The organism is Mojavia sp., from assembly GCF_059505145.1.
Window position 1 is genome coordinate 1 of record NZ_JCACKA010000079.1, and the last position, 56,305, is coordinate 56,305.

The following is a 56,305-nucleotide window of genomic DNA, read 5'->3' on the forward strand; positions in this document are numbered from 1 at the left end:
GCATGAATTGGTTGAACGCTACCGTCTCAAGTCTCAAAGCTTTGGTGAAGAACCTATGAGGCGCTTAAGAATTTACCCCAATTAATCACATCAACGAAGAAGCGAAGATTTTGTCTTCGTGCGCTACCACACACATTAACAGGAATACATTTTTTATGCTTAAAGATAAGCAGCAAGAGCAGAACAGGCGGGCTGCCGCATTGGGCAAGCTGCTTGCACGACCAATGCAGCCACAGCAAAAGTCAACAACAGTCGGTCTGCAATCACTGGGATTGGATAGCGAGCGCGACGCTTTACTTTACGTCCCTAAAAGCTACCAAGCAGATAAACCTGCACCATTAATAGTGATGTTACACGGTGCTGGTGGCGATGCACGTGGCGGTCTGACTCCATTTTTACACCAGGCTGATGATGCTGGACTAATTTTACTTGCGCCTGCTTCGCGTCTCAAAACGTGGGATATGCTCTACGGTGAGTACGGTGCTGATATTGCTTTCATCAATCAAGCATTGATGCAAACATTCAACCGCTACGCTGTAGACCCGGCACACATCGCGGTTGAAGGTTTTTCTGATGGTGCTTCTTATGCTCTGAGTGTTGGCATTACTAATGGTGATTTGTTTTCACACATTATTGCCTTCTCTCCTGGGTTTATGGCACCACAAATGCAGCAAGGAAAACCGCAAATCTTTATTTCACATGGTACTTGGGACAATGTTTTGCCGATTAAGCGATGTAGCTGTAAAATTGTGCCGCAACTGCAACGTGCTGACTACGATGTAGTTTATCAAGAGTTTCATGGTTTTCATACTGTTCCCACAGAGATTGCCAATTCTGCACTCAAGTGGTTTGGTAAGTAAAGTATCAAATAGCACTCCCATACAATCACATTGAAATTAGGTGGTATACATTTTGTTTACAAAATGTATACAGAAGAGTAGCCTCTTCTGAGCAAGAAAGGTGCGAGATAATGGTGACTGTAATCCTTTATAGGTAAAGCTTTGAACTCAGTAAGAACTACCATTGCTTAATTTTTGCTTACTGTGGCTAAATTCCATAAGGAAAACCCTCATAAAAACTATGAGGGCATTCGTTTCTATCTATGTCAGTTTTCAAGTGCGGAAACGTCTTTTACCCTGCTTTTGCAAGGCAAGTTTTTTGCGCTTGGATTTTTCTGTCTTGTGTTTCAAAGTGACGATGTTTCCTCATGTCTTGAAAAATTCCGGCTTTGGAAACTTCTCGCTTAAATCGGCGCGTCTGCTGACTCAAGGTGTTCATTTTCACCCACTATTATTTGGGTCATTCTCTCTCCTACTAAATTGAATTCCTCAATGGCCTAAAAATTGGCTCTCTCTTTCTTTCCGGTTTCAAATCTTAGTAGCGTCCGCGTCCACCGCCGCCACTATATCCACCCCGTCCACCACCGCCACCATATCCGCCACGGGAGCCACCAGAAGAACCTCTGTCTTCTCTGGGTTTGGCTTTGTTAACTTTCAGGTCACGACCCATCCATTCAGCACCATCAAGAGCTTCAATCGCAGCAGTTTCTTCTGCATCTGTTCCCATTTCCACGAAAGCGAAACCTCTCGGACGGCCTGTTTCGCGGTCTTGCGGTACTTGAACCCGGTTTACCGTACCATATTCAGCAAAAATACCCTTAATATCCTCTTCCGTAACTTGGTAAGAGAGGTTGCCTACATAAATTGACATTGATTTTCTCCAAAATCATAAATGTGTAGAGATTTAAATTTCGGAGAAAAGTCTGTCAATACCAAAAGGGAAAAGCCTGTCAATACTAAAAACAAAAATACTCACCGAATTAACTCTCGTTTTCTAGGATGACATAGAAACCAATTAGGCGCATCCAGTAAAAGGTTAATAGATGGTTAACCCTGATGTGATAAGGCAGTGATCGCTCAAGACTCAAAAACCCAGTCAGGATGACTGGGCTTTGTTGGGGTTATATTCCCCAAGAGCTTGTTATATCCGTTATTTATAAGGTACTTTTCTTTCCATGACTACAAAAGCTAGATTGCGAATTCCTGAAAACAGTGGACACGAATTTCAATTACCCTGTCAATTCACTCACGCTTTGGTTTCTCCGAACTTGTATATCTGCCGCATTGAGTCCATTTACTAAATAAGGTAGCCTGAGTAAAAGGAGATTCTGAACTGATGTCATAGATGCAGCTACCGCCAGAAGAAGCCGACTATTTTTTTAGCCTTTTTAAACCTCTATTGGTTTACACCAATCAAAAATTCCAGATAAACCCTGACATCAGAAAGCCGGAGGACATAGAAAAATGTCCTTTTGAGACAACAGTAAAAATTCGATATACGCTTTACGAGAATCCCGAATTATTCGATAATTTTATTCACGAAAATTCTGACAATTTATCAAGGGAAGATATTTCTATTATTCAAAGTTGGAAAGACTTTTTACTGGAGGAATTTTTTGTTTTTCGCTACTTGAAGAAGTATACAATTTTTCTGACAAGTGATGAGCCGACTAAAGCTTATGGAGTTCTGTCCCTGTATAGTCCATTTGAAGAAATAGTTGGTTCAGACCTTCCTAAATTAGTTGAAACAGTGCTACTACCTTTCAAAGATAAAATTGTCTCGGATGGGATATTTAAGTCTTCTAATATCTTTTTTGGCAGTGGTATACGGGGTAGACTGAAAGAAAGTTATGAGTTAGCCAAGACAAGATTTGGTATCATAACTTCCTTAACCAACTCGGTGTCAGAGATTGAAACAGCAGATATTGCCAAGTTAAAAACTTATTTAAAAAGTCAAAATAATCTAGTAAAACACTGGAACGAGATTCAGATTCTTAAGGATAAAAGTCTTGAATTAAAGCAGCTTTACTATCAAGAGATAGGGAAGATATATGCAAATAAATATAGCAAACAATGGCGAGAAATAGGTTTAAATAACGTCTGGTTTGCTCTATTTGAAGATATGCCGATTGCTAGCGGTAAAACCCAAGCTGATGTAGAACGAACAGTAAAACAGATTCTGACTAATCCACAAAAAAAATTTGTGTACTATTTTCATCTCAAAGGGAAATGATTTTGATAGAAGAGATGCTCTAGCACTCAAAAGCCCAGTCATAAAGGCTGGGTTTTTGTTGGACAAATTAAGTTCATGAGAAGACAGGTAATTGATGAAAAATAAAGGTATTTTGAAAAGTTAGTGATAGCTCAAGACATCAAGATTTTCTCATGGTAATATGGGCAGCCTCTACGGAAAGTCTTATACTGAACCACAATTAATCTCTTGTGTCCTTTGGGAACATGAAGGACATTATTGACCCCAACTAGTACATTTAGTTGGGGTGATTTTTTTGTGGTAGTGATAGGTGTGATTGCTGCTAGACATTTAACGGCTACAGGACTTAATTAAGAGTGAGTGTTTGTTTGAGCCATGCTGTTGCCTTAACAGCCGCTTCCTCCACAACTTCTTGTTGGTCGTAAAAGGCAATGTGATTTTCTGTACTCATCCAGTGTAAATTTTTCTGATTGGTTGGTATGCTCTGGAAGAAGCGACGCGCACCATCAGGAACTAAAGCGGTATCTGAATGAATGACCAAAGTAGGAGCCTTGATATCACGACCAGCATCAATAGCATTGAATTGTAAGAAAGGTTCAAAGAACATTACTGCTGAACGATTGACCCAGCCAGAACGCAAACCACGTTGGGTTCCATAATAATCATAGGCTTCTTGACCAGGCATAGCTACGTTAAGGTTTTTTGGGTCTACGTTGGTCATGTAATCAACTTGACCAGTTTTTTCATATTTAATACGTGCCTCTCTACCCATGTTGAGACGAGCTTCGTAGTTCTCACCCAACCATTGACGCATTACCTGGGGGTCATGATAGAAGCCAGCTACGGTAACAAGGGCGTTAATTGAAGAGTCCATTGCCGCCGCTTTTGCAGAGTATCCACCACCTGAACAAATGCCCATTAAAGCAACTGCATCAGGCTTAACTTCCGGTAATGCCCGTAAAAAAGTTACTGCACTGTGAATATCCTCAACTTTCATTTGTGGGTTTTCAAACTGGCGGGGTGCGCCACCACTTTCACCAAAGGTGCGATGATCAAAAGTCAAAGCCACAAATCCTTGTGCTGCTAATTGACGGGCGTAAACTTGACTTACTTGCTCTTTAACGCTCGACTGCGGCCCTACCACAACCACAGAAGCCTGTGGTGCTTTGATGTTCGCTGGTAGATAGAGATTACCTGCTACCTTCGTACCCTGGCTGAGAAATTGAACTTTACGAACTGAGATCTTATTCGCTGCAACAGTTTTGCTTTGGGTAGGCATAGATTTGGCTTCAACAGTTTGTAAGTCAGCAGTAGCGGTTAATGGTAGAGCTAGTAAACCAAAAGAAGCGAGGAAGAGTGTTTTTACAGCAATTTTTTTCACAGACAGCATGATGTAGGCTCCTTGAGTTTGGGTATAACTGGATTTGCGGCTGTTGTGGTTGTGTTCCCTTGCCGATAGTTAAATACTCGCAGAACTCACTACTGGAAAAATTGGAAATTCTTGCTCAATTTTTAAACTGTTTTAGCGAAAGCGCGTGGAGTGACACCAAAAGCACGTTTAAATACATTATTAAAATGAGACTGGTCAAAAAAACCCACAGCTAATGCTACTTCCGAAAGGGACAGTTGGCTTGTGAGCAGTAATTTTTTCGCTCGCTCTAGTCGTAGGCGCAGGACAAACTGATGCGGTGCTAAACCTATGGTGTTCTTAAACTGGCGGGAAAAATAATAGTCGGAAACTTGGGCGGCACAAGCAAGTTGGCTGAGGCTCAATTCTGTACCAAGTTGTGTTTGTGCGGTTTCAATTACGTCTTTTAGTTGCTTCGATGATAGTTTCCCTTTTGGATTTAAAGGTTTTTTGGCATTGCGCTGATGTTTGCTCAACAGGTGCAATGTGAAAGACAGAGATAGAGTTTGTGCATACAAGGGTTCCCCCGGTTGGGCCAACTCTTTTGATAAAGCTCTAGCATAGTTGTATGCCAACTCATCTGTGATGCAACGACGTTCAGCAAAGGTATCAATGGCAGTTGGGGCGCGGTCTTCGAGAATGGCATTGATCAAATCCGGTGAGAGTGCAATGGCTGCTACTGTCAGTTCATCCTGCCAGAAAGGAGCGTTGGTTTCGCCATCTGATTGAAGGCAAAACCCCCCAGGCGGCAAAATGGCTTCATGGGTTCTTCCGCCGCTACGCCAACCAAAACGTACACAGCCGCCTAAATTGATGATCAGTCGATGCCCTTCAATATAATGTTCTGGAAGTTCCATCGGCTTGAGCCTTTGTACTTCTAGGGTGAAGTTGTGATGCCATCCTGCTTGAAAACTAGACAGAACAACCGAACTATCTGGGGCAGATGGAAAACGCTGCCCTGTGTGCGGATTAATTAAATTAATACTGCTGTGCAACGTCACGGCTAGGTCTTCAATTTCAAGAACTTATCCTAATTGATTCTGGTTGTTGTCATTATCTCTAATTTTCTTGAGCCAAGGTGACTCTCAGCAGTATTTTTACTCAGTCATGTGATGAGGTGGCGATCGCCTTGCATCAATCAAAAATTAAGAAAAGCAATAGTTAAAAGATAAGTTCGGCTGGGAGCAACACGATTGTCCGAAGTTGGACAAAAAACAAGCGATTGCAATTATGCAACCGCTTGTTTTCGGTTTACTGAATTTATTAGAAGGAGATCAAATTAAAATTTTATAAATTTTTAAACAATTTTATTTTTACATACACTGTTATTACTTCATTAAAATTACTGGTTTCCAATAATATATTTTTCTCAGTGTAATCAACCAGTTTTATTTGAGTTTTTAGTTAGATGAGAGAATAACTAGTGCATCAATCTCAAAAGTTAAATTTATGCCTCTATTAATCTGCTAAATACTTTTTTTAACTTAAACGTTGTTATCTGCATTGCTAAATATTTTACCACTAGATTTATTTTATTAGCAGCATCTAGATGTCTATTAGGATGTTATTAGCTATTTAAAATCAGAATTGAAGATAAATTTCTGATGAAGAAAGCATTTATTGTGCTAGAAAATTTGAGTTTTATGCGTGAATAAATATCTAGAGTTGCAATTATTGGAAACTAAGTAATTTTTAGTTAACCATACTTTAATAAACCCTTAACCAAAAGTTTCAAAACACAGCAACAATACCAAGTTCATCAGCTTTTAATCTTTTTTCTCAAATTAATCATTTGAGGTATTTATTACGCAAATTTTGTCACTGTACTCTTTGATTATTGAGATTATACCCAATGATAGATGATAAAGCTAATTTTTTCGTGAAAATCCCATCTGGAAATTTACAAATTTCTGAGTTAGCGCTTACTGATGACAGTAATATTAGTCAATTGCGATTCTCTACAGAGCTATTGGTGCAATTCACTCAAAGTATGAATTTTCCGATTGGTCGATTTATGCGCTTTGGTTTAGTGGGACTGAGCGAGGTATTTGTAGATATGGCGGTTCTTTACTTATTGAGTGACCCGACAACACTAGGTTTGCCTCTAACTCGCAGTAAAATCATTGCGGCAGAAATTGCTATTATCAATAATTTCCTGTGGAATGACGCTTAGACTTTTGCAGATGTTGTTATGCAGCAGCAACAATGGCGTCAGCGTTTAAAACGGTTTTTAAAATTCAATATTATATGTCTAGCCGGACTTGTATTGAATGTGCTGGTCTTAAATGTTGTATTTAATTTCATGGTTCTTAACCGCTATATTGCGAATTTGATTGCGATCGCCATTGCAACTATCTGGAACTTTTGGGTGAACTTGAAACTTAGCTGGCACGTAACAGAAGTGAAATAAATAAATTTAATATTCCATACTTACCCAAATCAAAAAATTACCAACAGCAAATATGTTGATTTTTTATCTCTAATTTATTTAATTTTTAGATTTTTAATTTTCTCTAAAAGAAATAACGTCTTGCGATCTTCAATCTTATCAGGAGCTACTGTATGGGGACTTTTATCAACAACTATTACAGAGATTTTTAGTTTAGGTAAATTACTAACATTGTTATGAAAATTATTGCACAACAGTCAAATAACGTTGCAGTCAGCCCCAAGACGCGCTGGGTGCTGCTGATTGGCATGGTCAGCGGTGTACTATATTTGCTCGTCTATTTTACCCAGCGTGCCATTTACCTTAACGGACTGTCTCTGGATATTGCAAACATTGCTGTACGGGGTACATTAGCCGATCATACATACTTGCTATGGTCAGTTGCAAGCTATTATGCTGGCACAGTTGCTCTGTTTGCACTTTACCTATGGCTGATCGTACTCTGCTATCGTGGACAGTTGCGTGACAGACGTGCTAGCACGCTCGCGCTGCTTTTTCCCGTTCTTTTCAATATTGGGCTACTGTTCGGTCGACCATACCTTTCGATTGATATCTTTTCATACATTGCTCATGGCTACCTTGGCACTACGCCCGGCAGTAACCCTTATATTGATGCAGCAAGTGAGGTGGTGAATACCCCCTTCGGTCGGCAATTGGTGCCTTGGGGCTGGCAACCAGTTCACGGAATATCGCCATATGGGCCGTTGTGGACTCAGTTTGAGATCGCCGTCGTACACTTAACTAAGGACGTTCCGTCCGCAATCCTGCTAATTAAGAGCCTGATAGTCAGTTCTAGTCTGCTATGTGCTGCACTCATTTGGCGCATTTTGGGCCATGTCCGTCCAAAAGACCAATTGCTCGGAACGCTCGTCTATCTGTGGAATCCAGTGGTCATTGTTGAGTTTGCAGCTGAAGGACACAACGATGCGCTGATGATTTTCTTCATACTGCTATCCTTGCTATTAGCCCTTCAAACGTACCCAGCCAAGTCTTTAGTGATGCTATTACTGGGTGTACTCACGAAGTACCTACCGCTAATTTTGCTGCCAGCACAAGTAATCTACTTCTGGCGCACACAAAGTACACGATGGAACCAAGGCAAACTCTTGCTGCGGCTCCTGCTTGGTCTGGCGACGGGGCTTGGTCTGGCAATGCTGTTGTATCTACCACTTTGGGTTGGGGCAGAAACATTTCAAGGAGTGCGCGAATCTAGTCAGCAGCAAAACCTTCCTTCTTTGCAGCTACCCTTACGCTACATTTTCCAACATTGGCTATCTAAGGCGGAAGCAGCTAAGTGGGCATCCATCATCGTCAAAGGTATATTTGGCATATACGTACTCATTGCTAGCTTAAAAGTACGCAACAAGCAAAGCCTACTGAAAGCTTGTGGTAACATCGCATTAGTTTACGTGCTTGTAGCTTCGCCTGCCTACTGGCCTTGGTATGTTAGTACACCCCTTGCACTCATGACCTTATCACCGCACAGCAACTTCTGGACGCTCTTCGTGTTTACCTTCTGTTCGCGCTTGGTTGCCCCGATAGATCTGATGCGAGTTAACGGATTTACCACCTGGAAGTATCAAGCATTAATTACTACCTTGATCGCGCTTATGTTGCCATTTTTGAATTTCCTAATGCTGTCAGCAGGGTCAAGGGTAGGTTGGTGGCGTAGGAGTTCGAGTGTGAAATAAAGATGGGAGCGTAACCAATACGGTTCGGTTAACTCCTACTACTACTTCGCCACGCAAATTATGACAGGTGAAACTGGTGAAACTAAGGTAAGAGCATAAAAAGTAGAGGAACTGAAGAATAATCACACCTGTCATAATCGTTCTCAGCAACAAAAAATCAACCTTTTTCAAAACATCTTACAGGCTCTCGGTGCAATACCCTATTGGGAATTAATAGACCTACGTAAACCAACTAAAAAGCCCCGACTGTGCAAAAAAGGTGCGAAATAATAGCTCTCAAAAGCATTGCCTTTATTGATTTTCAGCTAGTTCAGAAAATTCCATTCTTACTTTTTGATTACTTGTGTTGATTTCCATAAGTAAAGCCCTCATAAAATATCTGAAGGCATTGATTAATATCTATGTCATTTATCAAGTATGGCTAAAGTTCAGGCGGTGCTTGATGAGCTGCATTCGTGGAAAGATAAAAAAATCGTGCGTTATGTGGGAGTCACAACTCACAACCGACCTATCGCCAAACAGTTAATTGAAGCCCATCAGTGTGAAGTGCTGATGCACCGCTACAATATGGCACATCGAAAAGCTGAAGAGGATGTTCTGCCCTATGCTTGTGTGGCAGGTGTTCCAGTAGTAGCGTTTACCTGTACTCGTTGGGGGTCATTACTTAAGGGGCATCCCAACTGGCAACAACAACCACCACTAGCAACAGACTGTTACCGCTATGCACTAACTCATCCAGCTGTGCGTCTGGCACTTACTGCCCCAAAATCTAGGCAGCAATTACAGGAAAATCTTTCTGTCTTGCACTCAGCTCAACTTTCCACGCAAGAAGTAACCCATTGGCAGGAATATGGCGACTTAATTTACGGTAATGGACAAGACTCATTTGATACTCAATGGATTTAAAAAATCAACAGATTGTCTCTTTAGCCAACGTGATTACCTGTAATCGATGCTTTGCGCTATCGCAAATCGCACAGGCATAAGCCTTGACTAAGGATTATCACCTTCAAGTAAGTTTTCTATTTGAGATAACAATTTATCTAATTGTTTTTGCTTTTTTGGATTTGACCAGACCTTAGTTTTTTGAACTCGACTCAAAATAGATGTAACGCGTTCTTTAAAAGTGTTGCTCGCGTCCTGATTAGACTCAGTATCATTGAGACTGCGAACACGCTCTCTAATTTGAGTTAGAGATAGTTCATTAGCAATTGCTTCTGCCAGTATATCTTTCCTTTGCTGTTCGTTCTTTACCCGTGCAATGGCTTTAGCCTTGGTGTATTCAATCTGACCTTGGCGGAGTGCTGATAAAATATCTTCAGGTAGTTTCAATAGTGGAAGACGATTACTCACAAAAGACTCCCACCCCATCATCCCTAATTCAGTAAACAATGCTTTTATAGACTGAGCTTCAGGTTGACTGATAACGTTATCGGTCAACCGAATCACATCATTTTGCATCCGGTAAAGTAGAGAAATCACCTCATGGAGAGAGCATTGCAGGCGTAATGCTAATAGCTGTAAGATGCCTTCTGTTTCTTCTACTGGATTTAGGTCTTCCCTTTGGAGATTTTCTACTAGAGCAATGGCAAGAGCTTGTTCATCAGTCAATTCACGGATAGCGATAGGAACCTCTGCTAGCTTGGCCGCTTGGGCTGATAGGTAGCGTCTTTCTCCGGCTACTAACTCATAATGTCCTGGTTTATTCGGTATGGGTCTGACTATAAGATTTTCTAAAATGCCATGCTCTTTTACTGATTGAATCAGCTGTTCCATCTTGAGCGGGTCAAAGTAGCGCCGTGGCTGCTGGGATGGAAGAGAAATAGCAGATAATGGCACCATTGTTACTGGTGGCGGCGAATTGCTTGGAGGCTCAGTGTTTTCAAATACAAAATCTTTCAGGTTTCGCCTTTTAGTGGACATTTAGTATCTCCAAAGCTTCTTTAAACAGTAACTCGTAATCTGCTGCGGCTTCGGTTGCTGCTTTTGCGGATATTTGAAATACCGTACACCCTTGACCAGGAGCATCAGCAATACACTGCCTTTGGTAGATAGCAGCTTTCATTAAGCGTGTTCCTGTGGCACTGAGAGCTTCCCTTGCTTCTCGCTCTAGCACTGTTCCCTTAGTGGCTCGGCTCAAAAATAAAGCGGATTTGGGATAACCTGAGCGCAATTCAGTGGCGTGTTTGATAAAACGCAAAATTTTATGACTGCTATGTAAATCCAAACCGGAAGGCTGACAAGGCACTAAAGCTAGGTCACAGCGAGCCAGGATCGCTTTAGTAGTTTCAGAAAGTGAGCCAGGGCCATCAATGACCACAGATGAATATTGAGTTGCTAATTCGGGAATCTTTTCAAATAAATCTTCAGGGTCTTGAATTACTTGATAGGCAAGACCTAAAGATTTAACCCAGACTGAGCTACTTTGTTGGGCATCGGCATCAACTATTAGTGTTTTTTGGCGTTGACTTAGCCAGTACGCCAGATGAACAGCAGCAGTTGACTTCCCCACCCCCCCTTTTTGATTAGTAAAAGCGATAATCATGATAATTGATATATATGTCAGCTTTGTATTGTCGCCATAAATGCGTCAGCATGGCTATTATCTATCAATTGTCCCGCCTTGCACATTATTACTCTTGAAAAACCAAAAGACTTCTCTGAAGTGTAGCTGAGAGCGAGTTTTTCATGGATGCAGCTAGCTAGCTGGCTGCGCTTATACTGTACCTAATTCAGCAGATTCCGGCAATATTTATTGACTGATAACGTTATCAGTCAAAGAGTCCATCTGCTCGCCTACCAAAGGTGTTGAGTAAATTGTGCAGCAGGCTGCTGCACAATTTCTATGTTTTTATAGCTGTGTAATTTTAGATAAAGTTAAAAATAATTTTGAGCGGGAAGTGTTAAAAAGACTTCAGAGAGTGAATCTTATCTTGAGGTGACAGGATATGGATGAAGTCGTCAAAAAAGTAGCTGCATTGGGTTTGCCTGGAGTGATTTTAGTAATCACAATGGCAACCACAGGTTTTACAGGTGCTGCTGCTATCACCGCCGCTTTAGCCTTTCGGGGTGGGCCTGCGGGGATGCTGGGTGGAATTGCTGTTTTGGGACTGACAGGTTTGATTACTGATGCTTTGGCGAAAGTCGGTTTAGAAGATTTTCTGACCTCTATTTACTGCCAGCGCCGACAGACTGAGCCACATGGTAAATTGCTAGAAGAGATTGAGTCTTTATCGCTGTTTGACGGAGACATTAGAGATAGGCTCAAGACGACTGTAACGGACGGATGCGGTTGTGCAACGGTGGTTAATACTAGTACAACAAATGATGCAAATGGAGCGATCGCGATTTTAGAGAATGTCCCTGGCATGACTCGCGCACACCACAGAGATTTTGTAAGTTCTCATCCCATTATGAGGCTTAGGGATGGAACAGTGGTAAGAACATGGAAAAACCTTGTTGGTGTTGACCATGTTTTTTTAAGCGATCGCAATGACAGAATGATTTATGGCGGGTTTGTTGGTTGGATTCACAGTGAAGGTTTACAACAGGCGTTAACTCGTATTAGAAGAGACTTTACTTAAGGGAGTAATAATTAGTGCCGCGTGGTCAGAAAAAAAACCGAACCGAAAAACGGTAACGGAGCTAGCTATCTTCGCCGAATGTTTGCTGCACCATGCACAATTCCTAACACTGCACCGATGTAAAGTCCAATATGGACTCCCCAAAACAATATAAACTTAGGAATTTCTACTGGCTTAACGACTGGCGTAATCTGCTGTTTTATCGGGACTTACAAGGCGTGATGCGTAAAGCCCCCGTGTTTCTAACCGGGGGATATAAGCGAATAGGATGAATTTATTCATCCGTGATGTGGATCGTTGATGTACTCTAAAACTTTCTGAGTGCTAATTTTCCCTGTAGTGTCAAACATATAAGAATGTGTCCACAGGCTAGGAAGTTTCATTAATTCTGGAAATTCTTCTCTCAAGTATCTAGATGAACGTCCTTTAAACGCCTTCACTACTTGAGATATTGAATGGTGAGGGTCGTATTCGACCAATAAATGAATATGGTCTGGTGCGATTTCTAGTGCTTTGATAACCCATTTTTTCTCATTGGCGACAGACTGAAATATCTGAATACATCGAAGCTTTAGCGACTCATTATTAGCAAAGATTTTCCTGCGCCTACAAGGTATCCAAACTAGATGGATTGTAGCCAACCCGATTGCGTGATTGTAGTGATTATATACAGTTCTCATGTAGATGAATTTTTGTTATCTACAAAAATATGATATCATGACCACATGAAAACACTGAAGTTTAAGTTGTACGAACACAAGCGGAATAGATATCTCAAGCGCATGATTAATGCTGCTGGTGTTATTTATAACCATTGTATTGCTCTCCACAAAAGATATTTTCGGATGTGGGGCAAGCATTTGAGTTGTGCAAAGCTTCAGTCCCATATTGCCAAGTTGAGAAAACGTAATTCATTTTGGCAGTTAGTAGGTTCTCAAGCAGTGCAGGATATTTGCCAACGCATTGAGAAAGCCTACCAACTATTTTTTAAGCACAACAAGAAGGGGGTTAGACCACCAGGATTCAAGAAGGTCAAGAAGTACAAATCATTCACACTCAAACAAGCAGGATACAAGTTTTTAGGTGCTAATCGAATCAAGATTGGGCAGAAAGTTTATCAGTTCTGGAAGTCCAGAGAAATTGAGGGAACGGTCAAGACATTAACTATTAAACGCACACCGCTAGGTGAGTTATTTATGGTTGTCGTAGTTGATAGTTGTCCTGACACCCAAAATAAAATCACGACTAGTAACATAGCGGGTTTTGATTTTGGACTCAAGGTGCGAATCGTTGGCTAGAAACCAATCATTAGGATTAGGGGGATTAGCCGCAAGGTACTGAACCTTGATAACTGAATGACCATGTAGGTGAAAGACATTATCCTAGAAATCTTAAATCCTACCCCGCAAGGTGCTGCGGTGAAAGCATCACCCCCAGGTTTGAGACTAGCTATCAAAGCCTGAAGCGGGGTGAAAAGGTGTTATTACTGACAGCCTAAGTTGGTAAGCACCGAGCAAAGTACCCATGAGTAAAGCAAGAGCTTGAAGATGCGTTTGAGTCGTCGTTACGAAGAACCAGCGAAATAAGGCTTAATGCGCTGGAGCCAAAAGGCACAGGATAAGGAGTTGGCAAGATTTTAGTTGACCAACAAGCACTTCCAATAAACCCGGCGAATAGCATCACTCTAAAGGTAAATAGTATGGTCATTCGGAACGAGATAACCTCTCGTCTGCTCTCAGGAGGTCGAATACTTGAGTAGGTGCTAACCGTATGCAGCGAGTAGGAGAGATAAAGTCAGAAGCGAAAGTCTGGGGTAATGCCCAGAATATGCAGACAGACTTACGGTGATTTGGATGATAAAGTCCCAAGTAGTGAGTATATATGTCTAATACACAGTCTAAACAACTGATGGTGGAATGGCACTCTATTAACTGGCGCAAGCTAGAGCGTAGCGTGTATAAGCTCCAAAAGAGAATTTATCAAGCCTCTGCCCGTGGTGATGTGAAAGCATATCGCAGACTCCAGCATACGCTGATGAAGTCATGGTCAGCAAGAGCTTTAGCGGTTCGTAGAGTTACCCAGGATAACCAGGGAAAAAAGACGGCAGGAGTTGACGGTGTTAAATCGCTAACTCCAAAGCAACGTGTAGAACTCACTGATAACTTAAACCTGGGAACAAAGGTCAGCCCAACCAGGCGGGTATGGATTCCTAAGCCGGGAACGGAAGAGAAGCGACCTTTGGGCATACCGACGGTGTATCCATATTGCACCTTGATTCAATGAAGTTTAGGGATATTCTCCTCTTTATGATTATTCTCCACTCAATGCGCTGCAATTGGGTATAGATTTTTTCACAAGTGAATGAGCCTCCCCAAGGCAAGAGTTCGCTAAGGTGAAAAAAGTAGTGGTTAGTGAGCTAATAGTGAGCTACTAATAGGGTAGGCTAGAGTTGTATCAAGTGTGGAAATCTACCAAACAATGGCAACAAAAAATCCCCGTATAGCAGCCTACCCACCACCCAAAGTCTATGAACTGTTGGTTGAATTTAAGCGCTCTCAAGGATTAAAGTCAGATTCTGCGGCTATCGTGGCAATTCTGGAGACTTATCTATGCGGTAGCATACCCAATGTGCTACCAAGTGAGCTATCAAATACGCCAAAGCGAATTGAGGATTTAGAGGTGAAGGTGAGTAGTCTACTTTCTGATGTAGCAGTACTTAAGCAGGCAATGAGTCAGTATACTTGTCAAGCATCTGATGAAGATCTATCGCACAACAAATATCTGCATCAACCTGATAACTACGAGGCATTAAGTGAGCCACCAAACGAATCTGTAGTTACGTCCGGGAGTACATCTAGAAGTGAGCCACCAATAACTGGGGCAGATGTTGACACTGAATTATTGAAGTCATCTGTTATTGAAACCGTATCCGCTGACAGTGAGCTATCAAATGAGTCACTATTGGTAACACCAACTGCTGAATCTATCTTAAATTCCACACTAATTGAGGAGAACACGCCTCCCTATAATGAGCTACTAAGTGAGCCAGCATCAAATGAGTTACTAGAGACCGTCATTGGTGAGCCATTTCATAACTCACTTGACGATCTACCAATGCTCGAAGAAAATAATCATCCCAAAGTATCATCTGCCAATAGTGAGCTAGTTAACGACTTACCTGATAGCTCACTAGAGAAATCCGAAAGTAAAAATTCCCTGGAAGTTCCATCTCACCTGACTGGTGCAGCTTTAGCCAGAAGACTAAATGTTTCTGGCAGCACCCTTCGTCATAAAAAAAATGCTGCCAATTTTGGGCAATGGACTTCTCTTCATGATCCAGATGGAATTGCTTGGCATTTTGATGGTAAAAAATTTATTGAAAAGCCCTCAACCGATAGACAGTAAAACCCCTTGAGTACAAAATTACTCAAAGGGGTTAACGATATTCAAACTATTGTTTGCCGCTCACTATCAAACTAGTATTATTCAGATTTAACTGGTACGCGGCGGATTTTTTCACGTAAAGTCTCTAAAACTTCGGGCGTGACTATATACCACCAAGGACTTCTAGGAGTTTCTTGGAATGCCTGAATAATTCCTTTGTCACGCCAGTAATAGACGGTATGAATTCCAACACCAAGTTTTTCAGCCAGAGCACTTGTGGAATAATAACCTTCTGGACTAACCCCTAAGTGTGCTACTTGTGGGTTACTTAAGGGCTTTTCAATCCCAAACTTCCAACGAATCCAAGCGACACCTTTTTTTGTAAAAGAACGCCCAGTACCACCCACCAAACCTCGGTGATTGAGTTCATGAGCAATTTCGCTATCAGTTCGACCCACAGCTAATTCTTCAATGAGTTGAATGACTTGGTTGGGTGTTCGGAATTTTTCTGCATTTGTTGGGCGTGTCGCAATCAATTCACTTGTAACTCCTGTATGCCAGAGTATCTGGACACGAGTGGAACGTTCTGGAGCATCAATTGGGGTGATAGCAACTTGTTTTACTAACAACCCTAATATCTCTTTACGCTCAAGGTTCGTAGTAGTACTGGCGTGCCAAAGTGTGGGAATATCGTTGGCTAAGTGTAAAATTTGTTGCCGTTGCACTGCTGTTAATTCCAGCCGTTGTACAAGACGTGCTTTTTGGTATGCCTCTTCTAACTCTGCTAACTGTTGTAATTTTTCATTCCATCTCTTTTCTAGTGTACGGGCTACTAAACGATTTTCTGGCTCAGTTGCATCATATTGCCGAAAAGCTCTTTCAGCTTCGTAACGTGCCCTTTCCAGTCGCAGTTGCCATGTTTTATCTGCCTCATCTGCAATATTTTCAAGTTCAGATAGGACAGCAAGGGAAATGTCTAGTTGCTCGTCCGTAAAAGCTGACAGCACATGAGCGGAAACGGCTGTATCAATTGCTGCTCCTGCAACGCTCCAGCAAGCACCAACGCTACCATCTTGTTTACGAGCTTGGGTACATTCGTAAGCTGCTCTACAACCACCAGTACCGTGGTAGCGAGGACTCATACGACGACCGCATTTACCACAAATTACTAAACCTTGGAGGAGAGCAAAGCCTTCTCTAGGTGTGCCTGGACATCCATCTGATAAAGAAATTGGGCAATTGCGTCTGAGTCGCTCACAATTAGACAAATATTCTGCCCAACTAATGTAAGCTTCATGAGCGTTGTGGATGATTACTTTCCATTCTTCTTGGGGTAGTTGCTGGATTTTAACCTTCTTTATTTGCCCAGCCTCAATTACATTAAAACTGCGTCGTCTACCATATACGTATGTTCCTGTGTAAGTTGGGTTGTGCAGTAGGGCAGTTATACGACTAAGGTTGGCTGGGGCCCAATAAAGTGTACCAATATCCCCAGGTCGCCAACGCCTTCTTGGGAAAGGAATTTGGTTTATACAAAAGTAGCGCATCACCTTAAATGCTGTTCTAAGTTCGCGGAACTTTTGAAAGGCTAACTGTATTGCGGCAACTACACCTTCATCTGGGTCTAGCACCAATTTCCCTTCGGGGTCGTAGACGTAGCCAGTAGGGGGAGAACAGCGCAACTCTCCTTTTTTAGCTTTATTGAGTTTGGCTCCTTGTAACCGTAAGCGCATACCATGTAGTTCCGTGTGGCTCCAAGTTCCCTTAAACCCCAGTATCACTCGGTCATTAAAATCATTTGGGTCGTAAATCCCATCGTGATCAATTACCAAGGTGTCTGTAAGGGCACAGATATCTAAAAGTTTATGCCAATCTGCTTGGGAACGAGAAAATCTTGAGGCTTCCAAAGCCAAAACAGCCCCCACTTCCCCTAAACCAACAGCAGCCATTAGTCGATGAAAATCTTCGCGTCCTGTTGTAGTTTGACCACTTTTACCAAGGTCACTATCCAATACGGATATTTGACTCTTGTCCCAACCCAAGGTTAATGCACGGTCAGCTAGGGCATATTGTCTTTCCGTACTTTCACGGTTAAATTCTACCTGAGTGGGTGTTGACTGTCTTAAATACACAACAGCACGGCGTTCCAGATGGGTTGAACTAATTTTATTATTCATCTGGCTCACTCCTAGTTATCGCGTTCTGTGTCTGTTGAGTGGAGAGTATTTTGTCCACTAACCGTGCTGTTAGCTTTATAAGGCGACTTAGCCTTTCTTCGTTTTTGGCTTGAGCGGTTGCTAGTAGATGCTTTTTTCTCATTTTTTTTCTTGTGTTTGACTTCAATATCATCAAGAACACAAGAAGATTCGGACGTTATAATTTGCGATCGCCCTGCTACCCATTCGCTTAATCGCAGTAATTTCTCAGGTAAAAACTTCCCGACTGTTTGGACTGTGAAAGCTTGCTGTGGCCATAGGTCGGTTTCCGTTGCTGGTAAAGACAAAAATCCTCCCAAAGGACTTTCTACAGTTACTTTAGTCTCTTGCCCAACTTTACGAATTTGCTGTATTACAACAAACTGACCACATAACGGGTGGATGGGATTGATGATGGTGACACAACTTCCCACAAGTGACTTGAAGTTATGTGCAGTCTTACTGTACTGTTCCTACAATGAAAGACCGAGCCTTGCAAGCGCTTGTCAAATTGGCTCTTGAGCCAGAATGGGAAGCGCGATTTGAGCCTAACTCATACGGGTTCAGACCAGGACGCTCATGCCAAGATTCGATAGAAGCAATATTTGGGAGTATCTATCTCAAGCCCAAATACGTTTTGGATGCAGATATTTCCAAATGCTTCGACCGTATCAACCAGGAAGCACTGTTAAGAAAATTAAATACATTCCCCACCATCCGCCGACAAGTTCGAGCTTGGTTAAAAGCGGGAGTGATGGATGGTAAGCAGTTGTTTCCAACATCTGAGGGTACGCCACAGGGCGGGGTAATTTCTCCGTTACTAGCAAATATTGCCCTCCACGGAATGGAAGAACGGATAAAGCAATTTGCCGAAACTATCGACCTCAAAGATTACAGGGGTAGACAACAGGGCAAAAGGGACAAAAGAACAAGCCTTAGTCTCATCCGCTACGCCGATGACTTCGTTATTCTCCACGAAGACCTAACCGTTATCCAAAGATGCAGAAACATTATCTCTGAATGGTTACATGGCATGGGTTTGGAACTAAAACCTAGCAAAACGAGGCTTGCTCATACCCACATAAAGTATGAACAAGAACAGCCGGGGTTCGACTTCCTTGGCTTTAATATACGCCAATTCCCGGCTGGAAAATACTCATCTTCCAAATCAACAAAAGGAAAAATACTAGGTTTTAAAACAATCATCACCCCAAGCAAACAGAAGCAAAAGGTACATTACGACCAAATCGCTAGTGTTATTGAGGCTCATAAGGCTGCACCGCAAGCGTCGCTAATCAGCCATTTAAACCCAATCATTAGGGGGTGGGCTAACTACTACGCGACTGTAGTAAGTAAGGTAGCTTACTCAGATATCGATGACCTCACGTACCAAAAGTTAAGCGCTTGGGCAAAACGCCGCCACCCTAAAAAGAGTAGGGAATGGGTGTCAAAAAGGTACTGGCAATCCATAGGCGGTGATAACTGGGTATTCGCAACCAAGAAGGAAGGGTCAACCCCACTTCGGTTACTAAACCATGCTGACACCCCAATAGTGCGCCATGTGAAAGTTAAAGGCGAATCGTCACCATACGACGGAAATCTGGTTTATTGGAGTTCAAGAATGGGTAATAACCCAGAAATGCCAAATAGGATTTCAAAACTCCTGAAAAAGCAAAAAGGGAAGTGTACCCACTGCGAAATGTTCTTCCGCGAAGACGATGTGATGGAAGTTGACCATATCATCCCGAAATCAAAAGGTGGAAAGGATGAGTATAAAAATATTCAACTTCTACACCGACATTGCCACGACACAAAGACAGCCAATGATGGCAGTCCTGGCACAAAATCTGGCTGTAATAGTGCCGAGCCTAAGCCCACCAGAAAACTTGAAAAAGTCGCGGATAAATGGGTAATGAGGTATGCGTGACAAGCACCAAATTATTGAGGAGCCGTGTGAGGTGAAAGTCTCATGCACGGTTTTGAAGACCAACGGGGTTGGTGACAACCTCGTTGAGTTTACTACATTTCTCACTTGCTCAGATGGTTCCAAAATTGAATCACCCCAGTTTTTCAAGCAGTCCCTAAACATTATTAAAAAAGCCAGCAGATATCATTCCAGAAAGCTAAAAGGTTCTGCTAAGCGAGAACGGGCAAGGAAAAATCTAGTACGTAGATACGAGGATATTTATAACCGAAGACGCGATTGGTTTTGGAAATTAGCACATGAATTAACTAATAAGTTCGATGTCTTATGCTTTGAAACATTGAATCTTAGGGGAATGCAACGCTTATGGGGCCGCAAAGTATCTGACTTAGCTTTTGGTGAATTCTTGCAAATTCTAGAATGGGTTGCTAAAAAGAAAGATAAGCAATTGGTATTTGTGGATCAGTGGTATCCTTCCACAAAAACTTGTTCTAGTTGTGGATACGTTTTAGAAACTCTTGATTTGTCTATTAGAGAGTGGCGTTGCCTATCCTGTGAATCTGTGAACGGACGCGATGAAAACGCCGCTCGGAATATTTGTGCAGTCGGGGCATCGACTGTTAGGTTAGGTGATGTAAGACGGGCTAATCCTGCTATCGCTGTCTGATCCCAGAATCCCCGCAATTCAATTGCGGGGAGTATGTCAAGAACATAATTTCAACAGTTCAGGGGGCGAGAAGCCTTCTTGCTGGAGTAGATATAGCGGCGGCTCGTTAGGGATTATCGTCCCAAAACGGGCAAGATGTACGTTTTCCACGCCAACAGCATTTTGAAAGTTGACCAAGAAATAAAAAATTAAAACCTCAGAATTTAAGGCTTCTGAGGTCATAAATAGCTTTAAATAGGAGAAAAATCATGGACTTAATATTACCCGTTCTCTCCACGAAAAAAACAGTAAAACTACGGATAAATTACCCTATTGAACATCTAGAAGCAGGGAATGGAACCATCTCAACCAATCACTTTTATTTTTGCTCAACCCCTTACGTCACTCAATGATCATCGTTTCATGTGGTAGTGACTTTGAGCGAAAATAAAAGTCAGTAAATTTTCTTTGGAGAGTTGGGTTTAGATAAAACGGGCTTAATCGTAACCTAAAAACCATAATGCCCCAACTCGCGTTGATGAAATCAATACCACTCCTTCATCCCAGCAACAGCCCACTTTGAATACAGAGAACCCTGTTGCTTTTGAAATCACAGGGTAAGGAGGCTCAGACTCCATTGGCAAGTTCCTGTGCCACTTCACATTAGTTAAGAAGTAGCAGGGTTCTCCAAAGCATTGAAATAGTCTTTGCGTGAATTTGAGCGCTTGTTCAATGTTGTCGAAGACAGAAGGTTCTCCCATAGCACCTTGGTTCAGCAATTTTACTATCACCATAGATGCCTCTTGAAGGTTTAATATTTCCCAGTTCTGAGTTAAATAACCACTAGATAAATAACGACTATAAGGTTCATTGAGGCTATCAAGAAACAAAAGGGTGAGGACAACTGGATCTGATATGTCTTGCAAACTTGTGTTTGCTTGTATATCTCTCATGATTAGGAAGGCCGTAGCGAGATCCAAAGTGTCATCAGCAGATGTTGCCTCATTTTCAATCATCTGTTGAAGCTGGTAGCATTCTTCAGATAAGCATGGATGAAACTCAACCCACTTTTCTAAAAACTCTTGTTCGACACTCATCAAAATTCACCCGCTCAAGTTCTTCATTAAAAGTTTTGTTACTCCATTGTCCACGCATAATAAGGATACGCTCGCCTGTCATGCCAGAGGTAAACTACAAGTCTGGAATATTAGGCTACTTACCATTGAGGGTATTAATTTTTGGTTGATTGCCAAGGGCACTGCCCGAAGCGCGCAATCGCTTTCGGGCAGAGTCTGCCAGTATTGTTGTGCTGTCAATTTTGCTGTTGTTGATTCAAGTTAATCAGGATAGTATATACCCCGATTAAGAACAGGAAACTTCAAATGAGAATTTTTGTGACAGGCCGTCTTTGTTTGTTCGGAGAACACAGCGATTGGGCAGGAGAATATCGCAGAGTTAATCCTAAGATCGATTTGGGCTACACCTTAATTGTTGGTACTAATCAAGGAATTTATGCCGATATCAAGCCTAATTCTACTGAGTTAATTATTCGTGGTTCTCTCTATGATGGCAGGCGTTATGAACCGCTCAGATTACCTATGGAATCTAATACCCTCAAGTGCGTAGCCAAAGAGGGTGGTTTTTTTAGTTATGCTGCTGGTACAGCTTATCAATTTCTGACTCACTATGGTGTTGGCGGACTTGAGGTTGATAATTATTTAACCGACTTACCCATCCAAAAGGGATTATCTTCAAGTGCTGCCTTTTGCGTTCTCATGGCTCGCGGATTTAATCGTCTGTATGACTTGAAGATGACAATTCGTGAAGAAATGGAGTTGGCCTACCTTGGAGAAAGAACCACTCCTAGTCTTTGTGGTCGTATGGATCAGGCTTGTGCTTATGGAAATCGCCCAATCTTGATGATATTTGATGGTGAACAAATCGACATTATTGAGCTGAAAGTTAGCAAAGATTTATTTTTTGTGATTGTCGATCTCGGTGGCAGTAAAAACACACAAGAAATTCTCAGACGATTGAATGAGTGTTATCCAATAGCTACTAATCCAATAGAGCAAAATGTCCAAAAATATTTGGGTTCTATTAGCTCGGAAATTACCCGTTCGGCAGTAAAAGCAATACAAAAGGGAGATGCTCAACTTCTTGGAGCTTTAATGACAAAAGCCCAAGCTGAATTTGATCGGTATGTAGTTCCGGCTTGTCCAGAACAATTAACTGCAAATCAACTGCATCGACTTCTCCATCACGAGCCTCTGAAGCCTTATATCTTTGGAGGAAAAGGCGTGGGTTCTCAGGGTGATGGCACTGCACAACTGATTGTTAAAAATCAATCAAGTCAAAGAAAAGCTATCGAAATTATTCAGCGCGATTTCCCTCAAATGCAACTCTTAGAGTTAACTATTTCAAAACTACCTGTATGATTGACTTAATTAACTGAGGAGAAAAAGCATTAAGCTTGTCTTGTAATTTCTAATTTCATGGATATTAACCAACAAAAAGAACAATTTAGCATCACGTATATTAGAGCCATCGCTGCCGTTGCAGGTTATTCTTTATATAGACCAGAAGTAGATAACGACAGCGTAGATTTAGGCATAGTTAGCAGAGGTGGTACAGGTAAAATCCTTTCTCCTAGACTAGAACTACAACTAAAATGTACAGCCAGAGATATTCTTGAAGAAAACTATATTAAATATCCCCTTTCTATCAAAAATTATAATGAATTGAAAATCAATGCCCTTGTACCTCGAATTTTAGTAGTTGTTTTGGTTCCAGAAAAGATAACAGACTGGATAAAACAAACCGAAGATGAACTTTGTATTAGACATTGTGCTTACTGGGTATCCTTGCGTGGAATGCCAAACACCGAAAATACAACCAATGTTACTATTGAAATACCCCGTAATAATCAGTTTACGCCTGATGCACTCCAATCCATCATTCAACGCATTAGTTTTGGAGAAAGCCCGTGAAAGTTACTATTAAAGATAGCCAAATCCTCAAAACCGTTAACCCTGAAGTGATACAGGCACATTTGCAAGCAACAGGCTGGCAGGAGACAGGGCGTATATATAATGATGCTGGGGCAATTTGGCGGCTGAAAAAAGATGCGGCTCCTGAATATGAAATTTTGTTACCCCTCCAACATGATTTAGGAGATTACGCCGAAAGAATCAGCGACATATTAAAAACATTATCAGCGGTAGAAAATCGTTCGCAAGTTGATATTTTAAGCGAATTTATTACTAACTATCCCAACTTCACGGTTCTTGGTATAGTCATGCAAATTGCTACTCCATCAATTGATAAATTGAGTGGAGAAATTACTTTACTATGTACAATTTTTGAGAAATTGCAATCAATTAAAACTGAACTAGCAGACCATGATTATATCTTAGCTATTAAAGCTTATCAGGAACGTTTACCAATTCGCTGCACAGGTGATTTAGTCAAAGTTGACAATCATTTTATTCTGAGAAATCCTCAAAATTTCCAAATTGACAATATCTAAATTTTTAGTCTTTCCTAAATCAATTCTGATATCGAGTCGCTCATCTGCTTTTGCAAACGCTGGCGGTTATCATCATATTTCAATACCGTTTGAACTTGGGCGTGTCTGCTGAATCGCTGAGTAGCGCGGTAGTTGCCATTGTTCAGATCCAATACAGTAGTAATCGCACTGTGGCGGACACGATGCGGCGACATCTTTTTAGTAATTCCGGCTTGCTTACATAGCCCATCCACCAGTCGCCTGATTGCCTCCCCGGTTAATCTCGCTCCATTCTTGTGGTAGGACAGCACCGTAAAAAGCGGGTCATCGCCACGTTTTTTCTTACTCGCTTTAATCCAACTGGCGAGAGCGTCGGCGGTTTTATCCGATAGGTCAAGCACTTCCTTCTGGCTACCCTTGCCTTTACCTAGAATAGAGAGCGTTTTCTCCTTGGGGTTAAAGTCATGCACATTTAAATTAACAATCTCATTGCGGCGCAAGCCATTATCCCAAAGTAACCGCAGAATCGCATAATCGCGCTTACCTTTTAAAGTGTTCTGGTCAACTAACGCTATAACGATGGCATAGTCACTAGCGGCAATACCTGTAGTGTCGCGGTAAGTTTCGACCCTTTCACCTTTGACATCATCGACATAGAAATTGCACACACCCAAGCGCCGCCCCATTGCAACCATCGACTTGATAGCACTGAGCCGACGATTCACCGTAGCTTCAGCCAGTTTTTTCTTGATGAGGTGTGCTTTGTACTTGAGAACCACAGCGACAGCATGACGTTGTTCCAGGTGAAGAAACTCTAGAACCAAATCCCGGCTGGGTTCTTTCTTGGCGACGAACTTGAAGAAATCTTTCAGGTCTTTTTGGTATTCGCGCTTAGTGTTGGGCGATCGCTTATCACCAATTAACTGCTGAATAACGTCAGGGTCATTCTCTAGGGAAAAATCCTCACCGATCGCTAAGGCGAGTGAGTTTTCTAAGACACTAAGATTTTCCGGGTGAATGGGTGTCATTGGTGATAGCGCAGCAGAGATTGGGAAGTTGAATACTTAAGCTATATCTTAGTTGAAGAGAGGTGTTTTTTCTTATAAGTAGTGTGAAAAGCAATATTGTCGCACTATCTCGTGACACAGCTGGGGGAGGGGTTTGAAGAGTATTTGTTAGATGATTGACATTTACTGAGGGCGAATCAGAGAAATTTTCTGCGATAAAAGTGTAAGGATTGACTTATAAATACGTGATCTGACGGTACATGAATCGGGCGAATATCATTTCATTTGGGGGGTCTAAGAAACCGCCTACAATAGCGATATCAGTCAAGATATCGAGTAAGATATCGCCATGTCCACAAAGAAAAGTCAGACCAAAAAACAGCCGCCAAGCGAGATGATCCGCGTCCCCGTTCCTTTAATAGAGGCTGTACGCTCTTTGTCTCGGTTGCACAGGCAAGGGCGCACCAACGAGGTGCTACAAGGCATCCAAGAATTAGTAATCAAACTAGATAGCATTGCTGATATCGATTACTTTGTTGATATTAAACAGTTGGCGCAACGGGTAGCCCAACTAGAATCACGCTTGGAGTCAGGCTCTAGTAATGAGTTTAATGAAGAACTGGCGGACATGAGTTTACGCCTAGAGCAGCTAGAGACGGCGTATAACCAACTGATTATCTACCTCAATAGCAAGAGTAAACCCAGGCAATCTTCATCACGGTACTATACTGGTCAAGGTGAGGTAAAGATAGATACTTATACACCACAAAACTTAGCAAAGCGTTTGGGGGTTGAGCTGGCGACTCTAGAGCGTATTCGAGTGAATGCAAAAAAGCCGGAGGAGTTTGTTAGTTGGAGTAGGGGACGTGACCCCAGTAGTTTGGGTTGGAGGTATAACCCAGAAAGTGGACTTTACCATCCGGTGAGATAGCGTGCGCGGACGCGTTTGACTTCCTTGTTCGTAATATGAATTTTGTTCAGAATATAACCAAAGAATGCTCTTGAGTATGAGTAATGAGCAAACACCATTCGCTGTGGGAAAAACCTTGCGGGGCGGCAACAAGCTACTCTCATTGCCATTTACCGTGCTGACCAAATTGAATGAATTAATCTATTAGCTCTTTCATCTGAAAACAGTGCTGATGAGGATAATTCAAGTAGTAGACAAATTAAACTGATAAACTTGTTCACAAGATGTTGCTCCCCTTGAAATCATGAAATTTTCAGATTTAGCTCTAGGAGATTTATTTCAATTTTTAGAAGGAAAATATACTTACAAAAAAGTAGGCTCAGAAGCTGGAATGCCCATGTGTTCTCGAATGAACCACATTGCTGAGGTAAAACCAGAAACAGAGATAATTAGCGTCGAACCAAGCACCTACTCACGCGAATTAGAAGAGAATGTACCTGACTTTAAACAGTTAGCTTGGGAACTCGAATGCGAAATGGCAGAGTTAGATGCCCACTATGCTGACCTATAACCCCTCCAAGTATTAATCGCTGTTTTTTAGTTATCTTCTTAAGTAAGGTCGTTACTATCCTTAAGTTGCGTTCCACAGTTTTAGAACCAGTCCATGCCTAAAAAATCAAGAGAACGTTATCCCCAAAATTGGTCAGATATCGCATTCGTTGTCAAACAAGAAGTGAACTGGCGATGTTCTAAGTGTGGGTTGCAGTGCATTCGCCCAGGCGATGATACCTCCAAACTTACCCGTTCTCAAAGAACCGCATTAACATTAACAGTGCATCACTATAATTTCTTGCCGGAGGATAATCGTCGGTCAAACTTATGTGCGTTATGCACAGCTTGTCACTTGAGTTTTCATACGCGACGCAGGGGGAATTTATCGCCGGGGCAACTGTCTTTGTTTTGAGCATTCAGATTTATTATTTTCAAGCGAACAGAACATATCACACTCAAAAGTGGAATTGGGATATTGCAACGATTCGAGAAAAAATCCGCCATTTGGCGTGAAATGCTGGCTTTAAATATCTTGTTCATCAAAAATCGTCAATACATCAGGAAGGCAGCGTTTCACGAGGACTTTTATCTCCCTTGCTCCCTCGCTTCTTAGGTCTTCAACGTATCCGGGGTAGGCAGCTTGAGCCGACTCAAAAGTTTTAAACGGCCCAAAATAGTAGATACAATCAGGGGTAGTGGTGGTAATTTCTGCCCAGTAATTACTCTTCAGTCCTTGGACAGTTCCTATAACCAAAGTTTTGATTCTGTTAAACAGACACGACTCCAAGTTAATTTGATTAAATCTAAGACGTAATCAACAGAGTTATCTATATATTCTGATGTTTCATCATTCATCAGCCACAATTTCCCACCAGTAATATAAATTTGGTTTGGTTCTTTGTAGTAAGCTTTATGACGGCTGATCCATCCTGGTTTATCTCCAGTAGTTTCTATTTTGTCTATTTTCAATGTGTGGCAATGTAACCGATAAACCGGAGTTTCATAATATATTCTTGCATCTACATATCCTAAATTACCAATAATATAGATGTCTTCTCCAACTAATGTTGCCGAATGGAAATCAGTTGGCGGGAATACATCTTCTGGATACCCAAAAATCTGGAAATTCCCATCACCTTGATAAACTACAACATCGTTATAAATACAAAAATCAGGGTCATAGTAGTCTTCATGTTCACCGGCAATTTCGATAACTCTACCGTCTGGTAATTGTGTAATGGTTCTGCCAAATCGCTGATAGCACCATGCTAAGTCTTGCCAATTTTCTGTATCGTCAAAAAGCTGTTTGGCTGTATAAGCAGAACAACCTTCTCTAATCATCGCTTGCCAAAACGGGATTTCCATCAACTCTGGATTAGTTCGGCCAAAGCGCGGATGTTTGTCAGCAAAATACTGCTCTGGTGATAATTTTGAGAGTGAGAATGTGCTGCGGTTAATTCCGGTGAGCAATCGCCGCATATCATCGTTAATATCACTCAAATCTTCACCAGCTGCAACTAGCATTCTCACAATTTCCAAATTAGTCGCCATCTTAATGGCTCTGTTATCGTAATTATCAGCTCTGCCAGCATTTGCACCAGCCTCTAATAAAATTCTGACGCAATCAGTTGCACCACGCTCTGCGGCCATCATTAACGCAGTGTTGCCAAAATCATCAGTAGCTTCAACATCACATCCCTCTGCAATTAGCCACTGTAGGACTTCGACCCTATTATTTCCTATCGCATACATTAACGGCGTTTGTCCACAGTTTCCGCGCTCGTTGTAATTTGCTCCCGCCGCCAAGAGTAATTTAACTTTAGGTAGTTCACCCACCTGAATACTCAATAACCAAGGCGTTCTATTCCAACAATCACGCACATTTTGATCTGCACCTTGTTCTAGTAATGATTGGACTTGCTCTAAACCCTCAAAAACTATCGCGTACATTAATTGAGTCCATCCCAGTTGCTCTAGGTTAGCACCTGCATTCAGTAATAATTGGACAGCATCAAATCTTCCAACATGAGCCGCTACTTTAATTGCAGTCTCACCATAGCTACTCATCCCATTCACACTCGCACCTCTAGAGATGAGTAAACTTAAAGTCTCTATCAAGTTTTCATCCTGCAAAATATCTCGACCAGACATAGCATCAATCAAGACATCATATTCTCCTCGTCTGCGATAGTTAATATCTGCTCCAGTATCCAGAATCAATCCCACTTTCTCTACATTCCCCGACTGCACCGCCAACTCAAGGACAGTATGTTCTGGTTCTGGTTCAACAGCATTCACATTCGCGCCATGTTGCAACAGGAAGCGAATCATATCACTACCTGCATTAGGGCTGTTTAGGGCGTACATTAATGGTGTTTGCCAATTATCTTCTTCTAAACAATCAATATCAACACCATTAGCTATCTCACGCGCAACTCCAGCAATATCTCCTTGCTGTGCATAAATATGAATTTGCATAATTTTTCTGAGTTAACTCCTGTTATCAAATTGGTATTGAGCAACCCCGGCAAGGCGTTTTATGGGTATTGAGCAAAAAAAAGTTGAAATAATTCACAATAAAGACATAAAAATCAATAGAAAACAATATCCAGATCATGAAAGCCAAGTATGCCATCAATCTCAGCAAAGGACTAACATTCTTTTTTATACTGCTCCTGATGTTTGTTTACCAGAACTTCACTCTAGGCCCGTGGGTGTATTTAGCACTTCACGGTACTTATGGCTTTCTGTGGCTACTAAAAGACCGCATATTCCCAGACAAACAATGGGAGCAACAAGTTTCTATTCCACAGGGCATTTTCATCTTTATTCTGGTGAACTTCTATTGGATAGCACCCTTTATTCTGATTAGTAGTGGCACAGTACCACCACTACCCCTAGTGGCAGTAGCTATTTCCTTGAACATTTTTGGTGTGTTTCTACACTTTGTTAGCGATGCCCAGAAGTACTATACCCTTAAATATCAAAAGGGACTAATAACAGAAGGATTCTTTGCTCGTTGTCGCAACACCAATTATCTAGGAGAAATATTGATTTATAGTGCCTTTGCTATGCTGACTCAACACTGGTTCCCCTTCTTGATTCTAGGAGGTTTTATCAGCATGATATTTATTCCAAATATGCTTAAGAAAGACCTTTCTTTATCTCGTTACTCCGAGTTTGATGACTACAAAAATCGTTCTGGGCTTTTGTTGCCAAAACTGTTTTTCATAAAAAATAATTCAGGAGTCAGTAATCAGAATTCAGTATGAATTCTGTACGACTGGCAGATTTTCATACGCGACGCAGGGGGAATTTATCACCAGGGCAACTGTCTTTGTTTTGACCTGCTCCCCCGACGAGAGCGTTAGATAGATTTATCGGCTGCAAAATTATTGGTACTTCTGCCGTGGAGGTCTGCGCTACCGTAGCAATGCCGTAGGCTACAACCTATACATGATATGGCTTGCCGTGATTGTGCCGTATGCCGTAGACACATCAAAAAGCCAGTAAAATATCCCTTATTATGACCACGGCATCACGGCAGGACTTTCACCAATCAGGCAGGGAGTAGCTATCATTGCCGTCATAATTTATCTTCTCACTTTCAACTAATTCAGATAATCCATTCATTAATTCCTGGTCTGAGTAGCCTGATAACCTGTCAGCCTTCTTCAAATCGCGTAATGTTTTTGGCGTTTTATTCTTGACATTCTGGAAGTATTCATAAATCTTTCTCGCTACCTCTGATAATGGTTTCGTGTGGTTAGGGTGAGCAGCATTTAAATTAAATTCAAGCTCATATACTCTATCTAGATATTCATGAGCATCTGAAATTGACTTGGCTTGATTAGATAGATTCGGCATTAATGCAACTACAAAACCACCAACGGAAGCAATCATCACTGGACGGAAGTTTTGATAAGAGACTGCTTTAACTTCCAGGTACTTAGATTTAATTAGCTCTCGTGATTGTTTACCTGGGATAATGTCACCTCTATTTAAAATTAGTTCCAATACCCCATAAGATTCTTGCTCTCTAGAGTTCTTAATGTACTTGTTGCCTAACAGCAGTAAGTTGAGGCACATCCGGGTTTGAGCATCCATCTTTTCAATACCCAAAGCTGCCAAATTAAAAGACTGTAGAGAAGCAATGAATTTAGTATTAAACTCTCGACCAATCAGCAGAACATCAAGTAATTTACTGCCATAATTCCAATCAGAATAAAGCTTACTCAAAGAGTCAGCAATTACTAACCAATCATCCAAAATTAGAATCAATGGTGGTAAAGATTCGCGCCTTTGTTCTGGTAGCTGTTTTCTTAGTTTGTAGCTCTGGTAAAAGTTATCAATTACATCTTTAGCTAGGTCTGGGTTTTCCCCGTCAAAGACAATTACTCTTTCTTTCTCTCGTAAACCGCAGAAACTATCATTCTTAGCACTAATCACCCAAATATCAGCACTTGGGCAATCTGCAAGGATTTTCTCAATCAAATAATTGAGGGTGACAGATTTACCGCTTCCGGGTGCAGCGACTAAAGCAGTAGAACTATCGGCTTTGGCTAGGGCTTGCAAAGTATTTAGGGCAAGAGATTCTGATGGGTGAAGACTTTCACCGCTATTGTGTTGTAACGCCTGCTGTTGTCCCCCAGTCACTTTATCGTCACCCCTGGCAACATCCTGCATTGACTGCCCTGGTAAAGCTCCGGCAGGTTGTCCGGTTGCTTGCTGAAGTTGCGCCCGTGCCTCAGCCTCTGCCTTCAAACGTACCTGCTCCTGAAAGATGGCTAACTCTTGCGGTGTCATTTGAGACAATTGTGCTGCCCTTGCCCGTCGATTCTCAGTCCATTGGTGGAACTCGTAGTCTAGTTGTGCAGTGTAACTTTCTTTGTGGAGCCTTAGCCCTTCACGAAGCTTGCTAATCAGCCAGTTGGCTTTTAGCTCATTCCTAACTTCGGGTAGCAACTGCATCAATCGCCATTCCCTAGCTTTGGACAATGCGAAAGCACCACCAGTAGTCACAACGGAGGCTAGACCCCAAAGCGGTTTATTCGGGTTGCTGGGTGGAATAATCCTTAATCTGGTTGCTTTGGTAGGCAGAAAATTATCACGTTGAAACGAGGGGTTAGCTGGTGCGTAAGCTTCAGCATAAAACTCAGACTCCGGCATTATGTAACGCAAGTCTTGTGTGCAGTATTTAGCGCGGTTATCTGGTGAGGTCAGTGTTTCGGGGATGAAGCAATATTCAACTAAGCTGATTTGAGTTCCAGTGAATGACTTAGCCCCACAAATTAAACCGATGCTTGCCAGCACCCCCACAGTTATATTGTTGGCTGTCCCTGAACTTCTATATAACTCAAACTGCTTACGTTTCATCACTTTCTACCTCCTCTGCCCAGATAATCAGTCCCCGTTGATCTAATTCATCCAAAGTTGCTGCGTTCAACGACTCTACAACCGCATCTGGCAGGATTCGCACCAAAATTTTTAAGAGCCAATTCATTTCCTACCTCCTATTGCTGCAATCGCCAACACTCCCAAAGCAGCCAACCCAAGCAATAACCAAGGTGTTTCAGTTTGGGGAGTTGGTTTAACTTCGTACTGTCTTACTTCCTCATAAAACCTTGTCTTACCTGCCTTAGTTGCTCCCCTTACAACCCGATACTCATCAAAGGCTATCCACAGCGAAGCCCCTACACTGGCAGAGGAGACACTCGCCACCATGAAGTCTTTGCCAATGTGGATTCTGCCGTCGTATTGAATCTTGGTCAGGGTGTTGGCGAAGAATAACCCCAGTACAATGCTGCCGAGTGTCCCAGAAGCGATCGCTCCAATTCCTAAACTCGTTAGTAGGCTGACTCCAGTGTTAGCGGTGAATACGCCTAAAAATGTAGCCAGTGCTTTGTTGAGGAGTTGCTTGTTATTGAAAACATCCCTAATAGATTGCTCTAGTCGTTCGCTGTCGTCATCCTCTGGGGTTGCCTTTGCTTTTGGCTGTTCACTCCAATGGGGAGAGGGAGCCGAATCATTAGTGGAGTGAAATTGAGATAACAAAGCGTCTAATTCATTCATTTTTACTCCTAACCATATAAACTGGCATGAAAGCCAGAGTTTCTCATCCTCTGGCTTTTTCACTGACTATGGTTTAGATGCCCATAAAATTCCTGAACCACTGCCCTACACGGCTAATTCCAGCAGTCCGGCTGTAGTTCGGCTTGGGTATGCGGTCAGTCTTCGCTTCACTGCCGTTTGTCCACAGTGCGCTAGTTACCGCCGTCTCATAAGCGCGATCTGCTGCGTCTTGGGCTTCTGGGACTTTGTTAGAAGCTTTGATTAAATCAGCCTCATATTTTGCGATCGCCATGAGGTCGGCTGTGGCCCCAGATATCTGAATTAAGGATGAGCGCTGCGCGTGACGGGTGGCCTCCGCAGTGGTGGCGTTGACGTGTTCTGCCTGCATCTCGGACATCTCATTTTTGAAACGCTGCTCTCCTGTCTTACTAGTGTTGATAGCTTTCAGGGTTTGCGTACCGTGTTTTTGGGTCAATTGCACCAGTTCGGCATAGGCTTGGTTTACATCCCCAGTTGTTTCAATAATCTTCCGATATGCTTCCAAAGCCTTGGGTAAATTGGCTTTTGCAGTGTCAGACAGTCGCGCCATGTCTGCAATTTTGGTGATTACCGTTTGATCTCCCTGTAAGGCTTTATTGAACTCTTCAGTCGACACATCAAACAGTCTCCCCATTGCTCCTAACGTACCGGGGGCATTATTGGGAATATGGTTTTTGAGTTTCGCTCCTCCAAAATTACGTGCCATTTAATCTCCTAATAAGGTATGTTGTCGTAGTCGATATTTATCGGCTCTTGGGGCACTTCATCCCAGTAACCCATCTCTTCAAATCGGCTATAAATTCTCGTTGCCAGTTGCCTTACGGGGTCGTCCAAATCTTCAGAGATTAAATCAAATCTGTTCTCACCAAACGCCAAAATATTTGCAATGTCCGGGTCAATCCCATTACCCAAGAATTGACCAAATGCAGCAGAGTATGGATGGTCATCGATGGTTGAATGAGTTGCTAGAAATTCAGTTCCGGTGAAAGGTGGGTAATCTTCACTTTCTTCTAACGGTGTGGAGAGTGCCTGAATATCTGCTGAGATCATTGCTGCCCATTCTTCAGGATTTTCTACTTTGAATTGCTCTAATCTCAGGGCGCGGTCAGTTAGCGGTGAACGTCCCCAATCGTTGGGATTTCTGTAGTCAAGTGTCATTTGTTAGAATCCTTAATGTCTAATGTGTACTCACGATGCACAGATGGGCGATCGCCAAGCTTGCCGGCAAATGCGATCGCTTCATCATCAGTTCTCACAAAACTCAACAAGTTCCAAAACCTCCCTCTGCACTTGGTTTTGGTTTAATTCTTTTCGTCTACCTTTCGAGTCATTGAAAATGAAAGGTGCATTGGCTCGACAATTAGAGCGGTGGCTGTAGCGCAGTTGTTGACCACGGAATTGGTACAGATGATTACGCTGTAAGGTTGTTGTTTCTAACATTTGCTTGTCTCTCGACTTGGGAATAAAACTCGATATTTAGGATTGCTTCGTGAATCTCCATCAAAGCTTGGACAGCATCACCCATTTTTAGGTCATTCGATGTACTGAACCTTTCGGACGCTTCAATTTGTTTGTAATTTGGGGATACTTGCACAAATCTGAGAGTCTGTTCGCAACCAAGGATAATGGTCATGATTTCGGTTGTTGTTAAGCTTGGTTGTCTCTGCACGGTGTCTTGGTCGCTCATGATTTGTTTCTTCTCCTTTGGGTTTTGATTGGTGCGGTTGGTGCTTCTGGCTCACTGTTTGGCACTTGTGGCTGGTTCGGTTTCTGAAGTACATAGCTGATTGCACCAGCACCACCCACGGCTGCGGCGATAGGAAACAGTGTGTTTCTGCCAAGCTGCTGGACTCCGAAGTAGCCAAGGGCTAACGCTGCTGCTGCTGCACCAATGCCTAAAACCGTGTTTCTAAATCTGGATTTGGTCATGCTGCCCCCTTGAAATTAGTGACCATTGCGCTAAGTGCTGATTTATTGGGCTGTGTAGATTGCGGTGTTTCAACTTTGGGCGATGGTTGTACATTGCCGTGTTGAAAAATCAGCTTCTCTACACCTGCTGATAATGCTTGTGTTGGCGCATCTTGAGGTAAATCAAAAATCTTGCACAATTCAATTACTGCTAAGTAAGAGATGGTTATACGCCGAGATTCGTAGTTCATTAATTAAGCTCCTGTTGCAATTTCAGTTAATAGCTTTAAGCCAAAAGCATTGATGAATTGGGGATTTTGTAATACCACAAATCCCAAGTCGGCAAGATTCTGATCCACTACTGGCATAGCCACACCACCACCCCAGGCGACAAGGTATTTCGCTCTGTCTAGGTAATTGCCATTCGTTACAAAGTTGGCGAATTTCTCAATTCTGCTGCTCCACCATTCGTCCAGACATTGGCTGTACTCTGTCTCAAAGTTTTTACCTGTGAGGTGATTACCTCCATAAGTGAAGGTTCTTGACACAATCCCCTGGTTAACCAAGGTGGGTGAATGTTTTACGTCTCTGGAAATTAAGCTGATATGGTCGTTGAGTTTGTCGAGTGCTTCTGCAATCATGCTGTGCAGTTCACCGGCTCCACCTTCAATTAGATGGCGGTCTATGACTGCACCATTGCCGTTAAACACAGTGCAAAGCCAAGTCGATGAACCGATATCTAGGGCGATAGCAATCTCTGACTCTTCTAGGGCTAGGGTTGGTGAACCAAATAGGCAGTGAGCGATACTTCCATAGCCTTCGGGATAAATGCCTGTAACTACAATTTCAATCGTTTTAGTGACAATGGAACGATTTACGGGATGTTTGTGTTGGAAGGTGTGAATACCTTGAACTCTGCGTTTAATCTCCTCTCCCCAGCGTTCTGGGTTGTGGTTACTCAAACTAATTTCTAGTTTCATGCCCGAAGGAATATTCAGAACTGCCAAGTCTGCAAGGATGCTTTCTAGCGCCAGTTCTGCTTTTTTGCCTTTGTCGTCATGCAACAGGGTATGGTCAGCTTGGGAAAGCGCTGCACTGCCCCAAAAGAATTGCGTGTCTTTCAAGTCCAGACGCTTTCCTCCGACATAATGCACCCATGCCCCATCTTTAGAAATGGTTTCGTGGTGGCGAATGTTGCGGTTGCGAACTAGTGAGTATGCAGATGGCATCGTGACAGAAAAATCACTGTAAATTGCCTTGCCATACCCAGCACCGGGGTCTTTACCTGCAATTAAGGCAGTTAGCCCGGAATTGGCAACGTTGGCAGCTTGAGTAAGCCAATTTGCGGCATTGGTGTATGTGGTTGTCATGGTTCTGATGATTGGTAAAAGTCTTATTTATTCTGGCTTTGGAGAATTTATCGGCTGAATCACCTTAAATCCACACATCCAGTTTTTGGCAAGCCTAAACTTCACTTTCTGGCTTCTATTGCCTTTGTTGGGTGACTGTTTTTGGTTTGGATAATGCTATGTTAGCATAGAATTGCATGAATTTTGAATGCGATAGCATGAAAAAAAGCTAAGTTAACTACTACATGAGGCTAGAATCGATGAATACAGAAGCTTTCATCGACATGACTAAAAGAACAACTATTGTTTTACCTGATGCAGTTTATGAAGATTTGCAAATATGGGCTGATGAAGAAGGTAGAGCTACAGCTAATCTCGTAGCGTTTCTTGTGGAGCAGGCCATAAGGGCTAAATTCCCCTCAAAATATCCTCCTGCTTACAAAAGAGTAGAGGCAAGCGATCGCCAAGCATAACGCTAATAGATAGCTATTTGTTCAAAAATGCAGTGTCAAGCATTACTATCAGTAAAGGAAGTGCTGATTTCACATCATCGTTAATCATTAAAGTCTCCAATGACTACTGTGAAAGACCCACAAACCGATTTTCAACTCCCACCGCACAACGAAGCGGCATTAGAGTGGCTTAGGGAGGCGAAAGACTATCAGTCCACTGTTGCTCTAGCGGCTAGTGGTGCTGCACTTGGTACAGGGGGCATAGTTCATCCGTTAGGCTGGTTACTTTTTGGATTGGCTTACAAGCCGTTGGTAGCAACTCAAAAATTTGCGCGGTTGGAAAAATTAACAGCCCTACTTTTGGATGAGTTTAAAAGCGAGGGTATACAAGTCTTTCCGGTAGTTAAGGTAGAAGACAAGAACCCTATCGACTTGTTTATCAGGTTTCCGCGAAAGGCACACCTATTTATCTCCATTCGTTCGCGGGGAGATAGTGAGGTTGTCTACAACGAAACCAGAGAAATTCTACAGGTTAAAAAGAAGAATAAGAGTGGTTTAACCACGTGGAAACCCTGTCCACTAGTTGAGCTATCGGATTATGAGAGATGGCTGACTAAAAATAGAGCTTTGTTCGGAATGTCCTCGAAAGAGGTGACAAAAACGCCGACAGTAAAAGTTTTGGTCTTATGTCCTCCTACCAAGGCGGCTGATGACCACAATCCACATCTTTATTCTGAGATGGGAAGTATGAGACTTCTAGCTCTCAGAAGAAAAGGCACTGCGTTTGTTATTCAACAGGAGGAAGTAACCGAGTTTGTCAGGGCTTGGTTAGCCAAGTACGAATAGGCTAAAAGCTGAAAACCCCACGTCTCGACGAGACAGCAGGGTTTTCAAAGTTGATTCCATTGGAATTGGGGTATCGGGTTGGACGCCTGATTAATATCCCTAATAGTAATTTTATCTTACATGATTGAAGTGTTAAGCCATTGTAACGCTTACAAGCAAGATAAGAATGGCAACTTAGGAATTTTATAAGATTATATTTCCGACTGTTGTATAAAAAATTACTAAAAAGGGATAGCTCCAATTCCTCCACTACACATACTGGAGGATGGGCTAAATGCCACAATTACAACAATTTAATAACTCGCTTGATCTGTCTAGACCCTGTGATCTAGAAGCCAACCACTGGAATGAATGGTTAGCCAGTGCAGTAGATCCAGCCTTAACCGCTCTCAATATTCGTTCTTTATCTGGGGCAGTAACCTATGAATATCTACTATATGCCCTACCCCAAACCGCCAGACGCAACGATGGGCGATTGCGAGATGGGTATTTAAAACGTTATGCCCACACCGTATTTGGGGGATGGTGGGTAAGTGGACTAGACCCACTCAACAACTGGCAACCGATGGACTGGGGACGGTTGAAGCCAGATGACCCCAGGCGAGAATGGGACAAACGCACCCACAAATATACCGAAAAAACGGTCAAGTACGAATCGCCACCCCAAACACCCAACCGTGTTACGTATCTGAGAGTATCGTTGCACATATGGTATTTGGTAGCCCAACGCCATAACCTACACATGCCAGAAAACATCACGATTACTGAGCAGGGAGAGGCGTTAGGGTTTTGGGCTTGGGTTTTAGCTCACCCAGAAATCCCCATCATTTTGACGGAGGGCGAGAAGAAAACTGGCTGTTTGTTAAGTCTGGGATTTGTGGCGCTCGCGCTGCCGGGAATCTGGAACGGGCGAATCGGACAGGAGGATTTAGAACGACTGCACCCTGATTTAATGCCAATGGCACAGCAAGGGCGGAAATTTATCATCCTGTTTGACTACGAAATTAAGCCCAAAACCAAACGCCACGTTTTTCTAGCTACACGCCGTACAGCCTGGGCGATCCAAAAGCAAGGTTGTTATTGTGAAGTCGCACTACTACCCGGCCCAGAGAAAGGTATTGACGATTGGGTTGTGGCTTTAGATAAAAAGGCTGATAAGGCAGTCACGGCGATGATTGCTGATACTATCACTTTAAGTGAGTACCAAAAATCATTTTTCATCAGTCGTACCAGGGGAATTCGCAAGCACAAGCCCAATGTTACCGTCAACAGCCGTTTTTTATCAAAAGTGATCAACTCCTTACCGCAATCTGGTCTGGTGGCTTTACTTTCAGACATGGGAACAGGTAAAACTGAGTTGCTGGCCAGGGTAAGAACAACCCAACCAGAGTTAAGTTTTTTAAACAATGGTCATCGCGTCAACCTGCTCAAAAACCTCAGTGAGCGGTTAAAGACCGAGATTTATTCAGCTATGGCTTGTGGAGACTGGGCTAAAGTTCATGCTCTCAGTATCACGATTGATTCCTTGTATAAAATGGCAAGTAATTTACAGGCTTATGATTGCCTTTTCATAGATGAAGCTTGTCAATATGTCGCTCACCTGCTGAAGTCCAAAACTTGTAAAGAACATCGTTCGGAAATTTTAGAAGTTTTAGAATACCTAGTTTATAACGCCAAGCTGGTAGTATTAGCAGATGCCCACTTGGATGACTTGACCATTGATTTCTTTATGGCAATGCGACCAGCGGGAGAAAAACCCTACATTATCAAAAACGAATATCGCTCTGGCGGTCGCAAAGTTTACTGGTACGAGGGTCGAAACAGCAGCAATCTAGTGGCAGATTTTCACGCTCAACTGATGACAGGTAGAAACCTGATGTTAGTTAGCGATAGCAAGCGTTTTATCAAGAAACTAGAGAAAGCTTTAAATGGTCTTGTATCGTTAGATGCCCCTGATGAAGACAATACACCAGAACCTGTTGAAGACCGCCAGTTAAAAATCTGGTCAATTCACTCCGAAAATAGCGGTAGCGAAGAGAATGTGATATTGATCAAGGAAATCAACGTTGCAATTAAAGATATTAATGCGCTGTTGACTACCCCCAGCCTGGGTACAGGTGTAGATATTTCAACGTATCATTTTGATGCAGTGTTTGGCGTATTTCACGCTGTCAGCCAATCAGCGACCGAATGCGCCCAGCAGCTTTGGCGGTATCGTCCTAATGTGCCGATGTACGTTTGGGTAGCTCCTCGTCCTCCCTTCGGTTATGCCGAAACCAATGCCCGACACATCAAAGAAAAAATTCTCCAGAAAAACGAGATGACTGCGTTTTTAATTCGCATTGACAAAGAAACAGGCAAACGGGGGGCGGAGAAGGATTGGGCTTTGGATGCTAGTTGTGAGATTGAAGCACAAAGGAACTGGTCAATTAATAATTTGCGTTCTGATTTGCGATCGCTCCTTGAGGAGATGGGCAATACTATTATTCCAATGGGCGATGGTATTGATGAGGGGGCTTCTCGATGGATTAAGGCGGCGGGTATTGCCCTGGACTGGGAGCATTACACCAACGTTGCTAACGCCAAAGATATTGACAAGAGAACTTACACAGCAAGACTGCATCAAGACTACCTTAAGCCCGAAGAAATCCTAGAGTGTGAGAAGTTCCGCATACAGGATACTTACGGCATGAGCGTTACCCCTTCCTTAGTCGAAAAAGATGACTCTGGAAGGCTGATTCGTAAGATTGTGGCATTGGAGGCGATACTAGCACCACCAGGGTCAACTATCACTGATGACCAGGGACGAGAATTCATTACGCCGCCATCTGTCGTGGTCGAGCGAGATAAGTCTGAGCGCGAGCGTCTAGCAATCTGTACTGATTGGAGCAATCATTCCACATCATGGTTAATGCGTCATCAAATCGGATTGAGAGAGATTCTCACAGAGTTAATGGCTGGAGCAGAGGTAACAGGAAATGAGTCTAACCTTATATCTGTGGCGCATTTGTCCAAACGCTATGCCAGCCACATTAAAGCCATCCTCAACATTACCATACCCATTGATGAGTCGCCGATGTGGATTTTGGGGCAATACCTAGAGCAACTGGGACTGTCTACCGGATGTCGGCGGCCTGTGGAGAATGGGAAACGAGTGAGGTATTATCGCTTACATTCCGATGATGTTAAGTTTGCCCAACAGGTGTTGTCATATCGGCAAAGGCAGCGTGAACTCAAAGAGCAGCAGCGTCAATCCCAACGAGAACGAAACGCGGCTTATGCGGCTAGAATGCAGGCTCTATATGGTATTGAACCGACTAAGAAAGAGCAGGGGGGGCAGGGGGAGAGGTGCAGCAGGGGGGGAGAAGAACCATTGAACAATAACGCTCTTTGCTCCCCAGCCTCCCCAGCCTCCCCAGCTTCCCCTGCTTCCCCAACCCCGTCCACACCCCCCCCTAATTTAAATGGAGAGATTAATCGGGGGGGTATGGACGGACAATCTCAACAAGTAGAAATACTCAATGATGACTGGTGGCAGAGAGTGAAAAACTATACTCAATTAGTGGTAGAGCAACTAGAATACGGGGTTGATAGAGTTAGAGAACTGCTCAGTACACTTACCACTGATGAGCGCTGGGGGGTGATTCTGGAATTTGACTCAGCTAACCCCGATATGTTTTCTCAACTGGTGTCCAATGCACCTAATTGGGTGGAGTGGATGTGATTTGTTAATGGTGAATTAAATAAAACTAATTTTTTAGGAGCGTGCTTGAATGTGTATTTGAACGCGCTCCCGCCAAGGCTGCTGATCGATCCAATCCTCAATGGTTTTTCGTGCCTTGATTGGGGTTCCTCTGTCGCCATTTGTAAATATAAGGACAACTGTTTGTCCTGGTAGGGCTGAGTTAATTTTGGTCATAGCTCCTGCTATGAATGCTTGAAAATTTTTCAGAATACTCTCATTAGATTCACTTTGTTGAAGTGATTTAAGTTCTTTGAGGTGTCGTTTCATAAACGATTTTTGGATAACAAACCTAAATCATATTTTACCTACAAACACAGCACTACTCTCGCTACTTGCTCAGTGTGGTCAATTTCAGTCGCAAAACACACCAGTATGACTGGCAAGCTTTTGTGTAATTTCTCTGATAATTGTCAGTCCAAGTAGTGGAAATAATCAGATAAATCTGTGTATTTTTTGTGTAAATTTAGAGGCGTTCTCAGAACTTCTTATAACTGTTGATTATCAAATTTTCATGGTTAGTATATGGAGACTATATGGCTTATATATGGCAATTTAGCGGAATTCTAATTTCTTATTACTGGAGTTTGATGACGCACAGTACGCCATCTTTGGCGGAAAGTTTTTGAAATCAAAAATGATTGATTTTAAGAGTAATTTCCGAAAACCGACTACTAAAAACTACATTACCACTACAAAATTGCTTTTAAAGACTTAAATCATCTTCTTCGTGCTGCTGTTGCTGGTGCTGTTGCCTTAACTGCCGCCCATAATCGAGTAGCTGCTGGTTCCAATCAACCGCCTTGCATTTGAGTCTCTTAGCCTGTGGGAGTAGTTCCATGAGTGCCCGTGCAGCAACTTCTCCTGCTTGATCTGGGTCAAATGCCACTTGCACATTAGGGATTTGTCGCAATTGCTCTACTGGTAAGCTGTTAGGGCTATCAACTGCCATGTATAGCGTTCTTTTTGGTGGCACATCGCCTCTAACTTGATACTCCAGCATTGCAAAGGAAATTGCATCAATGGGCGACTTCAAAAGCACAACTTTTTCTACAGTTGCATCGCGCTGGCCACCCCAGTGAAAGTGAAACCAGCCATTACGCCTAGTGGTTCCTTTTTGGTAGCCCTTAAATGTGTTGTTCTCGCCTCCGAAGTTCAGCTCGGCTACAGCCGCCGCTCCGACTTCTCTCCGTGTCCCCCGCAGGAATGCACCGTTAGGTTGCAAGTCTAGATTCCGCATCACGAACACAGCGTTTTGTTGCTCATCAGCGTAAACCAGACCTTTGCTGTGTAGAAGTTGCACAAAATCTTGGGGTATGCCCCGGTTTTGGGTCAGGTAACGTTCAACTGCTGGCCAGTGGGCTTGATTCTCAACAGGTAGCTGGAATTGGGGGCGTGGTTCAGTCTGGATAATAAGAGCAGTCGCTTTTCGAGCGTGGGCGATCGCTGCTTTTTCTGCTCCCGCTTCCCCAAAGCGGTCATGAAGCCACGCGATCGCTTGTCGGAAATTACAGTTGTTAACGTGCATCACCAAATCAATCGCACCACCGCCGCCCTTTTGCTGTTCGGGTGAAAAATCGTAGAACTTCGACCCATCTATATTAATGATGTGACCGTGACCTTTCCATCGCTCTAGATCATGATGCAGCCCCAACTCCCAAGCGACATCTTCCAAGGGTAAATCGCGCAGTTGTTGAGTCTGGGATTCCAACAGTTGCACCCGTTTTTCAAGTCGCTGCCGTTGCTTAGAGCTATAGAAAGCCCGTTGCTCTGCACGGGATAATCGCTCAAGCATGAAAGCGCGGTCAGCCAATTGGTGGTTAATGGCTTGGAAATTTTCATGCTGCTGAATCCGGGCAATATAAGTCCTGGCTGATTCAAAGGGTGTCGGTGCTAATTGGTAATTCTCCCAGACTGCGGTGAATGGTTCGCTGTTGACCGCTTGGTAATACTCCTTTACTTTCGTGTGAGTTGCCTTACTCCCCTTCACCCCCCGTTCAATGCCTAATGGTGCAAGTGCTTCTGCATAACTATCTTGAAGTAGGGATAACTTCTTCCTCCCCTGTCCACCTCTGCCGCCGAACATCGCATCATGGCTGACCCTCCCGGTTTTATCGTTCAATGGCACGATGTAGGCGTGGATGTGTGGGGTACTTTCATCTAGGTGCAGTTCTGCCCTGACGCAAAGGGAACCATAGTTTTCTAAGAGCCAGTCACGGGAAGCACTGGCCCACTGCTGCATTCTTTCATCAGACCAATGCCCGGATTGAGATGGGTCATGAGGACGAAAATAGAGAGGTGATGCCGAGAGAAACATCTCGGTGCATAACACCGCATCCTTTCGTGGGCGATGCGGTAGCGTAGAGATTTTTTCCTTAACTATCTCCTCTAAAGAGCGTGAGTCTTCTGTCCCAATCAACCGTCTATTATTTTTAGTTGGATCTGCATTGGGTGTTTCTCTATTCCTGGTAACATGGTCATCACTTCCGGCAACGTTGCCAAATGTTTTTAGTTTCTCAATTCTGAGAATAGTTAGTGGCGACATAAAAGATTTATGTTACAAGTGCAGTACTTTGTAGTACTCAAACCCCCCTCCGGGCGAACGACGGTTTCATGTCATGAGCGCAGCGAGAGATGGCGCAGCCACCCGCAGGGCATGAAACCATAGTGAGTATGGTTATAACTATAACTCAGCCTGAAATCGATTTTTGGGGGAGTTTAGCCCAACAAGTAGGTCGCCAAAACACCCCCAATTGACTCATTTTTGGGTCAATTGACAGTCGTTTGACTGTCGCTGCTGTTAGAGGATTTGACTGTCGTTTGACTGTCATTTGGTACATTAAAGGGTGAATTGGGGGTAAAAAGGTGGTGTTTTGGCATCAAAACATTTTTAGTATCAATCAACACAATCGCTTACACAAAAACTACACTAATTCGATAGGGTTATAGTTTATGAGTGAACAGCATCTGGAAGTGCTTTCGATTAAACGCAGTCACGACAGTAGTGATGGCCAGCTACTGCAATTTTTACGAGAGCATGAGCGTCAAATTTCTGGCAGAGGTCTCAATACGGTTCGGATAAGCTCTTTAGGCTGGGGAGGCTCTTTAGGCTGGGGAGGCTGGGGGGGAGAAATTACTGTTCAATGGCTCTTCTCTCCCCCTGCTCCCCCTGCTCCCCCCGCTCCCCCTGCTCACCTCAACAGATAACTTTGTTAACCGAACAGTATTGGCAGAGGTCTGACTAAAATTGTTTTGAACACTTTAGGGATGTATTGGTGGCCAAATGTTCTTAAGCGCCAGGGTGCTGATAAGAAGGATTTAGAAATTGCTGTGATGTACTCTATCTCACATTTAGAAATACAGATTTCTCTGCTTAAGCAGTTACTTAAGTAGACACTTGCTTTGATGGTGAGAGCTAAAAGCTTGCTTGCAGCGAAAGCTGGGTTGGCAGGTTGAAACTAGTCAGAGTCATTTTTGAAGTACGTTTGCAACACAATAAGATTACGCATTATCAATAAGTTCCAGGTTTATTGAGAATGGGCAACCATCTCACTTAGTGAATAACATGAGTGCAACATCCACGCTCCCGGCAGGGCGAACTACTTTTGCGTTTTGAGCGAAGCGAAAAATGGCGCAGCCACCCTTTGGGGCGCGAAAGTAAAGTGAGTACACCTTTAAAATAACCTACCCGAAAACCCCTCTTTTCCAGCCGCAACTGACCGCAACTGGCCGCAATCAGCCGCAACTGGGCGCAACTAGCCGCAAACGAAATTACTGACTTTTCTGATTTCCAGCCGCAAACAGCCGCAACTGGCCGCAACTAGCCGCAAACAGCCGCAAACAGCCGCAAATTTTCGTAGACCATTTAGAGGTGTATTTTAATACAGACGCAGTCCCGCTTGATATTACAAATGTAGTGTTTTAGTAGTTTTTTTGAGGGCTGTGACTGTATTAGGGATTTAATCACCACTAATTACATAGACTTAGTGGTGATTATAAATGTGTTGCTAGTGTTCACTAATGATGAGCAAACCTGAGAAGAAGGCAATAACGGTTTGATAAATATAGAACCGCTTTATGGTAGGTAGCTAGTCGGACTGCCTGATAAAATTCAGTAGCGAAAAATTTGAGTCTCAGATGAGCTAGGGAGCGAGGTATGCAAGTCAAAAGCGAAGTCACAATTAAATTTAGCGGTGAACTACCAACAGCCACACCAGCAGCGAACAAGAAAGTTGAAGTCTCGCTGACAGATCAGAACGGCTACGTGTTTACTGCTCAAGTTAATGCAAAAAGCTGGCGGAAGGCTGAAACTAACACGTCTGAGTTTGCTGACTGGGCAGGAGCTATATCGGGTAAGCTTGGTCAGCGAACAGATTCAGGTTTTGAAATCGTTGACGCAGGAATCCAAATTTTTGAGAAGAAGGTGAAGGAGCCTAAACCAGAAGAAGGTGCTGTTGTAGCTGAAGCTGGTGCAAGTTAATAGACTTGTCTCAAGCATTCATGAGCAAATATAAAAGGCTAGTTGAGTGAACAGATATTAGCCTTTGCTCATACTAGTAGCGCTTAGGTGGCGATTATTTCTTTCGCTCACAAGTTCCTCAAATTGTTTCTCTATCTTCAAAGTGAACTAACCCCAATTCACTCATATAAGATGGAATACCTCTGCTATCTGGCGAATGCCAGCCTGACACTACGGTTGGTTGAATATCTACTTGGGTCTTCTCAACTGGGAGTCAGCTTCGTCACCGTGATTAATACTATTGACGGCTGGGTGATTAGAGTCAGACTAAAGCATCAACTTTGCCCTCAAGAAGATGGTAATTTCAGGTCAATCTTAAGTGAATTAGGAATTAATTACTCACCATCAAAGCTCTTACAATTGGCACTAATGAGTTTAGCAGGTGGACAGTCTCCTGTTGATGTTATGCGTCGCTATCAAGTTGCTGTAGTTTCTCATGGTCAGCCAAACAAAGAGGAGATAGAAGCATTCCGGCAACAGTTCATCAACGGATTGGGTTACTGTCCACAAACCCTAGCTTGACCTAACAGCCATTTCTCATACTAAATGCTATTGACGCGGTTGTTGATAAAAAATTGCTATATTCACTTTGCTAAAACAGTGAAGGGAGCATGAAAATTTCTAACACTTCAAAACTGAAGTCTCACTAGTGACGATACTATTACAAACTAAGCAGTTTTATTGATAAAGACTGCACCGGAAAATAGCAGAGGTAAAAGCAATGGATGAGCGTCATCGTTACTTAAAAATCGCTCTCATTATTGTCGGGATTGCCTTTTTACTTATTTATCCGCTGACTAAAATCTGGCCATCAGGCTGGTTATGGCAACCTGGTCAGTACGAATATGAACAAATGATCATTGGTGTTTATGCAACGCTTGGTGTCTTTTTGCTGTTGGCTTCTCGACAACCAGAAGCGAACATCAGTTTAATCTGGTTCACTGTTTGGTCAAGTTTAGTGCATGGGCTAATTATGGCGGTACACGCACTAATTGATCCGGCTGAACGTGGACACCTGTTTGGTGATGTTCCAGCATTGTTATTAGTGGCAATTGTCCTTGCCGTCCTTACCCCGCGCAAAGTAGTGTCTAGTTTAATTGATGACAGAACCGCCCCAAAGCTTAATTTATAGTGAAAAATACACTGGTTCTGCCGAGCAGTTAATCATGTTTACCTGCCTCTGTGTTTGTAATCCAGGGTGTGAATCTATTTATCAGCTATGACATCATCTGGAGACGCAATTTCTACCTCTGCAATGAGATATTGCAGAGGTAGAAGCACTTTCAGTTGCAGATTCCACTTTTTCCTAATTATGTGTAATCTCCGTCAGCATCAATCAAAAATTAAGAAAAGCTTGTGTTCTCAAAACCGTAGATGGGTTACTACAAGCATTTTTGATAGGTGCGACCGCGAAACACTTTTGTGCGGTCGTAGCTTATTGCCATCTTGAGCTTGATTTGAGATACAGCCGAGAACGGAAATAGGAGTACTAATATGCTTCATTTTCCGTTACATACAATTCCAGTTACATTCAAGTAGCACATTATCAAAATTCAGAAGAGCAACCATTTTAAGCCTTAATTTCCGAAAATGCAGCTATCTCGGTTCTATGCCATTTAGGCCTTTGGTTGCGATCGCCCAAGATTGTCCTTGTCGTCCTTGCGGATTGCCGCATTCTGTATTGCAGTACTGTCGCGCAAATAAAGCACTTCCAGCACCGTGTCTTCCTTCCGTGTTACTGCCAAACACGAAAATCTGGCCTTTTGCTAGTTTGGTAATTCTGTCAGGAATAATTTTGTAGGGATGATTATTTGACATTTGGTTCTTTTACCCAAAAGAAAAGATTGGGATATCTGTGATTAAATTTTTTTACTTCTGCTTGAGCAGCAGTTAGGTTATCCCACAATTCCATCTCTCCATAATCACCTCTTATCATTGCTTCTTGTCTAGAATTTGGATGAGTGAAAATTAAGGGTGATGCGTCCTTACTAGAATTTTTTCTTCGCCAATAAATACAGTACTTGTCCATTTTATATAAACTAATAATAGAATGAATTACTATCAGTTTATATTTTTATTATGCTGACTGTTTAATTTGGCTTAAGGCTATTAACATTTCTTCTCGGTTGAGATGTCGTTTCTTGCCTGTTTTAGTTTCTTGGATAGCGTAACTCCATTTATTCCAACTTGTGAGCATTTCTTTCTTAACTGTTAAACAGTCATCTGTTTGGTTGTAGATACTTGATGTTTGTTTTTGGTAGATATCCGAATTTTGGATTTTTCAGTTAAGGTTTCGGTTTGAATTACAGTGGGTTTTCTAGATGTAGTGCAGTTGCAGTGTTTTTCAAAAGCGATAGATATCTCTAGCAATAATTGAAAAATAAAGAGAGTAGAAAATCCGTAAATAATAACGGAGAAGCTCTGTTAACATTACTGTGCTAATTGCATTGTTTTAACTCCTGTTGATATAACTAGTAACTGGCTATCTATGAAGCGGTTAGCTAGCTTTCTATTTACATCAATGCGTTAGCATCTGTGATATTTAAAATGATTTTTGACTATACTATAGCAACAATGTATGTAATTAATTCTGTCTAAGTACTTACCCTAAACTCTCACGGTTGATCGCTGGGTAATCTGTATACCCTCGTTCACCGCTGCTGTAAAACGTACTACGATCGTGCCGATTCAGTGGGGCATTGAGTGCAAAACGTTTTGGTAAATCTGGATTTGCTAGAAATAAGCGACCGAAAGCAACGAAGTCAACACCATTATCTTGCAAGATGGCTTCGCCCGTTTCGCGGGTATAACCACCTGCTGCGATCATCGAACCTTGAAAAATAGAACGGAAAAACTTTGTATCTAACCCCTTGCCCTCATCAGCGATTGTTACATTTCCTTGAATGCGCGGTTCAATGACATGGAGATAGGCTAGCCCAAATTGATTTAACACATCGGCGACGTAGCTAAAAGTCGCGGTTGGATTTGAGTCCCTCATATCATTAAAAGAACTGCTTGGTGATAATCGCACACCTACTTTTGTTTGTCCCCAAACTTCAACCACTGCTTGAACAACTTCCAGTAGTAGGCGTGTTCGGTTTTCGACAGAACCTCCATATTCATCTGATCGCTGATTGGAGTTATCTTGCAGAAATTGATCGAGTAGATACCCGTTGGCGCTATGAATCTCAACACCATCAAATCCAGCGGCTAGAGCATTTCTTGCGCCCTGCTGGAACTGTGACACAATCGGTGGAATTTCTTCTAATGCTAAAGCTCTAGGCGTAACGTGGGGTTGCTGCCCTAGGGCGGTATCTGCCATGCAGTTCGCTGGAATTGCACTGGGAGCGATCAGGATTTCATTGGGTGGCAATAATGAAGGATGGGCAACTCGTCCAGCGTGCCACAGTTGGAGAAAAATCCGTCCACCTTGAGCATGAACGGCATTTGTCACTTGCTTCCAACCTTCGACTTGCTCTGATGTATAAATTCCGGGTGTATTGGGATAGCCAATACCATTGGGAGCAACTTGAGTGGCTTCACTGATGATCAGTCCGGCGGATGCTCTTTGAGCGTAGTAAGTTGCGTTAATTGGTTGAGGGACATACCCATTACCAGCACGGCATCGGGTTAACGGTGCCATAATCATCCGATTAGGAAGTTCCAAAGTACCAAGAGTTGCTGGAGAAAGCAATTTCAGATCCGGCATGAGTTTTATCCTCACAATTACAAAACAATGAATCACAGGGGTTGAACCACCAATTAGGCTGAATTTCACTTAATTCTGGGCAACCAAAACCAGATTGCCGCAACTCCAATCAAGAACAACCCAGCAATGCAAACTCCCGACCATTGCAGTAGGCTCCAACCGTAGGTTCCAATAACCGATCCGAGCGAAGCACCAAGAAAGGTTGCGACCATAAACACGGTATTGAGACGACTCCGAGCGTCCGGATCGAGACTATAAACTTTGACTTGATTCGCAACTAGTGCACCTTGGCTACTCAAGTTCAGTAAGACACTGCCAACAATCAAGCCCCAAAGTTGCGTGCCGAATTGCCAAAACATTAGATATGCAATGGTCGCCCCTACAATTGCCATCCCCACCATCAAGCGTAGGATTTTCGCTGTGACTCGATCTGCCATCTTCCCCAGTAGGGGTGCTGCCAAAATGCCAGCAATACCCACCAAACCAAATAAACCAACAGCATTGCTGCCGTAGGAATAGGGTGGGCGGGTGAGTAAAAATGCCAGTGTTGACCAAAATGCGCTAAATGCCCCAAACAGCATGGCTTGAATCAAACTAGCTGTACGTAATGCAGACTGAGATTCGATCAAATCCCACAGAGAACGCAGCAATTGTTCATAACTCAACTTCAACGTGGGTTGATACTTTGGAAGTAACTGAGCCGAAGCGATCGCCAGCAGTAGCATCACACCGCCTGCCAACCAGTAGATCGCCCGCCAGTTGAATTGTTCGCCAACCCAACCGCCAATTGGTCTTGCCAGTAAAATGCCCACAAACAGAGCACTCATCAAGTTGCCGATAATTTTGCCTTGTTCGCTGGATGAAGCTAATTGAGTCGAAAAGGGTAAGAGGATTTGAGCGACGATCGTCGTAGCACCAATGCCATAACTTGCCAGAATTAATGTTTTAAGATTGGGCGATAATGCCGCAGTGAATAAGTTAATAGCGGTGATCAACAGCATAATCACGATTAATCGTCGTTGTTCAAACCGATCGCCCAAGGGAACAAACAACAGCAATCCAGAAGCGTATCCCAACTGTGTCATTGTGGGAATCCAGCCAGCTTCCGCTACGCTTGCATGAAAACTGTGGGCGATCGCAGCTAGAATCGGCTGATTGTAATAAAGATTAGCGACCGCAAACGCGCAAATAATCGCCATCAGCCAAAAGATTTGAGGTTTCATGAGATTCGTTAGCCCCAGTTCTTGCTGGATTAGTTCAGATGTGGGATTCGATAGATCGGCGACGCGAATTTTAAGGGCCAAAAGCGTGGCGGCGAAGCTCTTTGGGAGCCGCTTTGCTAACGCTCCATCACTAAACGCTTGAAAACGGCTGAGGCTCATGAGGGAGGTTAACTGATTTGGAGCTTGAAACATAAACTTTTAAGCTTGTTGCACAATGGGTTCATCAAACCGATCCGTGCCATACATGGACTGAGAACGCTCACCAAGATCCTGTCCAGTTTTCCATAAATGCATTCCCAATCTCAGCTGATCGGTTTCCCAGGCATTCAGCGCACTAGGAACATGATGATTCTGAGCAACTAAGGCATCCGCAAGGGCGATCGCATTGGCAGCCCCTTTAGATACACTCGCTGCTGTATGCGGTCGAGGAATAAATGCCGCATCCCCAAGTAGCGCAATCCGACCAAATGCCATTTGCGGGACACCCAGATCCAAAATGGCTTGCACGAACGGCTCTTTTGTCGCCGCAACCAACTTTTGAAACGGAGTCACCAGCACGCGGTTTGCATAAGAGCGCATTTCTTGTTCAACGGCAAAAGCCATCATTCCCGGCGGAATGGAGTAGTCTCGCTGTTTGCCATGCTTGTCTGTCAGAATGCTAGGCAGTTCCGTTTTTTCATCGTAATTGACATACCAAACCCAGTTAAATCGCCGTTCTCCCGACACCAATGACTCATTCTCTCCTGGAATTACATATTGCAGAATATGAGAATTGCGAAACTGATAGAACACAAATCGCTCCGTGAAAATTGCCGCCGTTTCTGGGTCTAAATCTGGTTCGTTGACCAAACCTCGATAGCCAACATAGCCAGCATATAGTGGGCTGTAGGTCGGCAACAACAGTTGGCGCATGGTGGAATTCGCTCCATCTGCACCTATTAGTAGATCGCTGATTTCACGAGTACCATCAGCAAAAATTGCGACAATCTGTTCGCCTTCTAGTTGAAAATTTGTCAGTACTTTTCCTTGATGGTAGTGAGCATCTGGAAAATGTCGCCGCAGGTTGCCATAAAGCAAATTCCAAGAGGTTAAAGTTTGACGCATCGGCATTCTTTGGATGCTGCCATCCCGTTGTAGATAGTAGCGCTCGTGTGCTGGCACACCTAAAGCCTCATGGGGAATTCCTGCGCGTTGAAATGCCTCTACTACATCTGGCTGCAAAACGACACCGCCCCCACGACTATCGAGTGTGTGAGGCGATCGCTCATAAATATCTACCTGCCAACCTATGGAACGCAGAAGTGTGCCAGCAAATAGCCCTGCTAGTGAGCCACCAATGACAATGGCACGATTACCTGACAAATTCATCGCGTTTCCTCCAGATATTTATGGACAAACGTCACTGCCATTGCTCCCTCGCCTACTGCTGAAGCAACTCGTTTAATCGACCCGTGCCGGACATCCCCAGCTGCAAACGAACCAGGGACACTGGTTTCCAAAAAGAACGGATTGCGATCAAGTGTCCAATGTTGGAGCAGATATCCCGAATCGAGCAAGTCTGAACCTGTAATTAAATAGCCCGCGCGATCGCGAATGATGTTTGTATCCTTTGCCCATTCTGTGTTTGGCACACCACCAATACACACAAACAGGCGTTGCGTATCAACTTGCTGCACTGAACCATCACGGCTGTTGCTAATCTCAATTTGTTGCAGCGTTGTATCCCCAGCTAGCCCTGTCACTTGGGTATTGAAAAGTACCTCAATATTGCTGGTGTTCGTAATCCGGTTAATCAGGTACTGGGATAGGGTTGCTGCCAAATTATCACCTCGAACCAACATAGTTACCTTTTCGGCATGATCGGAGAAATAGATTGCAGCTTGGCCGGCTGAGTTACCACCACCCACAACAAAAATATGTTTTCCCTGACACATTAGGGCTTCGCTGGCACCTGCACCATAAAACAACCCGACATTGAGAAATCGGTCTTCATTAGCAAGATTGAGCCGTTGATACTCAACCCCTGTGGCACAAATGTTGGCACGGGCAATCATTTTGCTCCTATCTGCCATGTCTACATAAATTCGGTTGTTTTTGAATTCGGCTTTAATCCCTTCGCGCAAGAGCAGCAATTCAACTCCGAATTTAACTGCCTGCTGACGCGCTCGTTCTGCTAAGTCAGCACCACTAATTCCTTCGGGAAATCCCATATAATTCTCAATCAATGAACTGGTGCCAGCCTGTCCGCCGACTGCGTGTCGTTCAATTAAAACCGTGCGTAATCCTTCAGATGCAGCATAAACCGCAGCACTTAACCCAGCAGGCCCCGCTCCATAAATTGAGAGATCGTATTCTTTAAACTTGGGTTGTGTCACCCAACCCAGGCGCTGGGCAATCTCCAGAATAGTGGGAGCAAATATTTGCGTACCATCGGGAAATTCTACAACTGGTAATCGAATATCACTCAACGTTGCTAGACCGAGTGCTTGATAACAATCTTCATTACAAGAAAGCTCAATCCAATCAAACTCAACAACGCTACGATTGAGAAAATCTCGAATTTTGTAAGCTTCTGCTGAGTTTGGTTGTCCGTAGAGCCTGACTTTTCTGGGTTGAGAGGATAAGCTTGTTTGCTCTGCTATGGATGCCATGACTACAGGGATTTGTGGCAATTACGGTTAAATTCAACTGTTATACTGTCTGCAATTGTTTGATCGCAGTCTGCAATGCAGCTACAAATACCTCAACAGGTTGTGCCCCCGATAAAATTTCCCCTCCAATGCGAATCGCCGGGACACCGTAAATCCCTTGGGCGATCGCCTGCTGTTCCAATTCTTTGACTGACTGAATGCCTTGAGCAGATAGCAAGAATGCTTTGGCTTTGCCTGCATCAATGCCAACCTCAACCGCGAGATTGACTAAGATTTCAATTTCACCAATATTCTGCCCTTTGGTGAAGTAGGCGGCTAGGATACCTTCAGCTATCTGGGCCGCTTTACCTTCCCCAGCTGCAAACCAAGTCAATCGATGAGCATTAAGCGTGTTGGGTGTCACTTGCATCAAGTCATAGCGAAACTCAATCCCATCCGCAAGAGTAGCCTGTATCGTTTTTGCATCCAACAGTTGTGAATGTTCCCAACTGCCAAATTTTTGAGAACGATAGGTTTTGCGATCCATACCGATAGCAGGCATGTCAGGGTTTAGCTCAAAGGGATACCAGATTCGTTGTATGGCAATAGGAGAGCTAAGTTGTGCAATTGCTTGCTTGAGCCGCACATCTGCAACCAAACACCAGGGGCAAATAAAATCTGAGGTGATTGCGATCGTTAAAGTCATTGACAGATAAATTACTCCAGTTAATACATCTAATTATGTAAATTAAATTTGCCAAAATACATATATAAAGTAATTAATAAATGCTCTAACGCTTAAAATAAAAAGGAATTTTACAATCCAGACCTTATTTATTTAATCAAGTGATGTATAATGCTCAAAAGCTACTAGATGAAACAAGTTGGCAGATTCTCACGATCCTGCAAGAAGATGCCCGCATTCCTTTCAAAGAATTGGGGAAACGAGTGGGATTATCCGCACCAGCAGTCGCAGAACGAGTCCGCCGACTCGAAGAATCAGGGATAATTACTGGGTATCAAGCCAAGCTGAATTTAGACAAGCTAGGGTTAACCATCACAGCTTTCATCACAATCAAAGCATTTGGAGAGGGATGCTACAGGATGCGATCGCTGCTGCATGAATGTCCTGAAGTCCTATCTTGCTATCGAGTGGCGGGTAATGACCATTATTTAGTTGAGGTGGCTGTTACATCTGTCAGTCACCTGGAGCAAGTCGTTGATCGCTTTATCCCTTACGCGACAGTCACAACTTCCATTGTGCTTTCAGTTCCAATTGCTGAACGCACCATCAGCGATGCAATCTTCCCAAAAGCACCTCAAACAGACTAATGCGATCGCCCACAGTTTTTTGAATTATCAAAAAAATTTCCAGTTGAAGAACGGTATTCATTAACCGATCAAATCCGCCGCTCGCCGCGCTCTGTATGTGCAAATTTTGCAGAGGCTTGGAGAAAGAGACGATATGAAGCGGCATTTGTAGCCAAACTTAACGACTGCGAAGCAGAAGCAGCAGAAACTCAGACATGGATTAAATTTGCAGTTAAATGTAATTACATTGATGTTGAGAAAGGTAGAGAAATTTATGGGACTTACAACCAAGTTTTGGCAGGTTTTGTAAGTATGATAAATAATCCATCACCTTGGCTGATGCAACATTAAGTTGACTATGCGTTACCTCTACAACTTCTGCTTTATCGCATAATTATGGGAGAAAAATGCTCAATGTATTAAGTATATTTGAAAACTTCTTTCTCCAAGAGCCTCAAGAGCTTCCCCAGATCCAAGAGCTTCAACGGCGCAAGAATCGTGCGAAGTAATGGCTCTCATAACCATTGATGTGACTTGCTTGTGGCAAATAAAGTAAGAAATTAAGTTAAGACGTTTCTTACTTGGTGGTTTTTGAAAGCATTTTTAGCATCTGCTCTTGGGCGACGATCACCTACTGCAATGGTAGATTGTGAATTAATTGCCGTAAGTTTTAAAAACAGTGGACTGTCCGATTACAAAAGTCTGTGGACACTGGCTCTATCACATCGACTTAGTGCCAATGCCAATCGTATGCGAACCTTTTCATTATTCTCTGGAAGTAATAGATGGGTCAGGCAAGCATTATCACTGCATGTGGCTGTTTCCCAATATAGATAGTGCGGAAAAATTTGTTTACCTCAACTACTGGTTAGTTTGTGCTGCGGTTGAAAAAGGACGCAAGTTTCCTTCCAGGTTAAGTAGAAAGCGATATCAAATCTCAGAAATTAACTATCCAGTGTGGTTGCAATATTTAGATTGGATTGATTACTATAAGCGTTGGCTTGAAACCCAATCAGTATACTTCTGCCCCTTGCTGACGCAAGTACGCTACATCAATGGCTTTTACAATTGGACAAAACGAGCTTTAAGTTATTATGGACTGAAATAAAAATTTCAAAACTTAGTAGCGGTAACGAGAACTTGTAACGGATTGTAAAAAAAATGTAACTAAAAGTTTGCTTAAAAATTTAATAATTGCAGCTTATAAGTAACACAGTGGCTGTGCAGTGGACAAATAGATACTACAAATGTATTATTAAACTATTGTCGATTACAAATACTACAAGCATTCAATGAGCCGCAGATTTTCCTCAATGTTAAGTAGCGCGATACATTGCCGACCCAGCTGGGGTTTAGGCAGAGTAATCGCGCTATTTGCATTTGAGGTCAGAACATATCAGGTGAAGGGCGGTAAATCTGTAAACACTGGCGTGCAGAAAGCGATTTCCAGATGGCTAAATCCAGATCAGCTTATCCAGAGCGGGAGGTGCAAGTGTTGTCTAGCACCGACATAGGGCAAAAAGTATCAACGAAGAGACCCCCGCACCTGATGACCAGAGGCGGGGGTTATTTTTTGAGGAGTAAATCAACTTATGGAAGCTCAACCACCTTTTCAGCAATCACAAATATTACAAAATTCAGTAGTAGTGTTCTCCAAGAACTACCTACCACTGGCACGCATCAATATTAAACGCGCTGTTGTACTATTAGTCACGGGTCAGGCAGAATCGTTGGATTTGAGCAGCACCAAGCCTTGGGAAATTCGCTCTCCCAGCGTTGTACTACAAGTACCATCACACATCCGCTTGACTGTTGGCAATCCCGAACGGCACTGGAAAGTCCCGCCTGTAAACCGTCGTGAAGTGTTGAGACGAGACAACCACACCTGCCAATACTGCGGTAGTACTAAGCATCTAACGCTTGACCATGTAATTCCCAGATCCAAAGGCGGACAACACAGTTGGGACAACGTTGTAACAGCGTGCGAAAAATGCAACTCAACCAAGAGAGATCGCCTGCCACATGAAGCGGGAATGATACTGAAAACCAAGCCCAAAGCACCGATTCATCCAGCAGTTGCATTTGCCGAACAATTTTGGAACACACAACGCCTGAATGAAGCTGAGTAATTTACTCAATCCTAGCCAGAGAGGGCAATACCGCGATTACATCACAATGTCCTCTCACTTCTCAAAA

57 protein-coding genes and 5 pseudogenes are annotated in these 56,305 nt (G+C 43.0%); 30 read left to right on the forward strand and 32 right to left on the reverse strand.

The genetic code is table 11. From position 1 onward, the window contains the following. Both AC5JL8_RS22860 and AC5JL8_RS22865 read left to right on the forward strand, forming a co-directional pair. Positions 1-85: R3H domain-containing nucleic acid-binding protein (locus tag AC5JL8_RS22860; protein WP_495882067.1), on the forward strand; the 85-nt coding region annotated here is incomplete at its 5' end. 70 nt (positions 86-155) lie between these two features. Next, a complete protein-coding gene (locus tag AC5JL8_RS22865; protein ID WP_495881986.1) occupies positions 156-860 on the forward strand; it encodes an alpha/beta hydrolase in 705 nt (234 codons plus the stop codon). Between the two features lie 252 nt (positions 861-1,112). On the opposite strand, the pseudogene rpsU reads toward AC5JL8_RS22865, so the two are convergent. Both rpsU and rbp read right to left on the reverse strand, forming a co-directional pair. Further along, positions 1,113-1,303 (reverse strand): annotated as a pseudogene (gene rpsU, locus AC5JL8_RS22870) (30S ribosomal protein S21). A 71-nt stretch (positions 1,304-1,374) separates the two neighbouring features. Continuing rightward, complete coding sequence (gene rbp, locus AC5JL8_RS22875) at positions 1,375-1,710, reverse strand: RNA-binding regulator (protein WP_495881987.1); 336 nt, start codon at positions 1,708-1,710, stop codon at positions 1,375-1,377. A gap of 474 nt (positions 1,711-2,184) precedes the next feature. On the opposite strand from rbp, the gene AC5JL8_RS22880 reads away from it, so the two are divergent. Then, on the forward strand, positions 2,185-3,072 hold the full coding sequence (locus tag AC5JL8_RS22880; protein WP_495881988.1) for a hypothetical protein: 888 nt from the start codon (positions 2,185-2,187) through the stop codon (positions 3,070-3,072). Between the two features lie 325 nt (positions 3,073-3,397). Here AC5JL8_RS22880 and AC5JL8_RS22885 read toward each other — a convergent pair whose 3' ends face one another. Beyond that, a complete protein-coding gene (locus AC5JL8_RS22885; RefSeq protein ID WP_495881989.1) occupies positions 3,398-4,441 on the reverse strand; it encodes an alpha/beta hydrolase in 1,044 nt (347 codons plus the stop codon). A gap of 122 nt (positions 4,442-4,563) precedes the next feature. Next, complete coding sequence (locus AC5JL8_RS22890; protein WP_495881990.1) at positions 4,564-5,460, reverse strand: helix-turn-helix transcriptional regulator; 897 nt, start codon at positions 5,458-5,460, stop codon at positions 4,564-4,566. 992 nt (positions 5,461-6,452) lie between these two features. Between AC5JL8_RS22890 and AC5JL8_RS22895 the strand changes: the two are divergent. The 3 genes and pseudogenes from AC5JL8_RS22895 to AC5JL8_RS22905 all read left to right on the forward strand — a co-directional run. Further along, a pseudogene (locus AC5JL8_RS22895) lies at positions 6,453-6,869 on the forward strand (GtrA family protein); the annotation flags it as partial. Positions 6,870-7,084: 215 nt separating this feature from the next. Beyond that, entirely contained in the window at positions 7,085-8,599 is a 1,515-nt protein-coding gene (locus AC5JL8_RS22900; protein ID WP_495881991.1) for an MptA/MptB family glycosyltransferase, read from the forward strand. Between the two features lie 417 nt (positions 8,600-9,016). Then, positions 9,017-9,505, forward strand: a complete 489-nt coding sequence (locus tag AC5JL8_RS22905) for an aldo-keto reductase family protein (protein WP_495881992.1) — start codon at positions 9,017-9,019, stop codon at positions 9,503-9,505. Positions 9,506-9,592: 87 nt separating this feature from the next. Here AC5JL8_RS22905 and AC5JL8_RS22910 read toward each other — a convergent pair whose 3' ends face one another. Both AC5JL8_RS22910 and AC5JL8_RS22915 read right to left on the reverse strand, forming a co-directional pair. Then, positions 9,593-10,522: a ParB/RepB/Spo0J family partition protein gene (locus tag AC5JL8_RS22910; protein WP_495881993.1), complete on the reverse strand. Its 930-nt coding sequence runs from the start codon at positions 10,520-10,522 to the stop codon at positions 9,593-9,595. Further along, on the reverse strand, positions 10,512-11,144 hold the full coding sequence (locus tag AC5JL8_RS22915) for an AAA family ATPase (RefSeq protein ID WP_495881994.1): 633 nt from the start codon (positions 11,142-11,144) through the stop codon (positions 10,512-10,514). The genes AC5JL8_RS22910 and AC5JL8_RS22915 overlap by 11 nt, the downstream gene beginning before the upstream one ends. 403 nt (positions 11,145-11,547) lie before the next feature. On the opposite strand from AC5JL8_RS22915, the gene AC5JL8_RS22920 reads away from it, so the two are divergent. Beyond that, complete coding sequence (locus AC5JL8_RS22920) at positions 11,548-12,183, forward strand: hypothetical protein (protein WP_495881995.1); 636 nt, start codon at positions 11,548-11,550, stop codon at positions 12,181-12,183. Between the two features lie 278 nt (positions 12,184-12,461). On the opposite strand, the gene tnpA is transcribed toward AC5JL8_RS22920, so the two are convergent. Next, complete coding sequence (gene tnpA, locus AC5JL8_RS22925) at positions 12,462-12,863, reverse strand: IS200/IS605 family transposase (protein WP_495881996.1); 402 nt, start codon at positions 12,861-12,863, stop codon at positions 12,462-12,464. Between the two features lie 45 nt (positions 12,864-12,908). On the opposite strand from tnpA, the pseudogene AC5JL8_RS22930 reads away from it, so the two are divergent. The 3 genes and pseudogenes from AC5JL8_RS22930 to AC5JL8_RS22940 form a co-directional block, all read left to right on the forward strand. Then, positions 12,909-13,463 (forward strand): annotated as a pseudogene (locus AC5JL8_RS22930) (RNA-guided endonuclease InsQ/TnpB family protein); the annotation flags it as partial. A gap of 601 nt (positions 13,464-14,064) precedes the next feature. Further along, complete coding sequence (locus tag AC5JL8_RS22935; RefSeq protein ID WP_495881997.1) at positions 14,065-14,466, forward strand: reverse transcriptase N-terminal domain-containing protein; 402 nt, start codon at positions 14,065-14,067, stop codon at positions 14,464-14,466. A gap of 195 nt (positions 14,467-14,661) precedes the next feature. After that, on the forward strand, positions 14,662-15,588 hold the full coding sequence (locus AC5JL8_RS22940; protein WP_495881998.1) for a hypothetical protein: 927 nt from the start codon (positions 14,662-14,664) through the stop codon (positions 15,586-15,588). A gap of 77 nt (positions 15,589-15,665) precedes the next feature. Here the strand turns inward: AC5JL8_RS22940 and AC5JL8_RS22945 are convergent, their stop codons facing one another. Both AC5JL8_RS22945 and AC5JL8_RS22950 read right to left on the reverse strand, forming a co-directional pair. After that, complete coding sequence (locus AC5JL8_RS22945; RefSeq protein ID WP_495881999.1) at positions 15,666-17,744, reverse strand: recombinase family protein; 2,079 nt, start codon at positions 17,742-17,744, stop codon at positions 15,666-15,668. A gap of 11 nt (positions 17,745-17,755) precedes the next feature. Then, complete coding sequence (locus AC5JL8_RS22950; RefSeq protein WP_495882000.1) at positions 17,756-18,196, reverse strand: DUF5372 family protein; 441 nt, start codon at positions 18,194-18,196, stop codon at positions 17,756-17,758. 44 nt (positions 18,197-18,240) lie between these two features. On the opposite strand from AC5JL8_RS22950, the gene AC5JL8_RS22955 reads away from it, so the two are divergent. Both AC5JL8_RS22955 and AC5JL8_RS22960 read left to right on the forward strand, forming a co-directional pair. Then, complete coding sequence (locus AC5JL8_RS22955) at positions 18,241-19,689, forward strand: group II intron reverse transcriptase (RefSeq protein WP_495882001.1); 1,449 nt, start codon at positions 18,241-18,243, stop codon at positions 19,687-19,689. A gap of 94 nt (positions 19,690-19,783) precedes the next feature. Beyond that, positions 19,784-20,353, forward strand: a pseudogene (locus AC5JL8_RS22960) (RNA-guided endonuclease InsQ/TnpB family protein); the annotation flags it as partial. A gap of 476 nt (positions 20,354-20,829) precedes the next feature. Here AC5JL8_RS22960 and AC5JL8_RS22965 read toward each other — a convergent pair. Continuing rightward, entirely contained in the window at positions 20,830-21,429 is a 600-nt protein-coding gene (locus AC5JL8_RS22965; protein ID WP_495882002.1) for a hypothetical protein, read from the reverse strand. Positions 21,430-21,714: 285 nt separating this feature from the next. On the opposite strand from AC5JL8_RS22965, the gene AC5JL8_RS22970 reads away from it, so the two are divergent. Genes AC5JL8_RS22970 through AC5JL8_RS22980 form a run of 3 tightly spaced genes read left to right on the forward strand, consistent with a single transcriptional unit; the run spans position 21,715 to position 23,861 of the window. After that, positions 21,715-22,770, forward strand: a complete 1,056-nt coding sequence (locus tag AC5JL8_RS22970; RefSeq protein ID WP_495882003.1) for a mevalonate kinase family protein — start codon at positions 21,715-21,717, stop codon at positions 22,768-22,770. 57 nt (positions 22,771-22,827) lie between these two features. Then, complete coding sequence (locus tag AC5JL8_RS22975) at positions 22,828-23,322, forward strand: DUF4365 domain-containing protein (protein ID WP_495882004.1); 495 nt, start codon at positions 22,828-22,830, stop codon at positions 23,320-23,322. Then, positions 23,319-23,861 (forward strand): hypothetical protein, encoded by a 543-nt coding sequence (locus tag AC5JL8_RS22980; protein WP_495882005.1) that lies wholly within the window; start codon positions 23,319-23,321, stop codon positions 23,859-23,861. The genes AC5JL8_RS22975 and AC5JL8_RS22980 overlap by 4 nt, the downstream gene beginning before the upstream one ends. 14 nt (positions 23,862-23,875) lie before the next feature. On the opposite strand, the gene AC5JL8_RS22985 is transcribed toward AC5JL8_RS22980, so the two are convergent. After that, a complete protein-coding gene (locus tag AC5JL8_RS22985) occupies positions 23,876-24,868 on the reverse strand; it encodes a tyrosine-type recombinase/integrase (protein ID WP_495882006.1) in 993 nt (330 codons plus the stop codon). A gap of 328 nt (positions 24,869-25,196) precedes the next feature. Here AC5JL8_RS22985 and AC5JL8_RS22990 point away from each other — a divergent pair, with 328 nt between their 5' ends. The 3 genes from AC5JL8_RS22990 to AC5JL8_RS23000 all read left to right on the forward strand — a co-directional run bounded on the left by AC5JL8_RS22990 (position 25,197) and on the right by AC5JL8_RS23000 (position 26,721). Next, positions 25,197-25,778, forward strand: a complete 582-nt coding sequence (locus AC5JL8_RS22990; protein ID WP_495882007.1) for an Hpt domain-containing protein — start codon at positions 25,197-25,199, stop codon at positions 25,776-25,778. A 283-nt stretch (positions 25,779-26,061) separates the two neighbouring features. Then, the gene (locus tag AC5JL8_RS22995; protein WP_495882008.1) at positions 26,062-26,328 is read left to right on the forward strand and encodes a hypothetical protein; all 267 of its coding nucleotides are present in this window, start codon (positions 26,062-26,064) and stop codon (positions 26,326-26,328) included. 93 nt (positions 26,329-26,421) lie between these two features. Then, the gene (locus AC5JL8_RS23000; protein WP_495882009.1) at positions 26,422-26,721 is read left to right on the forward strand and encodes an HNH endonuclease; all 300 of its coding nucleotides are present in this window, start codon (positions 26,422-26,424) and stop codon (positions 26,719-26,721) included. Between the two features lie 111 nt (positions 26,722-26,832). On the opposite strand, the gene AC5JL8_RS23005 is transcribed toward AC5JL8_RS23000, so the two are convergent. Together AC5JL8_RS23005 and AC5JL8_RS23010 are read right to left on the reverse strand one after the other, a co-directional pair. After that, complete coding sequence (locus AC5JL8_RS23005) at positions 26,833-27,063, reverse strand: DUF1816 domain-containing protein (protein WP_495882010.1); 231 nt, start codon at positions 27,061-27,063, stop codon at positions 26,833-26,835. Next, positions 27,054-28,787, reverse strand: coding sequence for an ankyrin repeat domain-containing protein (locus AC5JL8_RS23010; RefSeq protein WP_495882011.1), 1,734 nt, complete (start codon positions 28,785-28,787; stop codon positions 27,054-27,056). The genes AC5JL8_RS23005 and AC5JL8_RS23010 overlap by 10 nt, the downstream gene beginning before the upstream one ends. 137 nt (positions 28,788-28,924) lie before the next feature. Here AC5JL8_RS23010 and AC5JL8_RS23015 point away from each other — a divergent pair, with 137 nt between their 5' ends. Beyond that, positions 28,925-29,581: a DUF1295 domain-containing protein gene (locus AC5JL8_RS23015; protein ID WP_495882012.1), complete on the forward strand. Its 657-nt coding sequence runs from the start codon at positions 28,925-28,927 to the stop codon at positions 29,579-29,581. Positions 29,582-29,861: 280 nt separating this feature from the next. Here the strand turns inward: AC5JL8_RS23015 and AC5JL8_RS23020 are convergent, their stop codons facing one another. From AC5JL8_RS23020 to AC5JL8_RS23065, 10 genes are all read right to left on the reverse strand, one after another. Next, entirely contained in the window at positions 29,862-31,685 is a 1,824-nt protein-coding gene (locus tag AC5JL8_RS23020; protein WP_495882068.1) for an ATP-binding protein, read from the reverse strand. After that, the gene (locus AC5JL8_RS23025; protein ID WP_495882013.1) at positions 31,675-31,812 is read right to left on the reverse strand and encodes a hypothetical protein; all 138 of its coding nucleotides are present in this window, start codon (positions 31,810-31,812) and stop codon (positions 31,675-31,677) included. Before AC5JL8_RS23025 ends, AC5JL8_RS23020 begins: the two co-directional genes overlap by 11 nt. Further along, positions 31,809-32,381, reverse strand: a complete 573-nt coding sequence (locus AC5JL8_RS23030) for a hypothetical protein (protein WP_495882014.1) — start codon at positions 32,379-32,381, stop codon at positions 31,809-31,811. Before AC5JL8_RS23030 ends, AC5JL8_RS23025 begins: the two co-directional genes overlap by 4 nt. Before the next feature lie 73 nt (positions 32,382-32,454). Continuing rightward, a complete protein-coding gene (locus AC5JL8_RS23035; RefSeq protein WP_495882015.1) occupies positions 32,455-33,126 on the reverse strand; it encodes a hypothetical protein in 672 nt (223 codons plus the stop codon). A gap of 8 nt (positions 33,127-33,134) precedes the next feature. Further along, positions 33,135-33,578, reverse strand: coding sequence for a hypothetical protein (locus tag AC5JL8_RS23040; protein ID WP_495882016.1), 444 nt, complete (start codon positions 33,576-33,578; stop codon positions 33,135-33,137). Positions 33,579-33,665: 87 nt separating this feature from the next. Further along, positions 33,666-33,860, reverse strand: a complete 195-nt coding sequence (locus tag AC5JL8_RS23045) for a hypothetical protein (RefSeq protein WP_495882017.1) — start codon at positions 33,858-33,860, stop codon at positions 33,666-33,668. Continuing rightward, positions 33,832-34,107 carry a hypothetical protein gene (locus AC5JL8_RS23050; RefSeq protein WP_495882018.1) on the reverse strand — a complete coding sequence of 92 codons (276 nt, stop codon included), beginning with the start codon at positions 34,105-34,107 and terminating at the stop codon, positions 33,832-33,834. The genes AC5JL8_RS23045 and AC5JL8_RS23050 overlap by 29 nt, the downstream gene beginning before the upstream one ends. Next, on the reverse strand, positions 34,104-34,349 hold the full coding sequence (locus tag AC5JL8_RS23055; protein ID WP_495882019.1) for a hypothetical protein: 246 nt from the start codon (positions 34,347-34,349) through the stop codon (positions 34,104-34,106). The genes AC5JL8_RS23050 and AC5JL8_RS23055 overlap by 4 nt, the downstream gene beginning before the upstream one ends. After that, a complete protein-coding gene (locus AC5JL8_RS23060; RefSeq protein WP_069073853.1) occupies positions 34,346-34,579 on the reverse strand; it encodes a hypothetical protein in 234 nt (77 codons plus the stop codon). The genes AC5JL8_RS23055 and AC5JL8_RS23060 overlap by 4 nt, the downstream gene beginning before the upstream one ends. Before the next feature lie 3 nt (positions 34,580-34,582). Further along, positions 34,583-35,698 (reverse strand): ParM/StbA family protein, encoded by a 1,116-nt coding sequence (locus AC5JL8_RS23065; protein WP_495882020.1) that lies wholly within the window; start codon positions 35,696-35,698, stop codon positions 34,583-34,585. A 239-nt stretch (positions 35,699-35,937) separates the two neighbouring features. Between AC5JL8_RS23065 and AC5JL8_RS23070 the strand changes: the two genes are divergently transcribed. The 3 genes from AC5JL8_RS23070 (at position 35,938) to AC5JL8_RS23080 (ending at position 40,699) form a co-directional block, all read left to right on the forward strand. Continuing rightward, the gene (locus AC5JL8_RS23070; protein WP_495882021.1) at positions 35,938-36,150 is read left to right on the forward strand and encodes a ribbon-helix-helix domain-containing protein; all 213 of its coding nucleotides are present in this window, start codon (positions 35,938-35,940) and stop codon (positions 36,148-36,150) included. A 99-nt stretch (positions 36,151-36,249) separates the two neighbouring features. Further along, entirely contained in the window at positions 36,250-36,975 is a 726-nt protein-coding gene (locus AC5JL8_RS23075; protein WP_495882022.1) for a hypothetical protein, read from the forward strand. A 274-nt stretch (positions 36,976-37,249) separates the two neighbouring features. Next, a complete protein-coding gene (locus tag AC5JL8_RS23080) occupies positions 37,250-40,699 on the forward strand; it encodes a plasmid replication protein, CyRepA1 family (RefSeq protein ID WP_495882023.1) in 3,450 nt (1,149 codons plus the stop codon). 33 nt (positions 40,700-40,732) lie between these two features. Here AC5JL8_RS23080 and AC5JL8_RS23085 read toward each other — a convergent pair whose 3' ends face one another. Both AC5JL8_RS23085 and mobV read right to left on the reverse strand, forming a co-directional pair. Beyond that, positions 40,733-40,987, reverse strand: coding sequence for a hypothetical protein (locus AC5JL8_RS23085; RefSeq protein ID WP_495882024.1), 255 nt, complete (start codon positions 40,985-40,987; stop codon positions 40,733-40,735). A 436-nt stretch (positions 40,988-41,423) separates the two neighbouring features. Then, positions 41,424-43,262 carry a MobV family relaxase gene (gene mobV, locus AC5JL8_RS23090; protein ID WP_495882025.1) on the reverse strand — a complete coding sequence of 613 codons (1,839 nt, stop codon included), beginning with the start codon at positions 43,260-43,262 and terminating at the stop codon, positions 41,424-41,426. 407 nt (positions 43,263-43,669) lie between these two features. Here mobV and AC5JL8_RS23095 point away from each other — a divergent pair, with 407 nt between their 5' ends. The 4 genes from AC5JL8_RS23095 (at position 43,670) to AC5JL8_RS23110 (ending at position 46,368) form a co-directional block, all read left to right on the forward strand. After that, complete coding sequence (locus AC5JL8_RS23095; RefSeq protein ID WP_495882026.1) at positions 43,670-43,924, forward strand: hypothetical protein; 255 nt, start codon at positions 43,670-43,672, stop codon at positions 43,922-43,924. Positions 43,925-44,873: 949 nt separating this feature from the next. Next, complete coding sequence (locus AC5JL8_RS23100; RefSeq protein ID WP_495882027.1) at positions 44,874-45,197, forward strand: hypothetical protein; 324 nt, start codon at positions 44,874-44,876, stop codon at positions 45,195-45,197. 171 nt (positions 45,198-45,368) lie between these two features. Then, positions 45,369-45,758, forward strand: a complete 390-nt coding sequence (locus AC5JL8_RS23105) for a hypothetical protein (protein WP_495882028.1) — start codon at positions 45,369-45,371, stop codon at positions 45,756-45,758. 199 nt (positions 45,759-45,957) lie between these two features. Further along, the gene (locus AC5JL8_RS23110) at positions 45,958-46,368 is read left to right on the forward strand and encodes a DUF6632 domain-containing protein (protein ID WP_495882029.1); all 411 of its coding nucleotides are present in this window, start codon (positions 45,958-45,960) and stop codon (positions 46,366-46,368) included. A gap of 464 nt (positions 46,369-46,832) precedes the next feature. On the opposite strand, the gene AC5JL8_RS23115 is transcribed toward AC5JL8_RS23110, so the two are convergent. The 7 genes from AC5JL8_RS23115 to AC5JL8_RS23145 form a co-directional block, all read right to left on the reverse strand. After that, complete coding sequence (locus tag AC5JL8_RS23115; RefSeq protein WP_495882030.1) at positions 46,833-47,054, reverse strand: A1S_2505 family phage non-structural protein; 222 nt, start codon at positions 47,052-47,054, stop codon at positions 46,833-46,835. Further along, complete coding sequence (locus AC5JL8_RS23120; protein WP_272938692.1) at positions 47,044-47,172, reverse strand: hypothetical protein; 129 nt, start codon at positions 47,170-47,172, stop codon at positions 47,044-47,046. The genes AC5JL8_RS23115 and AC5JL8_RS23120 overlap by 11 nt, the downstream gene beginning before the upstream one ends. Before the next feature lie 666 nt (positions 47,173-47,838). After that, positions 47,839-48,945 carry an alkene reductase gene (locus tag AC5JL8_RS23125; RefSeq protein ID WP_495882031.1) on the reverse strand — a complete coding sequence of 369 codons (1,107 nt, stop codon included), beginning with the start codon at positions 48,943-48,945 and terminating at the stop codon, positions 47,839-47,841. A gap of 65 nt (positions 48,946-49,010) precedes the next feature. Continuing rightward, entirely contained in the window at positions 49,011-50,360 is a 1,350-nt protein-coding gene (locus tag AC5JL8_RS23130; protein WP_495882032.1) for an MFS transporter, read from the reverse strand. A gap of 6 nt (positions 50,361-50,366) precedes the next feature. After that, positions 50,367-51,536 (reverse strand): FAD binding domain-containing protein, encoded by a 1,170-nt coding sequence (locus tag AC5JL8_RS23135; RefSeq protein WP_495882033.1) that lies wholly within the window; start codon positions 51,534-51,536, stop codon positions 50,367-50,369. Next, a complete protein-coding gene (locus AC5JL8_RS23140; RefSeq protein ID WP_495882034.1) occupies positions 51,533-52,819 on the reverse strand; it encodes an NAD(P)/FAD-dependent oxidoreductase in 1,287 nt (428 codons plus the stop codon). The genes AC5JL8_RS23135 and AC5JL8_RS23140 overlap by 4 nt, the downstream gene beginning before the upstream one ends. A 40-nt stretch (positions 52,820-52,859) precedes the next feature. Further along, positions 52,860-53,504 (reverse strand): DsbA family oxidoreductase, encoded by a 645-nt coding sequence (locus AC5JL8_RS23145; RefSeq protein ID WP_495882035.1) that lies wholly within the window; start codon positions 53,502-53,504, stop codon positions 52,860-52,862. Between the two features lie 143 nt (positions 53,505-53,647). Between AC5JL8_RS23145 and AC5JL8_RS23150 the strand changes: the two genes are divergently transcribed. The 4 genes and pseudogenes from AC5JL8_RS23150 to AC5JL8_RS23165 all read left to right on the forward strand — a co-directional run bounded on the left by AC5JL8_RS23150 (position 53,648) and on the right by AC5JL8_RS23165 (position 56,238). After that, a complete protein-coding gene (locus tag AC5JL8_RS23150) occupies positions 53,648-54,130 on the forward strand; it encodes an Lrp/AsnC family transcriptional regulator (protein ID WP_495882069.1) in 483 nt (160 codons plus the stop codon). 12 nt (positions 54,131-54,142) lie between these two features. Further along, a pseudogene (locus AC5JL8_RS23155) lies at positions 54,143-54,460 on the forward strand (four helix bundle protein); the annotation flags it as partial. A gap of 388 nt (positions 54,461-54,848) precedes the next feature. Beyond that, positions 54,849-55,217, forward strand: coding sequence for a hypothetical protein (locus AC5JL8_RS23160; protein ID WP_495882036.1), 369 nt, complete (start codon positions 54,849-54,851; stop codon positions 55,215-55,217). A 484-nt stretch (positions 55,218-55,701) separates the two neighbouring features. Continuing rightward, positions 55,702-56,238, forward strand: coding sequence for an HNH endonuclease (locus AC5JL8_RS23165; protein WP_495882037.1), 537 nt, complete (start codon positions 55,702-55,704; stop codon positions 56,236-56,238). Positions 56,239-56,305 lie beyond the last annotated feature (67 nt).

What these genes read in the sequence shown, in the direction of transcription:
- AC5JL8_RS22865 (WP_495881986.1), top strand. Translation starts at nt 156, where the DNA reads ATGCTTAAAGATAAGCAGCAAGAGCAGAACAGGCGGGCTGCCGCATTG.
- rbp (WP_495881987.1), bottom strand. Translation starts at nt 1,710, where the DNA reads ATGTCAATTTATGTAGGCAACCTCTCTTACCAAGTTACGGAAGAGGAT.
- AC5JL8_RS22880 (WP_495881988.1), top strand. Translation starts at nt 2,185, where the DNA reads ATGCAGCTACCGCCAGAAGAAGCCGACTATTTTTTTAGCCTTTTTAAA.
- AC5JL8_RS22885 (WP_495881989.1), bottom strand. Translation starts at nt 4,441, where the DNA reads ATGCTGTCTGTGAAAAAAATTGCTGTAAAAACACTCTTCCTCGCTTCT.
- AC5JL8_RS22900 (WP_495881991.1), top strand. Translation starts at nt 7,085, where the DNA reads ATGAAAATTATTGCACAACAGTCAAATAACGTTGCAGTCAGCCCCAAG.
- AC5JL8_RS22905 (WP_495881992.1), top strand. Translation starts at nt 9,017, where the DNA reads ATGGCTAAAGTTCAGGCGGTGCTTGATGAGCTGCATTCGTGGAAAGAT.
- AC5JL8_RS22910 (WP_495881993.1), bottom strand. Translation starts at nt 10,522, where the DNA reads ATGTCCACTAAAAGGCGAAACCTGAAAGATTTTGTATTTGAAAACACT.
- AC5JL8_RS22915 (WP_495881994.1), bottom strand. Translation starts at nt 11,144, where the DNA reads ATGATTATCGCTTTTACTAATCAAAAAGGGGGGGTGGGGAAGTCAACT.
- AC5JL8_RS22920 (WP_495881995.1), top strand. Translation starts at nt 11,548, where the DNA reads ATGGATGAAGTCGTCAAAAAAGTAGCTGCATTGGGTTTGCCTGGAGTG.
- tnpA (WP_495881996.1), bottom strand. Translation starts at nt 12,863, where the DNA reads ATGAGAACTGTATATAATCACTACAATCACGCAATCGGGTTGGCTACA.
- AC5JL8_RS22935 (WP_495881997.1), top strand. Translation starts at nt 14,065, where the DNA reads ATGTCTAATACACAGTCTAAACAACTGATGGTGGAATGGCACTCTATT.
- AC5JL8_RS22940 (WP_495881998.1), top strand. Translation starts at nt 14,662, where the DNA reads ATGGCAACAAAAAATCCCCGTATAGCAGCCTACCCACCACCCAAAGTC.
- AC5JL8_RS22945 (WP_495881999.1), bottom strand. Translation starts at nt 17,744, where the DNA reads ATGAATAATAAAATTAGTTCAACCCATCTGGAACGCCGTGCTGTTGTG.
- AC5JL8_RS22955 (WP_495882001.1), top strand. Translation starts at nt 18,241, where the DNA reads ATGAAAGACCGAGCCTTGCAAGCGCTTGTCAAATTGGCTCTTGAGCCA.
- AC5JL8_RS22965 (WP_495882002.1), bottom strand. Translation starts at nt 21,429, where the DNA reads ATGAGTGTCGAACAAGAGTTTTTAGAAAAGTGGGTTGAGTTTCATCCA.
- AC5JL8_RS22970 (WP_495882003.1), top strand. Translation starts at nt 21,715, where the DNA reads ATGAGAATTTTTGTGACAGGCCGTCTTTGTTTGTTCGGAGAACACAGC.
- AC5JL8_RS22975 (WP_495882004.1), top strand. Translation starts at nt 22,828, where the DNA reads ATGGATATTAACCAACAAAAAGAACAATTTAGCATCACGTATATTAGA.
- AC5JL8_RS22985 (WP_495882006.1), bottom strand. Translation starts at nt 24,868, where the DNA reads ATGACACCCATTCACCCGGAAAATCTTAGTGTCTTAGAAAACTCACTC.
- AC5JL8_RS22990 (WP_495882007.1), top strand. Translation starts at nt 25,197, where the DNA reads ATGTCCACAAAGAAAAGTCAGACCAAAAAACAGCCGCCAAGCGAGATG.
- AC5JL8_RS22995 (WP_495882008.1), top strand. Translation starts at nt 26,062, where the DNA reads ATGAAATTTTCAGATTTAGCTCTAGGAGATTTATTTCAATTTTTAGAA.
- AC5JL8_RS23000 (WP_495882009.1), top strand. Translation starts at nt 26,422, where the DNA reads ATGCCTAAAAAATCAAGAGAACGTTATCCCCAAAATTGGTCAGATATC.
- AC5JL8_RS23010 (WP_495882011.1), bottom strand. Translation starts at nt 28,787, where the DNA reads ATGCAAATTCATATTTATGCACAGCAAGGAGATATTGCTGGAGTTGCG.
- AC5JL8_RS23015 (WP_495882012.1), top strand. Translation starts at nt 28,925, where the DNA reads ATGAAAGCCAAGTATGCCATCAATCTCAGCAAAGGACTAACATTCTTT.
- AC5JL8_RS23020 (WP_495882068.1), bottom strand. Translation starts at nt 31,685, where the DNA reads ATGAAACGTAAGCAGTTTGAGTTATATAGAAGTTCAGGGACAGCCAAC.
- AC5JL8_RS23025 (WP_495882013.1), bottom strand. Translation starts at nt 31,812, where the DNA reads ATGAATTGGCTCTTAAAAATTTTGGTGCGAATCCTGCCAGATGCGGTT.
- AC5JL8_RS23030 (WP_495882014.1), bottom strand. Translation starts at nt 32,381, where the DNA reads ATGAATGAATTAGACGCTTTGTTATCTCAATTTCACTCCACTAATGAT.
- AC5JL8_RS23035 (WP_495882015.1), bottom strand. Translation starts at nt 33,126, where the DNA reads ATGGCACGTAATTTTGGAGGAGCGAAACTCAAAAACCATATTCCCAAT.
- AC5JL8_RS23040 (WP_495882016.1), bottom strand. Translation starts at nt 33,578, where the DNA reads ATGACACTTGACTACAGAAATCCCAACGATTGGGGACGTTCACCGCTA.
- AC5JL8_RS23045 (WP_495882017.1), bottom strand. Translation starts at nt 33,860, where the DNA reads ATGTTAGAAACAACAACCTTACAGCGTAATCATCTGTACCAATTCCGT.
- AC5JL8_RS23050 (WP_495882018.1), bottom strand. Translation starts at nt 34,107, where the DNA reads ATGAGCGACCAAGACACCGTGCAGAGACAACCAAGCTTAACAACAACC.
- AC5JL8_RS23055 (WP_495882019.1), bottom strand. Translation starts at nt 34,349, where the DNA reads ATGACCAAATCCAGATTTAGAAACACGGTTTTAGGCATTGGTGCAGCA.
- AC5JL8_RS23060 (WP_069073853.1), bottom strand. Translation starts at nt 34,579, where the DNA reads ATGAACTACGAATCTCGGCGTATAACCATCTCTTACTTAGCAGTAATT.
- AC5JL8_RS23065 (WP_495882020.1), bottom strand. Translation starts at nt 35,698, where the DNA reads ATGACAACCACATACACCAATGCCGCAAATTGGCTTACTCAAGCTGCC.
- AC5JL8_RS23070 (WP_495882021.1), top strand. Translation starts at nt 35,938, where the DNA reads ATGAATACAGAAGCTTTCATCGACATGACTAAAAGAACAACTATTGTT.
- AC5JL8_RS23075 (WP_495882022.1), top strand. Translation starts at nt 36,250, where the DNA reads ATGACTACTGTGAAAGACCCACAAACCGATTTTCAACTCCCACCGCAC.
- AC5JL8_RS23080 (WP_495882023.1), top strand. Translation starts at nt 37,250, where the DNA reads ATGCCACAATTACAACAATTTAATAACTCGCTTGATCTGTCTAGACCC.
- AC5JL8_RS23085 (WP_495882024.1), bottom strand. Translation starts at nt 40,987, where the DNA reads ATGAAACGACACCTCAAAGAACTTAAATCACTTCAACAAAGTGAATCT.
- mobV (WP_495882025.1), bottom strand. Translation starts at nt 43,262, where the DNA reads ATGTCGCCACTAACTATTCTCAGAATTGAGAAACTAAAAACATTTGGC.
- AC5JL8_RS23095 (WP_495882026.1), top strand. Translation starts at nt 43,670, where the DNA reads ATGAGTGAACAGCATCTGGAAGTGCTTTCGATTAAACGCAGTCACGAC.
- AC5JL8_RS23100 (WP_495882027.1), top strand. Translation starts at nt 44,874, where the DNA reads ATGCAAGTCAAAAGCGAAGTCACAATTAAATTTAGCGGTGAACTACCA.
- AC5JL8_RS23105 (WP_495882028.1), top strand. Translation starts at nt 45,369, where the DNA reads ATGGAATACCTCTGCTATCTGGCGAATGCCAGCCTGACACTACGGTTG.
- AC5JL8_RS23110 (WP_495882029.1), top strand. Translation starts at nt 45,958, where the DNA reads ATGGATGAGCGTCATCGTTACTTAAAAATCGCTCTCATTATTGTCGGG.
- AC5JL8_RS23115 (WP_495882030.1), bottom strand. Translation starts at nt 47,054, where the DNA reads ATGTCAAATAATCATCCCTACAAAATTATTCCTGACAGAATTACCAAA.
- AC5JL8_RS23120 (WP_272938692.1), bottom strand. Translation starts at nt 47,172, where the DNA reads ATGATAAGAGGTGATTATGGAGAGATGGAATTGTGGGATAACCTAACT.
- AC5JL8_RS23125 (WP_495882031.1), bottom strand. Translation starts at nt 48,945, where the DNA reads ATGCCGGATCTGAAATTGCTTTCTCCAGCAACTCTTGGTACTTTGGAA.
- AC5JL8_RS23130 (WP_495882032.1), bottom strand. Translation starts at nt 50,360, where the DNA reads ATGTTTCAAGCTCCAAATCAGTTAACCTCCCTCATGAGCCTCAGCCGT.
- AC5JL8_RS23135 (WP_495882033.1), bottom strand. Translation starts at nt 51,536, where the DNA reads ATGAATTTGTCAGGTAATCGTGCCATTGTCATTGGTGGCTCACTAGCA.
- AC5JL8_RS23140 (WP_495882034.1), bottom strand. Translation starts at nt 52,819, where the DNA reads ATGGCATCCATAGCAGAGCAAACAAGCTTATCCTCTCAACCCAGAAAA.
- AC5JL8_RS23145 (WP_495882035.1), bottom strand. Translation starts at nt 53,504, where the DNA reads ATGACTTTAACGATCGCAATCACCTCAGATTTTATTTGCCCCTGGTGT.
- AC5JL8_RS23150 (WP_495882069.1), top strand. Translation starts at nt 53,648, where the DNA reads ATGTATAATGCTCAAAAGCTACTAGATGAAACAAGTTGGCAGATTCTC.
- AC5JL8_RS23160 (WP_495882036.1), top strand. Translation starts at nt 54,849, where the DNA reads ATGCCAATCGTATGCGAACCTTTTCATTATTCTCTGGAAGTAATAGAT.
- AC5JL8_RS23165 (WP_495882037.1), top strand. Translation starts at nt 55,702, where the DNA reads ATGGAAGCTCAACCACCTTTTCAGCAATCACAAATATTACAAAATTCA.